This window comes from Janthinobacterium sp. BJB401 (genome assembly GCF_013372745.1).
GTDB lineage: Bacteria > Pseudomonadota > Gammaproteobacteria > Burkholderiales > Burkholderiaceae_D > Janthinobacterium > Janthinobacterium rivuli.
Window position 1 is genome coordinate 1 of the sequence record NZ_JABXFH010000038.1, and the last position, 56644, is coordinate 56644.

General features: G+C 64.1%; 54 protein-coding genes (1 of these 54 cut by a window edge). 35 read left to right on the forward strand and 19 right to left on the reverse strand.

Annotated features, from left to right (window positions below; translation table 11 throughout):
• The first annotated feature begins 71 nt into the window (after positions 1-71).
• Positions 72-671, forward strand: coding sequence for a 2-hydroxychromene-2-carboxylate isomerase (locus tag HWE17_RS20960; protein WP_176390100.1), 600 nt, complete (start codon positions 72-74; stop codon positions 669-671).
• Between the two features lie 2 nt (positions 672-673).
• Here the strand turns inward: HWE17_RS20960 and coaD are convergent, their stop codons facing one another.
• From coaD to HWE17_RS20985, 5 genes are all read right to left on the reverse strand, one after another.
• Positions 674-1822 carry a pantetheine-phosphate adenylyltransferase gene (gene coaD / locus HWE17_RS20965; RefSeq protein WP_176390101.1) on the reverse strand — a complete coding sequence of 383 codons (1149 nt, stop codon included), beginning with the start codon at positions 1820-1822 and terminating at the stop codon, positions 674-676.
• A gap of 94 nt (positions 1823-1916) precedes the next feature.
• Positions 1917-3251 (reverse strand): ATP-binding protein, encoded by a 1335-nt coding sequence (locus HWE17_RS20970; RefSeq protein WP_176390130.1) that lies wholly within the window; start codon positions 3249-3251, stop codon positions 1917-1919.
• A gap of 2 nt (positions 3252-3253) precedes the next feature.
• On the reverse strand, positions 3254-3913 hold the full coding sequence (locus tag HWE17_RS20975; RefSeq protein WP_010400558.1) for a response regulator transcription factor: 660 nt from the start codon (positions 3911-3913) through the stop codon (positions 3254-3256).
• 97 nt (positions 3914-4010) lie between these two features.
• Positions 4011-5525 carry a Do family serine endopeptidase gene (locus HWE17_RS20980; protein ID WP_176390102.1) on the reverse strand — a complete coding sequence of 505 codons (1515 nt, stop codon included), beginning with the start codon at positions 5523-5525 and terminating at the stop codon, positions 4011-4013.
• A gap of 268 nt (positions 5526-5793) precedes the next feature.
• Positions 5794-6252 carry an Hsp20 family protein gene (locus HWE17_RS20985; RefSeq protein ID WP_035821223.1) on the reverse strand — a complete coding sequence of 153 codons (459 nt, stop codon included), beginning with the start codon at positions 6250-6252 and terminating at the stop codon, positions 5794-5796.
• A gap of 222 nt (positions 6253-6474) precedes the next feature.
• On the opposite strand from HWE17_RS20985, the gene HWE17_RS20990 reads away from it, so the two are divergent.
• The gene (locus HWE17_RS20990) at positions 6475-6825 is read left to right on the forward strand and encodes a hypothetical protein (RefSeq protein ID WP_176390103.1); all 351 of its coding nucleotides are present in this window, start codon (positions 6475-6477) and stop codon (positions 6823-6825) included.
• An 84-nt stretch (positions 6826-6909) separates the two neighbouring features.
• Here HWE17_RS20990 and HWE17_RS20995 read toward each other — a convergent pair whose 3' ends face one another.
• The 4 genes from HWE17_RS20995 to imuA all read right to left on the reverse strand — a co-directional run bounded on the left by HWE17_RS20995 (position 6910) and on the right by imuA (position 10646).
• Positions 6910-7668 (reverse strand): S9 family peptidase, encoded by a 759-nt coding sequence (locus HWE17_RS20995; protein WP_176390104.1) that lies wholly within the window; start codon positions 7666-7668, stop codon positions 6910-6912.
• 69 nt (positions 7669-7737) lie between these two features.
• Positions 7738-8442 (reverse strand): glutathione S-transferase N-terminal domain-containing protein, encoded by a 705-nt coding sequence (locus HWE17_RS21000; RefSeq protein ID WP_176390105.1) that lies wholly within the window; start codon positions 8440-8442, stop codon positions 7738-7740.
• A 76-nt stretch (positions 8443-8518) separates the two neighbouring features.
• Positions 8519-10006, reverse strand: a complete 1488-nt coding sequence (locus HWE17_RS21005; RefSeq protein ID WP_176390106.1) for a DNA polymerase Y family protein — start codon at positions 10004-10006, stop codon at positions 8519-8521.
• Positions 9936-10646 carry a translesion DNA synthesis-associated protein ImuA gene (imuA, locus tag HWE17_RS21010; protein WP_176390131.1) on the reverse strand — a complete coding sequence of 237 codons (711 nt, stop codon included), beginning with the start codon at positions 10644-10646 and terminating at the stop codon, positions 9936-9938. Before imuA ends, HWE17_RS21005 begins: the two co-directional genes overlap by 71 nt.
• A gap of 206 nt (positions 10647-10852) precedes the next feature.
• Here imuA and HWE17_RS21015 point away from each other — a divergent pair, with 206 nt between their 5' ends.
• Positions 10853-12118: a putative Na+/H+ antiporter gene (locus tag HWE17_RS21015; RefSeq protein ID WP_035821230.1), complete on the forward strand. Its 1266-nt coding sequence runs from the start codon at positions 10853-10855 to the stop codon at positions 12116-12118.
• Between the two features lie 52 nt (positions 12119-12170).
• On the opposite strand, the gene HWE17_RS21020 is transcribed toward HWE17_RS21015, so the two are convergent.
• The 3 genes from HWE17_RS21020 to HWE17_RS21030 all read right to left on the reverse strand — a co-directional run bounded on the left by HWE17_RS21020 (position 12171) and on the right by HWE17_RS21030 (position 17008).
• Positions 12171-14204, reverse strand: coding sequence for a GNAT family N-acetyltransferase (locus HWE17_RS21020; protein WP_176390107.1), 2034 nt, complete (start codon positions 14202-14204; stop codon positions 12171-12173).
• 83 nt (positions 14205-14287) lie between these two features.
• Positions 14288-15502, reverse strand: a complete 1215-nt coding sequence (locus tag HWE17_RS21025; protein WP_176390108.1) for an MFS transporter — start codon at positions 15500-15502, stop codon at positions 14288-14290.
• A gap of 306 nt (positions 15503-15808) precedes the next feature.
• Positions 15809-17008 carry a PHB depolymerase family esterase gene (locus tag HWE17_RS21030; protein WP_176390109.1) on the reverse strand — a complete coding sequence of 400 codons (1200 nt, stop codon included), beginning with the start codon at positions 17006-17008 and terminating at the stop codon, positions 15809-15811.
• A 238-nt stretch (positions 17009-17246) separates the two neighbouring features.
• Here HWE17_RS21030 and HWE17_RS21035 point away from each other — a divergent pair, with 238 nt between their 5' ends.
• Complete coding sequence (locus HWE17_RS21035) at positions 17247-17840, forward strand: PRC-barrel domain-containing protein (RefSeq protein ID WP_176390110.1); 594 nt, start codon at positions 17247-17249, stop codon at positions 17838-17840.
• A 199-nt stretch (positions 17841-18039) separates the two neighbouring features.
• On the opposite strand, the gene hrpA is transcribed toward HWE17_RS21035, so the two are convergent.
• Entirely contained in the window at positions 18040-22254 is a 4215-nt protein-coding gene (gene hrpA / locus HWE17_RS21040) for an ATP-dependent RNA helicase HrpA (protein WP_217916839.1), read from the reverse strand.
• 56 nt (positions 22255-22310) lie between these two features.
• Between hrpA and argA the strand changes: the two genes are divergently transcribed.
• The gene (gene argA, locus HWE17_RS21045) at positions 22311-23621 is read left to right on the forward strand and encodes an amino-acid N-acetyltransferase (protein ID WP_046685875.1); all 1311 of its coding nucleotides are present in this window, start codon (positions 22311-22313) and stop codon (positions 23619-23621) included.
• Between the two features lie 47 nt (positions 23622-23668).
• Here the strand turns inward: argA and kdsA are convergent, their stop codons facing one another.
• On the reverse strand, positions 23669-24514 hold the full coding sequence (gene kdsA, locus HWE17_RS21050; protein WP_034750794.1) for a 3-deoxy-8-phosphooctulonate synthase: 846 nt from the start codon (positions 24512-24514) through the stop codon (positions 23669-23671).
• A gap of 219 nt (positions 24515-24733) precedes the next feature.
• On the opposite strand from kdsA, the gene HWE17_RS21055 reads away from it, so the two are divergent.
• Both HWE17_RS21055 and HWE17_RS21060 read left to right on the forward strand, forming a co-directional pair.
• Positions 24734-25006: an oxidative damage protection protein gene (locus tag HWE17_RS21055; RefSeq protein WP_034750797.1), complete on the forward strand. Its 273-nt coding sequence runs from the start codon at positions 24734-24736 to the stop codon at positions 25004-25006.
• A 166-nt stretch (positions 25007-25172) separates the two neighbouring features.
• Positions 25173-25697 carry a DUF6622 family protein gene (locus tag HWE17_RS21060; RefSeq protein WP_176390112.1) on the forward strand — a complete coding sequence of 175 codons (525 nt, stop codon included), beginning with the start codon at positions 25173-25175 and terminating at the stop codon, positions 25695-25697.
• A gap of 32 nt (positions 25698-25729) precedes the next feature.
• Here the strand turns inward: HWE17_RS21060 and rpiA are convergent, their stop codons facing one another.
• Entirely contained in the window at positions 25730-26407 is a 678-nt protein-coding gene (gene rpiA / locus HWE17_RS21065) for a ribose-5-phosphate isomerase RpiA (protein ID WP_176390113.1), read from the reverse strand.
• 206 nt (positions 26408-26613) lie between these two features.
• Here rpiA and HWE17_RS21070 point away from each other — a divergent pair, with 206 nt between their 5' ends.
• From HWE17_RS21070 to HWE17_RS21180, 23 genes are all read left to right on the forward strand, one after another.
• Complete coding sequence (locus HWE17_RS21070; RefSeq protein WP_035821243.1) at positions 26614-26982, forward strand: response regulator; 369 nt, start codon at positions 26614-26616, stop codon at positions 26980-26982.
• Between the two features lie 2 nt (positions 26983-26984).
• Positions 26985-27611, forward strand: coding sequence for a chemotaxis protein CheC (locus HWE17_RS21075; protein ID WP_092711326.1), 627 nt, complete (start codon positions 26985-26987; stop codon positions 27609-27611).
• 5 nt (positions 27612-27616) lie between these two features.
• Positions 27617-28588: a sensor domain-containing diguanylate cyclase gene (locus HWE17_RS21080; RefSeq protein WP_176390132.1), complete on the forward strand. Its 972-nt coding sequence runs from the start codon at positions 27617-27619 to the stop codon at positions 28586-28588.
• A gap of 150 nt (positions 28589-28738) precedes the next feature.
• Positions 28739-30406 (forward strand): sensor histidine kinase, encoded by a 1668-nt coding sequence (locus tag HWE17_RS28980; protein WP_035821245.1) that lies wholly within the window; start codon positions 28739-28741, stop codon positions 30404-30406.
• Entirely contained in the window at positions 30403-31104 is a 702-nt protein-coding gene (locus tag HWE17_RS21090) for a response regulator transcription factor (protein WP_235211723.1), read from the forward strand. Before HWE17_RS28980 ends, HWE17_RS21090 begins: the two co-directional genes overlap by 4 nt.
• A gap of 248 nt (positions 31105-31352) precedes the next feature.
• On the forward strand, positions 31353-31499 hold the full coding sequence (locus tag HWE17_RS21095) for a hypothetical protein (RefSeq protein ID WP_158300249.1): 147 nt from the start codon (positions 31353-31355) through the stop codon (positions 31497-31499).
• A gap of 73 nt (positions 31500-31572) precedes the next feature.
• A complete protein-coding gene (locus tag HWE17_RS21100) occupies positions 31573-31755 on the forward strand; it encodes a Flp family type IVb pilin (protein ID WP_035821247.1) in 183 nt (60 codons plus the stop codon).
• 93 nt (positions 31756-31848) lie between these two features.
• Complete coding sequence (locus HWE17_RS21105) at positions 31849-32022, forward strand: Flp family type IVb pilin (RefSeq protein WP_081922552.1); 174 nt, start codon at positions 31849-31851, stop codon at positions 32020-32022.
• The gene (locus HWE17_RS21110; RefSeq protein ID WP_176390114.1) at positions 32019-33089 is read left to right on the forward strand and encodes a phosphatase PAP2 family protein; all 1071 of its coding nucleotides are present in this window, start codon (positions 32019-32021) and stop codon (positions 33087-33089) included. Before HWE17_RS21105 ends, HWE17_RS21110 begins: the two co-directional genes overlap by 4 nt.
• On the forward strand, positions 33086-33673 hold the full coding sequence (locus HWE17_RS21115) for a prepilin peptidase (RefSeq protein ID WP_217916840.1): 588 nt from the start codon (positions 33086-33088) through the stop codon (positions 33671-33673). The genes HWE17_RS21110 and HWE17_RS21115 overlap by 4 nt, the downstream gene beginning before the upstream one ends.
• Before the next feature lie 40 nt (positions 33674-33713).
• Complete coding sequence (locus HWE17_RS21120; protein ID WP_176390115.1) at positions 33714-34334, forward strand: isoprenylcysteine carboxylmethyltransferase family protein; 621 nt, start codon at positions 33714-33716, stop codon at positions 34332-34334.
• Positions 34335-34365: 31 nt separating this feature from the next.
• Positions 34366-35712 (forward strand): ATP-binding protein, encoded by a 1347-nt coding sequence (locus HWE17_RS21125; protein ID WP_217916841.1) that lies wholly within the window; start codon positions 34366-34368, stop codon positions 35710-35712.
• Complete coding sequence (cpaB, locus tag HWE17_RS21130; RefSeq protein ID WP_176390116.1) at positions 35709-36557, forward strand: Flp pilus assembly protein CpaB; 849 nt, start codon at positions 35709-35711, stop codon at positions 36555-36557. Before HWE17_RS21125 ends, cpaB begins: the two co-directional genes overlap by 4 nt.
• 22 nt (positions 36558-36579) lie before the next feature.
• Positions 36580-38187 carry a type II and III secretion system protein family protein gene (locus HWE17_RS21135; RefSeq protein ID WP_176390117.1) on the forward strand — a complete coding sequence of 536 codons (1608 nt, stop codon included), beginning with the start codon at positions 36580-36582 and terminating at the stop codon, positions 38185-38187.
• 9 nt (positions 38188-38196) lie between these two features.
• A complete protein-coding gene (locus HWE17_RS21140) occupies positions 38197-38484 on the forward strand; it encodes a hypothetical protein (RefSeq protein ID WP_035821256.1) in 288 nt (95 codons plus the stop codon).
• 46 nt (positions 38485-38530) lie between these two features.
• Positions 38531-40081: a Tad domain-containing protein gene (locus HWE17_RS21145; RefSeq protein ID WP_099403581.1), complete on the forward strand. Its 1551-nt coding sequence runs from the start codon at positions 38531-38533 to the stop codon at positions 40079-40081.
• 7 nt (positions 40082-40088) lie between these two features.
• Positions 40089-40556, forward strand: a complete 468-nt coding sequence (locus HWE17_RS21150) for a TadE/TadG family type IV pilus assembly protein (RefSeq protein WP_176390118.1) — start codon at positions 40089-40091, stop codon at positions 40554-40556.
• Between the two features lie 10 nt (positions 40557-40566).
• The gene (locus HWE17_RS21155; RefSeq protein ID WP_176390119.1) at positions 40567-41085 is read left to right on the forward strand and encodes a TadE/TadG family type IV pilus assembly protein; all 519 of its coding nucleotides are present in this window, start codon (positions 40567-40569) and stop codon (positions 41083-41085) included.
• A gap of 36 nt (positions 41086-41121) precedes the next feature.
• Positions 41122-42273: an AAA family ATPase gene (locus HWE17_RS21160; RefSeq protein WP_176390120.1), complete on the forward strand. Its 1152-nt coding sequence runs from the start codon at positions 41122-41124 to the stop codon at positions 42271-42273.
• 45 nt (positions 42274-42318) lie between these two features.
• Positions 42319-43686 (forward strand): CpaF family protein, encoded by a 1368-nt coding sequence (locus HWE17_RS21165; protein WP_035821265.1) that lies wholly within the window; start codon positions 42319-42321, stop codon positions 43684-43686.
• A 10-nt stretch (positions 43687-43696) separates the two neighbouring features.
• On the forward strand, positions 43697-44671 hold the full coding sequence (locus HWE17_RS21170) for a type II secretion system F family protein (protein WP_035821267.1): 975 nt from the start codon (positions 43697-43699) through the stop codon (positions 44669-44671).
• A 19-nt stretch (positions 44672-44690) separates the two neighbouring features.
• Positions 44691-45638 carry a type II secretion system F family protein gene (locus tag HWE17_RS21175; protein WP_176390121.1) on the forward strand — a complete coding sequence of 316 codons (948 nt, stop codon included), beginning with the start codon at positions 44691-44693 and terminating at the stop codon, positions 45636-45638.
• A gap of 13 nt (positions 45639-45651) precedes the next feature.
• Complete coding sequence (locus HWE17_RS21180; protein ID WP_176390122.1) at positions 45652-46662, forward strand: LytR C-terminal domain-containing protein; 1011 nt, start codon at positions 45652-45654, stop codon at positions 46660-46662.
• 8 nt (positions 46663-46670) lie between these two features.
• Here the strand turns inward: HWE17_RS21180 and HWE17_RS21185 are convergent, their stop codons facing one another.
• The 3 genes from HWE17_RS21185 to edd all read right to left on the reverse strand — a co-directional run bounded on the left by HWE17_RS21185 (position 46671) and on the right by edd (position 49792).
• The gene (locus HWE17_RS21185) at positions 46671-47183 is read right to left on the reverse strand and encodes a type IV secretion protein Rhs (RefSeq protein ID WP_176390123.1); all 513 of its coding nucleotides are present in this window, start codon (positions 47181-47183) and stop codon (positions 46671-46673) included.
• A gap of 62 nt (positions 47184-47245) precedes the next feature.
• Positions 47246-47875, reverse strand: a complete 630-nt coding sequence (eda, locus tag HWE17_RS21190; RefSeq protein WP_035821279.1) for a bifunctional 4-hydroxy-2-oxoglutarate aldolase/2-dehydro-3-deoxy-phosphogluconate aldolase — start codon at positions 47873-47875, stop codon at positions 47246-47248.
• A 3-nt stretch (positions 47876-47878) separates the two neighbouring features.
• Complete coding sequence (gene edd / locus HWE17_RS21195) at positions 47879-49792, reverse strand: phosphogluconate dehydratase (protein ID WP_176390124.1); 1914 nt, start codon at positions 49790-49792, stop codon at positions 47879-47881.
• Positions 49793-50128: 336 nt separating this feature from the next.
• Between edd and pgi the strand changes: the two genes are divergently transcribed.
• Positions 50129-51793 carry a glucose-6-phosphate isomerase gene (gene pgi, locus HWE17_RS21200; RefSeq protein WP_176390125.1) on the forward strand — a complete coding sequence of 555 codons (1665 nt, stop codon included), beginning with the start codon at positions 50129-50131 and terminating at the stop codon, positions 51791-51793.
• Between the two features lie 10 nt (positions 51794-51803).
• Positions 51804-52700 (forward strand): SMP-30/gluconolactonase/LRE family protein, encoded by an 897-nt coding sequence (locus tag HWE17_RS21205; RefSeq protein WP_176390126.1) that lies wholly within the window; start codon positions 51804-51806, stop codon positions 52698-52700.
• Positions 52701-52880: 180 nt separating this feature from the next.
• Here HWE17_RS21205 and HWE17_RS21210 read toward each other — a convergent pair whose 3' ends face one another.
• Positions 52881-53834, reverse strand: coding sequence for a chemotaxis protein (locus tag HWE17_RS21210; protein ID WP_035821285.1), 954 nt, complete (start codon positions 53832-53834; stop codon positions 52881-52883).
• A 172-nt stretch (positions 53835-54006) separates the two neighbouring features.
• On the opposite strand from HWE17_RS21210, the gene HWE17_RS21215 reads away from it, so the two are divergent.
• The 3 genes from HWE17_RS21215 to HWE17_RS21225 form a co-directional block, all read left to right on the forward strand.
• The gene (locus tag HWE17_RS21215; RefSeq protein WP_158300248.1) at positions 54007-54204 is read left to right on the forward strand and encodes a hypothetical protein; all 198 of its coding nucleotides are present in this window, start codon (positions 54007-54009) and stop codon (positions 54202-54204) included.
• A gap of 193 nt (positions 54205-54397) precedes the next feature.
• Complete coding sequence (gene zwf / locus HWE17_RS21220; RefSeq protein ID WP_034750861.1) at positions 54398-55870, forward strand: glucose-6-phosphate dehydrogenase; 1473 nt, start codon at positions 54398-54400, stop codon at positions 55868-55870.
• Between the two features lie 111 nt (positions 55871-55981).
• On the forward strand, positions 55982-56644 hold the 5' portion of the coding sequence (locus HWE17_RS21225) for an SIS domain-containing protein (protein ID WP_034750862.1). 192 nt of this gene lie beyond the right edge of the window; the window shows 663 of its 855 coding nt (coding positions 1-663); it begins with the start codon at positions 55982-55984; the stop codon falls past the right edge of the window.

A 56644-nucleotide genomic window follows, 5' to 3' on the forward strand; every position in this document is an offset into this window, starting at 1 on the left:
CCGGTTATGGAAGTCAGAAATGACAATAATTTATTACGCCCTACTTAGCATCACCACCTGGAAGCGATGCCATGGCCACACTGGAATTCTGGTTCGATTTCGGCAGCAACTACAGCTACCTGAGCGCCATGCGCATCGAAGCGCTGGCGCGTGAAAAGAAGGTGCACGTGATCTGGAAACCCTTCCTGCTGGGCGTCGTCTTCAAGGCGCTGGGCTGGCAGACATCGCCCTTCATCTTGCAAAAACTCAAGGGTGATTACACGTGGCGCGACATGGCGCGCCAGTGCGAAAAGTACGCATTGCCATGGCAGCAACCGAGCTCCTTTCCCCGCACGGCCCTGCTGCCCATGCGCGTGGCGCTGATCGGCGCGGACCAGGGCTGGATCGCGCCGTTTGCGCGCGCCATGATGACGATGAATTTTGCCGCGGACCGCGATATCGACAACATCGAGGCCGTCAGCGAGGCCTTGGAGGAGCTGGGCCTCGATGCGCGCGCCGTCCTGGCGCTGGCTTTGACACAGGACAACAAGCTGCGCCTGCGCCGCCAGACTGAGCAGGCACAAGCGCTGAACCTGTTCGGCGCCCCCAGCTTCATCAGCAACGGGGAATTATTCTGGGGCAATGACCGGCTCGAGGATGCACTGCTGAATGCAGCAGCCAGCCGTCGTTAAACTCAGTTCCCCGCCAGCGCCGCGATCTCTTTCTGCATGTTTTCAATGGCCCGCGCGTTGTACTGGTCGGCAAAATACGCATCGCCAAACAGCTGGCCCGCCTGCGCCTTGGCGCTCAGGTGCTGCAGGGCCAGGCCCCGCTGCTCGTTGAAGCGCACGGGGTCAACATGCGCGTATTCGCGGACGATGGCTTGCGTGTAGGCTTGATACACCTCTTCATCCTGCCCCAGGATGGCCAGGTCTGCGCTGAGCATGGCGTCCTTCAGCGCGTGGCTGATGCCGGGCCCCTGGAAGTGGTCGGTGGCGCGTATCAGTTGCGCCACATCCTGGTTGTCTCCGGCATCGAGGCCGCTGGCCAGCCACAGCTGGGCACTCGCCTCTTCGCTCGAATACAGGGCATCGTCGTCGTGGCTGTAGACGGCGTCGTGGAACCAGAACGCCTTTTTCACCAGCGCACTGTCGCGCTTGGGCGCAAAGGTATTGTCGGCCCACACGCGGATCTCGGACAAGCCGTGCACCAGATGGTCGAGGTTGTGATAGTGGCGGTCCGCGCCGCCATACGCCTGCGGCCCCGTCAGGTGGGCGAACCAGTGATCCGCCAGCGCGATGTCCGCTAGCGAGGCGGTGGCGTAGTTCCACAGCGCTTCCCACTCCTTGCGCAGGCAGTCGAGTATCCACGCCTGGTAGGCGGGACCGGGGACGAATTTCTTCATGGTCCAGTTCCAGCCGACGGGGCCTTCCAGCGCCTTGACGAAGCTGGAGCTGACGGAACCGAGGTCGCGCGGCGGCATGACGAAAATCGTCTTGGCGCCCTGCAGCACGTCCACATTGGTTTGCTGGATCAGGTTTTCATAATCAAAATCGGCCGTCGTGCGGATGCCGCGGATCAGGTAGTCGCAGCCATGCTTTTTCGCCGCGCGCGCCGTATAGTCGCCCTTGACGATAACCACCTGCACATTGTCCCAGCCGCACTCGCGCGCGCTCTGTTCGATGATGCGCTTGCGGTCTTCGGCGGGGAATTGCGGCTTCTTGGCGGGGTTTTGCGACAGGAACACGATCACCTCGTCGGCGAGCGAACGCGCTTCGCCGATCACCCACATGTGGCCGTTGGTGATGGGGTCGAGGGTGCCTGAAAAGCCGATCTTCTGCATGCTGCGCTCCGTTTGCTTGATTGCTTATTGCGCAGACAATATATGCCAGCGGCGCGCGCGTCAATGCAACATGCCAAAGATCATGATCAAAACGTTATTTTTTCACGGCTTGCGGGAATTCCACGCGCACGCACAGGCCGCCCAGGCGCTCGGATTTATCCAGCACCAGGCGCGCGCCATGGCGCTCGGCGATGGCCTTGATGATGGCCAGCCCCAGGCCGCTGCCGTTGGCGTCCGTGCCGGGCACGCGGTAGAAGCGGCTGAAGACGCGCTCGCGCTCTTCGGGCGGAATGCCGGGGCCGTTGTCTTCCACCGACAAGGTCACGCCGACGGGGCTGGCGCGCAGGTCGATATCGACCGTGCCGCCCTGCGGCGTGTACTTGATGGCGTTGTCGACCAGGTTGCGCAGCATGATGTTGAGCGCATCGGCCTGCCCCGCCACCTTGGCCGCATCCATGTGGTGCAGGCCCAGGTCGATCTTGCGCGCCTGCGCGATACCGGCCATGTCACCCAGCGCCCGCTTGACGACATCGTTCAAGTCCACCGCCTGCAGCTGGTCGCCGCTGGCGGCGCTCGCTTCCTGGCGCGCCAGCACCAACAGCTGCTCGACCAAGCGCGTGGCCCGCTCGATGCCGGCGCTCACGCGGCTGATCGCCAGGCTGCGCTTTTCTTCCGATTCGGCCCGTTCCAGGCTCAATACCTGCAATTTGAGGGCAGCCAGCGGCGTGCGCAATTCATGCGCGGCGTCGGCGACAAAGTGCTGCTGCGCGTCGAACGCCGTTTTCACGCGCCCGAACAGCAGGTTCAGTTCATGCACCAGCGGGCGCACTTCGTCGGGCAAGCCCGCTTCCGAAACGGGCGACAGATCGTCCGCCTGGCGCGCCGCCACCTGCTTGCGCACGCGCGAGACGGGCGCCAGCGAACCGCTGACGACCCACCAGACGACGAGCATCAATATCGGCGCCATCAGGGCAATCGGCCCCACCGTGCGCAGCGCCAGGCTGCCGGCCATGCGCTTGCGCACGGCCATGTCCTGGGCGATCTGCACGGTCTGGGAACTGGTTTGCACGGAGAAGATGCGGTAAGTCGTGCCGTTGGCCTTTACATTCGAAAAGCCCAGCACGGCGCGCTGCGGCAATTCCGCGCGCGTGATCGAACGGAAGACCTGCACGCCGTCCGGCGTCCATACCTGCACCACCATGTCATTGTTGACGGGGTCGGCCGGCAAGGCTTGCGCATGGTTGGCCAGCGGCGCGCCGGAGCGCAGCGACAGGGCCATCTGCTGCATGTGATAATCAAAAATCTGGTCGGCGTCGTACAGGGCGCTGCGGTAGGCGATCGACGCTTGCGCCAGGGCCGCCATGATGATGGCCGCCAGCAAAAACCACAGCAGACGGCCGCGCAGCGAATGCGTCACCGTGACCTTCATCCTCATGCCTTGGGCACCATGTAGCCGAGGCCGCGCACGTTCTGGATCAAGTCGCTGCCCAGTTTCTTGCGCAAGCCGTGGATATACACTTCCACGGCATTGCTGTTGACTTCATCCTTCCAGCTGTACAGTTTTTCTTCCAGCTGCGCCCGCGACAGCACGATGCCGGGACGCGCGATCAGCGCTTCCAGCACGGCCCATTCGCGCGCCGACAGGTTGACGGGATGGCCCTCGGCGATCACTTCGCGCGTCAGCGGATTGATGGACACGCCCTGGTGTTCAAAGATCGGTTCCGGCCGCCCCGAGGCGCGCCGCAGCAAGGCGCGTATGCGCGCCAGCAATTCGTCGAGGTCATACGGTTTGAGCACGTAATCGTCGGCGCCCGCGTCCAGGCCCGCGATGCGCTGCTCGACGGCGTCGCGCGCCGTGGCCACCAGCACGGGCGTGTCGAGCTTGCGCAAACGCATCGAGCGCAGCACGTCGAGGCCATCCTTGCGCGGCAAGCCCAGGTCCAGCAATACCAGGTCATAGGTCTGCGTCTGCAGGGCCGTATCGGCCATGTCGCCATCCTTGACCCAGTCCACCGCGTAATGCTCGGCGCGCAGCAAATCGAGCACCACTTCGCCGATCATCGTATCGTCTTCTACCAGCAATAAGCGCATGGCTGCTCCTTGTTCAATTTTTCACCCCAAAGGCGAAAAACCGGGGTCGAACCCTGAGGGTTCGACCCCAGTATTTGCCCTTGGGTTTGCTTCTTCATTAACCTAAACGTACGGGAATAAAAATCTTGTCCGGTCCCCGCTGTATCAGCAAGGCGACCGACTTGGCGGATTTTTCCACCACGTCGCGCACCTGCTCGACCGTGTTGACGGGACGGCCATTGACCGACAATAGCACGTCGCCCGGCTGCACTCCGGCATTCGCGGCAGCACCGCCCGCGTCTTCCACCAGCAGGCCGGCGCTGATGCCCGCCTCGCGTTTTTCATCCGATTGTAACGGACGCAGGGCCAGGCCCAGCTTTACCTTGCCGGCGGCGCTGTCGCTCTTCGCCACTTCGGCCACCTTGTCGGCCGCATTGCCCAGGGTTGCCGTCAGGCTCACGATCTTGCCGTCACGCCAGACATCCATGCTGATCTTGTCGCCTGGCAAAGAGGTACCCACCAGCGCCGGCAAGTCGGCCGAGCCGATGATGCGCTGGCCATTCACCTTGCGCACCACGTCGCCCGATTTCAGGCCCGCCTTGTCGGCCGGGCTGCCCCGCTCCACATTGGCGACCAGCGCGCCTTCCGGCGTGGCCAGCTTGAACGAGTCGGCAAAGCCCTGGTTGACTTCCTGCACCGTCACGCCCAGCTTGGCATGGCTGGCCTTGCCTGTGGCGACGATCTGGTCCTTGATACGGCCGGCCAGGTCGATGGGGATGGCGAAGGACAAGCCCTGGAAGCCGCCCGTCTGGCTGTAGATCTGCGAATTGATGCCGACCACTTCGCCGCGCGTGTTGAACAGCGGGCCGCCCGAGTTGCCGGGATTCACCGCCACATCGGTCTGGATGAACGGCACGTTGCTGTCGTCCGGCAGGGAACGGCCCTTGGCGCTGACGACGCCGGCCGTCACCGTGCTGTCGAAGCCATACGGCGAACCGATGGCCAGCACCCACTCGCCCACCTTCAGGTCGCTGGAATGGCCGAGCGGCACGATGGGCAGGTTGTTGGCGTCAATTTTCAATACTGCGATGTCCGTCTTCGGATCCGTACCCAGCACCTTGGCGCGGAATTCGCGGCGGTCGTTCAGCTTGACGGTCACTTCACGCGCATCGCGCACCACGTGGGCGTTCGTCATGATGATGCCGTCGGGGCTGACGATGAAGCCGGAGCCGAGGCCGTGCGTGGGCACGTCGCGGCCGCCGCGCTGCCCGCCTTGCGGACCCTGGAAGCGGCGGAAGAATTCGAAGAACGGATCGTTGCCGAAATCGTCATTGCCAGCCTGGGCCGATGGGTCGTAGGCCACCTTGGTGCTGCCCGTGACGCTGATATTGACGACGGCCGGGCTGTTGCGCGCGGCGATCTGGCTGAAGTCGGGCAAGGCCACCAGTGGCGAGGCAGCGGCAGGCGCGACAGCGGCGGCCACGGGTGCTGCGGCGGCGGCCGCTGCGGCATTCGCGCCGGCATTGTTCTGATGCACCACCATGGCGCCGCCGGCGCCCAGCACACCGATCGCGGCCAGCGCGGCTACGGTGCGTTTGATTTTCAGGGATGCGGTATTCTTTTGCTGTTCCATGAATTGCTCCTCATTCAATGAGATTTTGATGTATGCAATAGTGGGCCACGAGTCTTAGGCGGTGCTTAACATTTTTCCATTTGGAAACAGGCATTTGCGCCTTTAAGCAGGGTTTAATCTTGCCTGCCGCACGCATGTCGCATGGCGATCAAGGAGGACCCGAACGGGCTCCGGACGTGACACTGGCCGGATCAACCGGCCAGTATTTTACTGCATGGAAAGAGCCTACCTGGGCGCCGGAGGGGCGCCGGGGTCAGCTCAGCTCAGATCAGGCTGCCTGGCGCTGTTCCAGCACGCTGACGGTATCGCCGCCGCTGCCGATCTCGATCTTGCGCGGTTTCAGCGCTTCCGGCACTTCACGCACGAGGTCGATGGTCAGCATGCCGTTTTCAAACGTGGCGCCCGTGACTTTCACATGGTTGGCCAGCTGGAAACGCTGTTCGAAATCGCGGGCAGCGATGCCGCGGTGCAAGAACGTGCGCTCGACGCCATCTTTCTGCTTGCGGCCCGTGACGTGCAGGGAATCGCGTTCGGTGATGATGTCGATCTCTTCGCGCGAGAAGCCGGCCAAGGCCATCACGATGCGGTATTTATCTTCCGACACCAGTTCGATGTTGTATGGCGGATAGCTCGGTTGCGCATCGGCGCGCTGTTCGTTGAGCAGCTGTGCCAGGCGGTCAAAGCCAATGGCGGAACGATACAGGGGAGCAAGGTCAAAAGTACGCATGATAAATATCCTTTTCAAATGAAGCGATAAGAGGGGCGGACCTCACCATGAGCATCCGCTTGCTACCAATCTAAGGACGATCAAGCGGCCTTCAAGGCCTTGAAATTGGCGAAAAGCGCCCCAGACCTCGCGAAATTTGTAAGAAATTTTTACAAGCTCCCTCCAAGGGGATTTTGCATGGCGCCCCCCATGCGGGGCCGGCTTTTGGTGTATGCTGGCGGCATGAACAATGACACCGACATCCAGCTCAGCGGCCCCTTCAAGGCCACCGACGGCTCCGGCCGTGCCCTCGACATCAAGGCCATCCGCATCTTCGACGAAGGCTACGGCATCATCGACGTCTACGTCGATTTCGCCGCCCCGCTCGAAGCGGGCGCCTACAAGGACAAGACCCTGGTCGGCCACATCCTGGCCCGCCTGCGCAGCCTCGGCTACGTTGGCCCCGACTTCGGCCATGGCGACCTTGGCCTGCAAGACAAGAAACTGATCGTTCTGGAAGCTCCTGAGGAATTTTCCGCCTTTGCAATCAGCAAAGGCTGGAAGGATCTTTCGGCAGAATTCGACGAGGACTGAGCCGTTTTCTCCCCATCTGCGCCGTACCCGCATCTTGCCGGTACGGCGTTTTTCATGGGTGAAGACTTAATTCAGCTTAGTTGCTTAGTTGATATAGCGCGCGCTCCACGCGGCAATGACGTTGGCGACATACGCCGCGTCATCGCGCCCCGTCAATAAATGGTCGGCATCGTCGAGTGAAACGAAGCTTTTCGGGTGCTTGGCTGCCGTAAAGATATCCATCGCATTCGACAGGCTCACCGTCGTGTCGTTCGGCGCGTGCATCACCAGCAGGGCGCGGCGCAGGCCGGCGATGTGTTCCTTTAAACTGTGGCTGCCCGCGTCGTCGACGAATTGCTGGCGAATGCGGAAAGGCCGCCCTTCCAGCTGCACCAGCGCTTCGCCTTCGGCGGCGATTTTTTCCAGGTGGTCGCTGAACATGCGCGTCACGTAGGCGGGCGTGCTCGGCGCGGCCAGGGTGGCGATGGCGGTGGCTTCCGGCACTTGCGACGCGGCGGCCAGCACGGCCGCGCCGCCCAGGCTGTGGCCGATCAGCAATTGCGGCGCGGCGTGTTTTGTCCGTAGGAAATCGGCAGCGGCGACCAGGTCGTCCACGTTCGACGAGAAATTCGTGGCGGCGAACTCGCCCTCGCTGGCGCCCAGTCCCGTGAAGTCGAAGCGCAGCACGGCGATGCCGTGTTCCGTCAAGCCTTGCGCGATGCGCCGCGCGGCCAGCACGTCCTTGCCGCAGGTAAAACAGTGGGCGAACAGCGCGTAGGCGCGGATGGCGCCGTCGGGCGCATCGAGGCGCGCCGCCAGCACATGGCCATGCGCGCCGGGAAAATCTTGCCGGGTGGATTTCATTGTCTCAGATCAAAGCTGCCGCGCAGGGCGGCCGATGGCGCATTGTAGCGCCGTCCGGCCACGGCTGTTTTAGCCACGCGATGGGATGTCGACACCCTTGATGACAGCAGGCCGGGCCAGGAAAACATCCAGCACGCGCTGCACATTCGGGAAATTGCCAAAACCGACGAGATCGCCCGCACCATAGAAGCCCACCAGACAGCGCACCCACGGGAAGATGGCGATGTCGGCAATCGTGTACTGCTCGCCCATGATCCAGTCGCGGCCCTGCAGGCGCTGTTCAAGCACGCCCAGCAGGCGCTTGGCTTCGCCAAGATAGCGCTCGAGCGGACGCTTGTCTTCGTAGTCCTTGCCGGCGAATTTGTGGAAGAAGCCCACCTGGCCAAACATGGGGCCGATACCGCCCATCTGGAACATCAGCCATTGGATCGTTTCATAGCGCAGGCCCGCGTCCTGCGGGATGAACTTGCCCGTCTTTTCTGCCAGGTACAGCAGGATGGCGCCCGACTCGAACAGGGCCAGCGGTTTGCCATCGGGACCGTTCGGGTCGAGGATGGCGGGAATCTTGTTGTTCGGATTGAGGGACAGGAAGGCGGGCGACAGCTGGTCGTTCTGCTCGAAGCTGACCAGGTGCGGCTCGTACGCCAGGCCCAGCTCTTCCAGCAGGATGGAAACCTTGATGCCGTTCGGCGTGGGCAGCGAATACAGCTGCAGGCGCTCGGGATGCAGTGCAGGCCATTTTTGGGTAATGGGGAAGTCGGAAAGTTGGGACATAGAAATCCTTATTGAAGTGGTTGACGCGGCGCAAGCAAGTATAGCCAAGCATGGCAATTTCAGCAGGACAGCGCATTTAGCCAAACAAGCCATGCAAAAACCAGCGCGGCGCGGCGTCTTCCGCGCTGCCGGCGATGCGTTCGCGGTAGACCCAGTAATGGGCGTGGTCGAGGCCTTCGGCAATAAAATAATCGCGCGCCTGCGACTGGCCCCACCAGCCTGCCTCGATGCGTTCGGCAACGGACACCATTTTCAAAGGCGAGCCATAAAACGGCCGGTGCTCGCGCATCAAGAGGGCGATGGGCTGGGCCAGCAGCCAGCCTGGACGGGGCATGCCGGGCAAGCCGGGCGGCAAGTCCGGCTGCGCGATTTTTGCACCTGGCCTGGCCGGCAGCGGCAGCCACTGGTTGGCCGCTTCGGGGCGGTAATCGGCGCGCGGTGATGCCTGCAAGACATTCTCGCTCCCCAGGCGCGCCACCAGCAATTCCAGCAAGCGCTGGCGCTCCTGCGGCGTGCCGCCCGGCTCGGGGAACAGGCTGTCGCTGGGCGGCGCCATCGGCTGCACCTGCAGCGCTTCCAAGGTCAAGCCGATCACGGGCGCGTCCAGCACCAGCTGCGCCAGGCGTTCCTTGAGCAGGCGCACCAGGTGCTCGTCGCGCCAGACGGCCTCGCCCAGCGCCAGGTCGATGACGGTGGGCGGGCGCGCCACCCTGCCCCGCTCGTGCGCCAGCAGCAACTGTATGCGCTCGACGGCAAATTGCCGCGCGCACAACCAGCCCGTCATTTGCTGCAGCAGGCGGCGCGCGCCGAACAGCAGCGCGTCGGCGTGCTCCACGCGGTCGAACAATTCCAGGCTGGCGCGGAACGTGGGCGGCGCTTCGAGCCACACGAACAGTTCCGTGCTGTGGCCATGCGCGTCGTCGAGCATGTCCAGCAAAGCCCCGCCGCAGCGGCGCTGCAAGCCGGGCCGCGGCAAGTGGCGCAACTGCCCCAGGGTGCGGCAGCCGATGCCCTCGAACCAGTCCAGATAGGCGCGCGCGGGCGGCAGCAGAGCGCACGGCAGGCCGTCGAGGCGGCGGGTGAGGCTCTCCATGCCCAGCACGCGGCTCCGGCGCGTGCCGGCGCGCGCCAGCAGCCAGGCGCCGCGCGCCGTGGGAGCGCACGACAGCTGGGCCGTGTAACCGAGCGCGCGCAAGCTGGCCGCGATGTGCCGGCACAGGGCGCGCACGCCGCCAAACAGGCGCAGGCTGGCGCCCGCGTCGACCAGCAGGGTCGCTTCCTCGCCCTGCGCCACCAGCGGCGAATATTGCAGCAGCGCCAGCGCCACCGCTTGCAAGGCTTGCGCTTCCAGTTCAAGCGAGCGCTCGTGCAGGCGCGCCTGCGGCGCCAGCATCAGCGCGCCGGCGCGGCGCATGCCCGGCTTGATGCCGGCGGCCAGCGCCAGCGGCGACAGGGCCATCACTTGCTCCTGCTCCAGCACCACGCCCAGCTGGTCAGCCGACCAGCGCGGGCAAAACACTTCGAGCGGGAGCCGGGGCAGGCACAGGCCGATCCAGAGTCGCATGGCGTGGCAATAATGAAGGAGGTTGCAGGGGCAGGAACAGGGGCGCGTCGCGCTGCGGTCCCCGGCGCTTGATGAAGCCGATCTCGATGCCGCCGGCGGCCGGGCGCACGGACAGGCGCAGCGGCGCCGGCGACGCATCCTGCGCGCCGTGCAGCGGGCGCAGCATGCAAAACAGGGTGTTGCCGCCTTGCGCGGCCAGGTGCAGGCGGCGCAGGCTGTCGGCGCGCACGTGCTGCTGCCAGAACAGCAAGGCGCCGCAACTGCCACTGCGCAAGATGTTTTCCGCCGCCCACAGGGCATCCTTGCTGCTGGCGCTTTTGAGCCACAGCAGCTGCGACGGCGCCAGTCCCTGCGCGGCCAGGGCCAGCGCCTGCGGCGGATGGGGCGGCTGCAGCAGCACGATGGGCAAGCCCTGCAGTTGCGCCAGCGCGGGCGCCAGCAGGCGCAATTCGCCGCTGCCCGCCTGCTGCACCAGCAGATCGATGAGACTGCCGCTGGGCCAGCCACCGCCGGGCAGCTGCGCGGACAGGGCGGCAAAGCCCGTGTCCAGGCAGCGCGTGGCGCCCTGCCCCAGCTGCGATGCGCGCCATAAAGACGGGTGCAAGGCTTCCGGCGAGGCCATCAATTGAGAATGTTGCATCATTGAATAGATAGATGAATACTGTATGCATATACAGTACTATCCAGCCCCGCTTTTGGCAAGGTTTATCTGACTGCCGCTATCGCAGGGGCCGCTCCGCCATGTCCGAAAAACCCCGTTTTTGGCATCGATTGCTGTACCATAAGCACTCTCCTTACCGCTCGGCAATGCACCGGGCGGCTTCCTCCGTCCATAAGGAAACGCATTTGACCACCATCCAAATCATCAGCGCCATCGTCTTCGGCCTTGCGCTCATCCACACTTTTGCCGCCAAGTCGTTTGAAACCTTGTCGCGTCGCCATCCCCGCCATGCGGGCCTGCTGCACTTGCTGGGCGAAGTGGAAGTCGTGTTCGGCTTCTGGGCCTTCATCCTGATCATCATCATGGCCTTTGTCTCGGGCAGCGATGCGGCCATCGAGTATGCCGAGTCGCGCCATTACACGGAGCCGCTGTTCGTCTTTGTCGTCATGGTCGTGGCCGCCTCACGCCCCGTGCTCGACGCCGTGCAGCGCCTGTTGAAAAGCGTGGCGCGCGTGATGCCGCTGCGCACGGAACTGGCCCTCGTCTGGCTGGGACTGGCGCTCGTTCCCCTGACGGGCTCATTGATCACGGAACCGGCCGCCATGACCCTGGCCGCGCTGATGCTGGCGCCGCAAATCTTCCGCCCGGGCATCCCTGAATGGCTGAAATACGGCGCGCTGGGCGTGCTGTTCGTCAACGTTTCCATCGGCGGCACACTGACTTCGTACGCGGCGCCGCCCGTGCTGATGGTGGCCACCACGTGGAACTGGGACAGCGCCTACATGGCCAGCCATTTCGGCTGGAAGGCCGCCATCGCCGTGCTCGTCAACGCCACGGGCGTGAGCATCCTGCTGCGCAAATACCTGCACAGCAACACTTCCGACATCAAGCCGAAAGCGGGCGAAGTGGAAGCGCCGAAAGTACCGCTGGCCGTCAGCCTGGTGCACATGATCGTGCTGGCCGGCGTGGTGACACTGGCGCACCATCCCGTGCTGTTCATCGGCCTGTTCCTGTTCTTCCTCGGCTTCGTGCAGGCGTACGAGCGCTATCAAAGCCCGCTGATCCTCAAGGAAGGCTTGCTGGTCGGCTTCTTCCTGGGCGGCCTGGTGGTACTGGGCGGCATGCAGCAATGGTGGTTGCAGCCCATCGTTTCCAGCCTGAAACCGCTGGCCCTGTTCTTCGGCGCCCTGGGCTTGACGGCGATTACCGACAATGCGGCCCTCACTTACCTCGGTTCGCTGATCGTCGGCATGACGGACGAAGCGAAATACATGCTGATGGCCGGCGCCGTGGCCGGTGGCGGCCTGACCGTCATCGCCAACGCGCCGAACCCGGCCGGCGTGGCCCTGCTGCGCCGCGGTTTCAAGGATGAATCGATCGGCGCCGTCGGCCTGCTGGCCGGTGCCCTGCTGCCAACGGCCGTGTCTGCCGTGGCCTTCCTGGCCCTGTAAGCCTCATCACGGGGCGGCTGCCGGCCGCCCCGTTACCCTTCAGCATCCTTCCTCAGTTACCCTCATACACGAGAAAATGCAGCCGGTCATAGAACAGGCTGTAGGCGTAGTCGAACGTGCCCACGCTGCGAAAACCCTTGTGCAGATACACTTGCAGCGCTTCGCTCTTTTCCCACACCGTCAGGGTGATGCGCGCACAGCCCTTGCGGCTGGCCAGGTCGCGGATTTCAAGGAACATTTGCCGGAACAAACCCTGGCCCCGGTATTTCTCGTCGATGGCCAGGCTGCTGACGAAACAGTCGTCGGCGCGCGCATGCGCGAGCACGAAGGCGTCATACGCATCGTCAAGCGCCTTCATGTCGTCGCGATAATATGACACGGCGCCGCAGGCCTGGAACTCGTCCATCGTCGCGGCCGTGAAGAAGCCAATGAAACGCCCGTCCTCGTCATGCAGGCCGTGGATGTGTTCCAGATACGGGTCGATATTTTGCCGCCGCTGCAATTCGACGAACTGCAGATTGAGTTTGTTGCCGAACGAGCAGTATTCAAGGTAGCTGGTGGCAAACAGCAGTTTCGCCATGCGGTTCTTCGTCTCGTCGTCCAGCAGTTCGCCCGCCACCAGCGTGAGCGGCGCATGCGACAGCAAGTCCGCCTGCGCCTCGTCACTTGGCGGAGGCGCATCGCCGGCGGCCGGCATGCGGCTGCCGTGGCGGCCCACCGTCGGGCGCCAGAAATTGCCGGCGGTAATCTGCTGCGAACGGTGGGCCAGCAGGTAGCGGCAAAAGACGGCATTCACGCGGTCCAGCTGCGGGTCGTCCGACAGCACCGAGTAATAGTGAAAATGATCGATGTCGGCCCGCAGCTGGGCCGCATACGCCATGCGCGGCACTTCCTCGATGTCGAACACGTCGACGATGTCGGGCAGGCGCAAAGGGTCATCGAGCCGCCAGTCGATGTCGTCGAGCCGCGCCACGCAGCGCGCATATGCGCGCCGTTCCTCGTCGCTCAAGGGGATGTGCATGTCGGTAATGATATCGTCCAGCAGGCGCATGCCGCGGATGCCGCCCGCCACCGCTTCGCGCGCGCCGTCATATAACACGCAATAGCGCTGGTAGAACTCGGCATGGCTGAGCAGGGTCACGCCCAGGTTCTTCTTCCATTCGGCATAGAACTGGCCAAACAGCTGCGCCTCGAATTGCGGGCAGGAACGGGGAACCTGCGCATCGATACCCGCATAGGCGAGGTTCACATTGCGCTGGATCACGCGCAGCGCCGCATCGTTCTTCTTGGCGATCAGCATGCCCGTTTCATCAAGAAACAGATTCATCCAGCTGACATGCCGGCGCTCTTCTCCCTCGCCTTCCCTGCGCTGGAAATAATCGGGCACTTCCGGCTTCATCAGGAAAATCGTCGCCGGATTGTGCGGCACCGTATCGACATCCATATACATGCCGCCGTATTCACACATGATGAGGATGCGGAAATAATCGGACAAGGTGGCGAAGTAGCGCTGCGTATGCAGGGTATCGAGGATGCCGAAGCGGGCCGGCACGAAGTCCAACGCCAGCGCGCGCAGCGAGTTGATATGCAGGGTCGTGCCGCCGATGGCGTAGCGGCCTATGGTGTAGCGCCCGGCGCCGCCCGTGGGGCTGAAGCGCTCGTCATGGCGCAGCTGCTGCGCATCCCACACCCACAGGATGGAGACGTACGGCGCGCCGCCGTTGTAGCGGACTTCCTCCAGCGCCGCGCCCCACTGCCAGATCGCTTCGGAAGCGATGGCCGGCAAGGGGCCGCCCATCCAGATGCGGTGCAGGTAGCGCTCGTCGTCGCCCAGCGCGCGCGTGGGGATGCAGCTGAGCGAGGAGCAGCTTGCCGCGTTGAAATGGTTGAAGTTCAGGGCGACGAAGCTGCGCAGGGCCGCGATACCCGCCTGGTGCTCCACGGCCAGTTGCTCCAGATCGCTGCCAGCGGGCCGGACATCGGCCAGGGTGATGTAATCGAGTTTCAGCCGGTTGATGCGGAACTCGTATTCGAGGTTGAAAATCTTTGCTTGATCGTGTTTCGAGGCCAGGTCATCTATTTTCATGGGCGCACCATTTTCCGCAGGAGAGTGTCAATGAACTTCGCAGGAGGTAAAACAAGGTCGAGAACAGGCGCATCGTTGCGCCATCAGTGCCGGGCCAGCCGCACCCCGCTTTCCCGGCGCCCCGCCATGCCCCGCGTAAACAGCAGCAGGCAGGCCGTGATGGCCACGATGACGGGAATATTGAGCAGCGCATACGTTTCCAGCGCATAGCCGAAGCGCTGGCACAGCACGTTGTACAGCTGCAGCCAGGCGGACAGATAAATGCAGTACAGCAAGCTCATGGCGGCCGTCGTCAAGGTCATCGACTCCTTGCTGGCCGTGATCGCGCTGCGTATCAGGGCGCCATTGAACAGGCCAAAGCCGATGGAATAGACAAACATGCAGGCGGCAAACACGTCGACGTGGTGGCGGCCCGCGCCGGCACCCAGCATGCCGGCGGCCGCGATCAGCCCGCCCAGGCGCAGCAGGGACACGAGCGGAAAATCCTGGCGCAAACGCTGGATGGCGATGCTGCTGAGGACAAAACCCGACAAGATCACGCATTGCAGGGCGATATACGTGGCGTACGAGGCGCCCATTTCCTGCAGCACGAATATGGGCGAAAAACCGATCCAGGCCGTCAGGGGCACGGTGGCCAGCCCGGCCGTGAACATGCCGAACATGAAGCGCCCATTGCTGAAAATGGCGACATAGCTGCGCACGATGGCGGCCAGGTCCGGGCGCGTGACGGCCGGCGCCGCGCGCGGCATGGTCTTGAACAGGCCCAGCAAGGACAGCAGCGCCAGCAAGCCGGAGAGGAAAAAGACGTAGCGCCAGTCCAGCCGGCTGATGATGGCGCTGCCGAGGATGGGGCCGGCCAGGGGCGCGAGGATGGTGGTGCTCGACAGGATGCTGCTGAGCTTGACGGCGGCCATGTCGTCGAACAGTTCATGGATCATGGCATAGCCGACGAAGATGAAGCAGCAGCCCATGCCCTGGATGAAACGGGCGGCGAGAAATTGCTCGATCGACGTGGAAAATGGCACGGCCAAGGTGGCCAGCAGGAACAAGGTATTGCCGGTCAACACGAGCTTGCGCTTGCCGATGGTGTCGGCCAGCGGCCCCAGGAAAATCTGCAGCGAACTGCCGCCCAGCAGATACAGGCTCAGGGACAGGGGAACGAATTTTTCCTTTGCCTGGAACTCGCCGACGATGCCCAGCATGGCCGGCATGATCATGTCGTTCGACAAATAAATATTCAGTTCAAAGACGAGGAAAAACGCAAAAAACCACAGCAACTGCTTGGACTTGATGGACATGGCGCGTTCCGTAACGTGGGTGGCTGCCGTCAGTGCGTATCTGCCGTCGGGGCATGGGGCGGCAGACACGCTCACACTGAAAAAGTGTACCAATTGTATACCAGTTCGTATTTTTAGCGCCTGTTTTTGTGATTTTTAAATACCGCAGCAATACCACCTTGCAAAATTCATGCTGCTGCGATATTGGGAAATCTGCGCTGGAAAGGGCGCGGCCAGCGTACCGGCGCGCGGCAGCAGCCCTGTGGGGGAAAGGAAGAACGATGCGTACCAGTGCCCGCGCACCGTTGCGGCGCGCGGCACACTGGCTTACCGGCGGCGGTGGCTGGCGAAGAAATCGAGCAGCATCTTGCTGGCGTCGGGCCTGGCCTTGTCGTTGAACGGCAGGCTGGCGTCGCCGCCGCTCCACGCGTGCTCGAGGTGCTCGACCTGCGCCACGCGCAGCAGCACATCCTTGCCCACCTGATAATCGTGCAGCGCATACGCATGCGCCGGATTGCGCCCGCCCGCCGCGCCGCCAGGCAGGCGCTGCGCCGTCACCACGGTATCGAATGGCAGGCGGTTGACGCGCACGCTCTGGCGCACCAGTTGAGTCTGGTTAATGGGCCGCACCACCTTGTCGGCCAGCCCTTGCAGCAGGATGGTGGGCAGGCGGGGAAACGCCGGCTGGCGCGCCAGCACTTCATCGATGGCCGCGTCGGCGCGGGCGGCAGCGCCATGCTGCATCACGCCCAGCGCGCCGATCAGGTTATGCCCGGCGCCAAAAACGGGCCCGGAATGCAGGCCCAGCGCCGCGAACAGATGAGGATGGTTCAGGGCCACGATATGCGCCATGCCGGCGCCGGCGGAAATGCCGCAGATATAGATGCGCGCGCGGTCGATCGCATAGCGGGCCGCCACCTGCTCGATGGCGCCGACGATCAGGCGCACGTCGCCGCCGCCCTCCTGCGTCAGCTTGTCGTACCACTTCCAGCAGCGGCGCGCATGCGAACGCAGCGATTGCTGCGGATACAGCACGGCATAGCCTTTGCGCTCGGCCAGGCGGTTCATGCGCGTGCCTTCGGCAAACTGCGTGGCGCTCTGTTCGCAGCCGTGCAGCATCACCAGCAGCGGCCGGCCCCGGCTGCGCATGGCGGCGCTCGGCGCCTTCTCGGGCAGGTACAGGAAATATGGCAGGCGCCGGCCCGGCAACTGCCCCAGTTCCGGCAGCGGCGCATAGTGGGCGGCCAGCCACTTGCCCGGCGGAGGCGCCGTTCGCTTGCGCACGCGCGGTGGCGACAGGGGCGTGGCAAAGGGCGCCAGGGCGGGCACGGCGTCGCTGGCGGGCCTGGCGCGCGGCTTGGCGATTGTTTTGGCCTTGGTCTTGGCCACGGCCTTGCCCCGAGGTTTGGCCTTGGGCTTGGCCGGCACGGGGCCGAACAGCACCTTGGCCAGCTTGGTCGCCGTGCGCTGCTGCGCCTTACCGGCGCGCAATAGCCCGCGCAGCCATTTGGTGGCGGGCTTTACCATGGCGCGCGGCGCGCGTGTCGTTGTGGAGCGTACCGCAAGTTCATCCCTCTGCAGCGTTGCATCGTCAGCATGTGCGGCCTCCTCCTTGGAACGCATAGAGTACCGCAATTGGCTGACAGCACCGTACGGTTGCACACCGATAAAGTGCCGCTGGCACCATTGAGGCAGATCAAGCGCGACCTGGGGCGTATGCTTACTCTGGATGTTCGATCAGCACTTCACACGAGGAGAGAACACCATGAGCTATCTGGACCGCGACATCCTGGGCATGTACCGCAACCACGACGGCCCGGGGCCGGCCCTGATGGGGGCCGATACCCTGATCGGGGACGATGTCTACAATCACGACGACGAGGAACTGGGCGACATCAAGGAAATCATGCTCGACATGCGCACCGGCCAGATCGCCTATGCCGTGCTGTCCTTCGGCGGCATCATGGGCATGGGCGACAAGCTGTTTGCCGTGCCCTGGGAACGCCTGACCCTGGACACCGTCAACAAGCGCTTCCTGCTCAACGTCGACAAAGACCTGCTGAAAGACGCTCCCGGCTTCGACAAGAACAACTGGCCCGACATGGGCAGCGAAGCGTGGAACCAGCAGATGGAAGCGTTCTATGGCAGCGGCACGCGCTACGGCAGCGGCGCCATGGCAGGGGGCCACATGCCCTCCGGCAGCGACCTGCGCAGCGGCGCCAGCCTGCAATCGGGCAGCGAAGGCAGCATGTCCGGCAGTTCCATGAGCGGCAGCCGCGCCGGCACGGGCGGCAGCCAGGGCGACCTGGGTTCGCGCTCATCGCTCAGCGATGATGATGATCTCAACAAGCGCACTTGAGCCGGGTAGGTCGGTAGGTCAGGTAGGTCGGGTAGGTCGGGTAGGTCGGATTAGCGGCGCAGCCGCGTAATCCGACACCACCAGCGGCACGGTTAACACCGCCAAACCGTTAACTCCGGCTAACACCGCTACCCCCACACCACCATCGCGCCAACGATATTGTCGGATTACGCGCGCCCTTCGGACGCGCTCATCCGACCTACCGCTGCATCGACTCCCAAACCTTCTGCAGCCGTTTCGCCGACACCGGCATCGGCGTCCGCAACTCCTGCGCAAACAGCGACACGCGCAGCTCTTCGAGCATCCAGCGGAAGTCGACGAGTTTCGGATCCGTGTTCTTGCCGGCCTGGCGGTCCTTGGCCTGGCGCAGATACGGCGCGGCGGCCGATTGCCACTCGGCCATCAACTTGGTGTCGCGCGTGGGGTCGGCGCGCAGCTTTTCCAGGCGCACATTGATCGCCTTCAGATAGCGGGGGAAATGCGCCAGCTGCGTGTACTCGTTTTCCGTCAGGAAGCGTTTATGCACGAGGCCCTGCAGCTGCGACTGGATATCGGTGGCGGCCGCTGCGGGAATATTTTGTAGCCGCTTCGGCAAGCCGTGGAATTCCGTCAGCACTTGCGACAGCAAACGGGCGATTTCATTCACCAACAGAACCAACCGCGACTTGCCCTCCGCCTGGCGCTTGGCGAATGAAGCGGCGTCCAGCGGCAGCGGATCTTGCAGGCAGGCGATGTCGAGCGCCTTGTTGATGATTTGCTCGCGCAACTCTTCCTGCGAACCGAGGGCCATGAATTGCATGCCCATCTGCTGCAAACCCGGAATGCTTTTCTCGACGTATTTGATCTGCTCCTTCATTTGCAGCGCGAACAGGCGGCGCAAACCGATCTTGTGCGTGCGGGCGGCCACGGTCGGGTCGTCAAACACTTCCAGGTCGCAATGCGTGCCCTTGTCGACCAGCGCGGGGAAGCCGATCAGGGTCAGCTTGCCCTGCACGATTTCCAGCAATTCCGGCAATTCGCCGAAGGTCCAGGCCGTCAAACCCATGTGCTGCGAGACGGTGGCGTTGCCTGACGCCGGTGCGGCCGCAACGGCAGCACCCTTGGCCAGCGCGCCACCCTTGCCTGCTGCCGCGCTGGCGCCCTGCGCTTGCGCTTGCAGCCTCGACGCCACTTGCGCGCCCGCCACTTTGGCGCCGGGTGTGCCCGTGCCCGACACGCCTGACACTTCGGCCAGTTTCTGGAAACTCTGGCGCGCCTGGCCGCCGAATTCCGCTTGCAGGGTGGCCAGGTTGCGGCCCATGTCGAGCTGGCGGCCATGCTCGTCGATCACCTTGAAATTCATGAAGTGATGGGCAGGCAGGGTTTCCGGCTTGAAGTCCGTCGTCAGCACATTGATCGTGATCTGCGTGCGGATGTCGAGGATGATGGCGTCGATCAGGTCACCGCGGCCAAACACGCCCGCTGCATGCACGCGCTCGCAAAATTTCGCTGCGTAATCGGGCAGCGGCACGCAGTGGCGGCGCAGCTTTTGCGGCAACGATTTTAATAGCAGATGCACTTTTTCCTTCAGCATGCCCGGCACCAGCCATTCGCAGCGCTCGCGCGGCAACTGGTTCAGCGCATACAGCGGCACGGCCAAGGTCACGCCATCGCGCACGCTGCCCGGCTCGAAGTGATAGGTCAGGCCCATTTCCAGGCCCGTCACGGACATGGTTTTCGGGAACAGGTCCGTCGTCACGCCAGCCGCCTCGTGGCGCATCAGCTCTTCGCGATTCAGATACAGCAGCTTCGGATTGTCGCGCGTTGCCTCTTTATGCCATTTCTCGAAACCAGCGCCATTGCACACGTCCGCCGGCAGCAGCTTGTCGTAGAAGGCGGCGATCAGTTCATCGTCAACCAGCACGTCCAGGCGGCGCGATTTGTGTTCAAGGTTTTCAATATCCTTGATCAGTTTATGGTTGTGCGCAAAGAACGGCGCGCGCGTGTCGAAGTCGCCGCCAACGAGCGCGTCGCGGATGAAGATTTCGCGCGCTTCCGGCAAGTTGAAATTGCCATAGTTGATGCGGCGCTGGCTGTACACCACCAGGCCGTACAGCGTGGCGCGTTCGGACGCCGTCACTTGCGCCGAGCGTTTTTCCCAGCGCGGCTCGCCCCACGATTTCTTCAGCAAATGCTCGCCGACTTTTTCCAGCCATTCGGGCTGGATTTGCGCCACGCAGCGCGCGTACAGCCGCGTCGTGTCGACCAGTTCGGCCGCCATGATCCACTTGCCCGGCTTTTTCAGCAGCGAGGAACCGGGCCAGATATGGAACTTGATGCCGCGCGCGCCCAGATACCCGGCACCCGGCTCGTCCTCGCCCTTGAAGCCGATATTGCCCAGCAAACCGGTCAGCAAAGCCATGTGCAGGTTATCGTAGGTGGCCGGTGCTTCGTTCAGGCGCCAGCCCTGTTCCTTGACGATGGTCAGCAACTGCGAATGCACGTCGCGCCATTCGCGCAAGCGCATTTGCGACAGGAAATTCGTGCGGCAATTATCCTGTAGCTGGCGGTTGGTTTTCTTGTGCTCGATGGCCGATTCGAACCAGCGCCAGATTTTCAGGTAGCTGAGAAATTCCGATTTTTCATCGGCGAATTTCTTGTGCGCCTCGTCGGCCGCCTGCTGGTGTTCCATCGGGCGGTCGCGCGGATCTTGCACGGACAGGGCCGAAGCGACGATCAGCACTTCCGTCAGACACGCGTTATCGAGCGCGGCCAGGATCATGCGGCCCACGCGCGGGTCCAGCGGCAGCTTGGCCAGCTTGTTTCCCAGCGGCGTGAGTTTGTTGACCTCGTCGACGGCACCGAGTTCCTGCAGCAATTGGTAACCGTCGGCGATCGCGCGCGCCAGCGGCGGCTCGATGAAGGGGAAGGTTTCCACGTCCGTCAGGTGCAATGATTTCATGCGCAGGATAACGGCCGCCAGCGAGGAGCGCAGGATTTCCGGTTCCGTGAATTTCGGGCGCAGCAGATAATCCTGCTCTTCATATAAACGGATGCAGACGCCATCGGCCACGCGGCCGCAACGCCCGGCGCGCTGGTTGGCGGCGGACTGGGCGATCGGCTCGACCTGCAGTTGCTCCACTTTATTGCGGTAGCTATAGCGTTTCACGCGCGCCAGACCCGCATCGACCACGTAGCGGATGCCCGGCACGGTCAGCGAGGTTTCCGCCACGTTGGTGGCCAGCACGATGCGGCGCGCATTGCTGGTCTTGAAGACCCTCTCCTGCTCTTCAGCCGACAAACGGGCGAACAGGGGCAAAATCTCCACGTGCGGCGGATGGTGCTTGCGCAGCGCTTCGGCGCAGTCGCGGATTTCGCGCTCGCCCGGCAAGAACACCAGCACGTCGCCCGAGCCGATGCGGCACAGTTCTTCCACGCCATCGACGACGGCATCCATCAGGTCGCGCTTTTCGCGCGCGGCAGCCGTCCTCTGGCCAGGTTTGTCAGGGTTGGCGGCACCGGGCATGGCCACCTGTTCGCGTTCCACGGGACGGTAGCGCACTTCCACCTGGTACAAACGGCCCGACACTTCGATCACGGGCGCCGGTTTTTCCGGCGTGCCGAAATGGCGCGAGAAGCGTTCCGCATCGATGGTGGCCGACGTGATGATGATTTTCAGATCGGGCCGGCGCGGCAGCAATTGCTTCAGATAGCCGAGCAGGAAATCGATGTTCAGGCTGCGTTCGTGCGCTTCATCGATGATGATGGTGTCGTAGTTTTTCAACAACGGATCGGTCTGCGTCTCGGCCAGCAAGATACCGTCCGTCATCAGCTTGACGGACGCGCCACGGCTCAGGGTGTCGGTAAAGCGCACCTTGAAACCCACCGTTTCGCCCAGCGGCGTACCGAGTTCCTGCGCGATGCGCTTGGCCGTCGACGAGGCGGCGATACGCCGCGGCTGCGTGTGGCCGATCATGCCCTTCTGTCCCCGTCCCAGCTCCAGACAAATCTTCGGCAACTGGGTCGTCTTGCCGGAACCCGTCTCGCCCGAAACGATGATGACCTGGTTTTCCAGCAAGGCCTTGGCGATTTCGGCGCGCCGGCCCGAGACGGGCAAGTCTTCCGGATACGTAATCGGTGGCAGCGGATTGCGGAAAGCCTTTTCCGCTTCGCGCGCGGCGCGGGCTGCGTCGCGGCTTTCACGGCTTTCCTGCCCCTCGCGCGGCGGGCGCGCGGCCTGGGGCTTGCCCTCTGCCGATCGCTGCTGCTGTTGCTGTTTCTGTTGTTCCGCGCGCGGCGGCTGCTGCCTTTGCTGGCTCACGGGCGGGCGCTGGCGGCCCTGCGCAGGCGTGGCGGCAGGCGCGGCAACATCCCCGCTGGCGGGCACATTTGCAACGTTGGAAGGAGGGGAAGACTTATTGCTGGCTGAAGACATTGTTTTTTACAGGTATTTTAAGCGCGCACATCGCGCAGCGAATTATAATGCGCTTAATGGAAAACCCTACCCAATTCGTCCAATGGCTGCGCTCCGTCGCGCCCTACATCCACGCCTTTCGCGGCAAGACCTTCGTGGTCGCCTTCCCCGGTGAACTCGTCAGCGCCGGGGCGCTGCAGGTGCTGGCCCATGATTTGTCCCTGCTGCATGCGCTGGACATCAATGTCACCGTCGTCTACGGCTCGCGGCCGCAGGTGGCGGAACAACTGGCCTTGCGTAACGTCGAAGGCCGCTTCCACAATGGCGTGCGCATCACCGACATCGCCGCGCTGGAATGCGCGAAGGAAGCCGCCGGCGAGCTGCGCCTCGATATCGAGGCCGCGTTCAGCCAGGGCTTGCCGAACACGCCCATGTCGCATGCAGCCATCCGTATCATTTCCGGCAACTTCATCACTGCGCGCCCGCTGGGCGTGATCGATGGCGTGGACCTGGAACTGACGGGCATCACGCGCAAGGTCGATGCCGAAACCATCCATTCCATCCTCGGTTCGGACGGCCTGGTGCTGCTCTCGCCGCTGGGCTTTTCGCCGACCGGCGAAGCATTCAACCTGACCATGGAAGACGTGGCCTGCAGCGCTGCCATCGCCCTGCATGCGGACAAGCTGATTTTCATTACCGAAACACCGATGATGGAAGACGCCACGGGCGTGGAAATCCGCGAACTGTCGTCGCACCAGGCCGAAGCCGTGCTGATGGCGGGCTTCTTGCCGGACGCCACGGCGTTTTACCTGAAACATTGCGTCAAGGCATGCCACAACGGCGTCGAGCGCTCGCACATCGTGCCCTTCTCGATGGATGGTTCGGCCCTGCTGGAATTGTTTACCCATGATGGCGTGGGTACCATGATCAGCCATGAAAATCTGGAAAGCTTGCGTCAGGCCACCATCGAAGACGTGGGCGGCATCATCAAGCTGATCGAACCGCTGGAAGCGGACGGCACTTTAGTCAAGCGGGGCCGCGAGCTGATCGAGCGCGAAATCGATTATTTCTCCGTCATCGAGCACGATGGCGTGATCTTCGGCTGCGCCGCCCTGTACCCTTTCCCTGCGCAAAAGATGGCGGAAATGGCATGCCTGACGGTCAACCCGGAAGTGCAAGCCCAGGGCGACGGCGAACGCATCCTGAAACACATGGAAAACCGCGCGCGCGCCGCCGGCCTGAACAAGCTGTTCGTGCTGACCACGCGTACCTCGCACTGGTTCAAGAAACGCGGCTTCGTGCCGGCCACCGTCGACGATTTGCCGAAGGACCGCCAGCATATGTATAACTGGCAGCGCAAATCCCAAGTGTTGATCAAGACACTCTAAAACTGAAAAAGCCCGGCATGCCGGGCTTTTTCTTTACTAAAATATCATTACTTGATATTCAGCGGCGCAAACGATTTGACCAGGTCATCGAGCGCCTTCAATTGCGCCAGGAATGGCTCCAGCTGGTCCAGCGGCAAGGCGCTGGGGCCGTCGCAGCGGGCGTTGTCGGGATCAGGATGGGCTTCCAGGAACAGGCCGGCAATGCCGACGGCCAGGCCGGCGCGGGCCAGATCCGCCACCTGCTGGCGGCGGCCGCCCGACGCGGCGCCGCCGGGGTCGCGCTGCTGCAGCGCATGCGTGACGTCGAAGATGATGGGCAGGTCGTCGCAGGTTTTCTTCATGACGCCAAAGCCCAGCATGTCGACCACCAGGTTGTCATAGCCGAGGCAGGTGCCGCGGTCGCACAGGATCAGTTGATCGTTGCCCGCTTCCTTGAATTTTTCGACGATATTGGCCATCTGGCCTGGGCTGAGGAATTGCGGCTTCTTGATGTTGATGACTTTACCGGTTTTCGCCAGGGCCACGACGAGGTCCGTCTGGCGTGCCAGGAAGGCGGGCAATTGCAGCACGTCGACCACTTCGGCCACTTGCTGCGCCTGCCACGGTTCATGCACGTCGGTAATCACGGGTACGCCGAACGCCGCCTTGACGTCCTGGAAGATGCGCATGCCTTCTTCCAGGCCCGGGCCGCGGTAGGAATGGATCGACGAGCGGTTGGCCTTGTCGAAACTGGCCTTGAACACATAGGGAATGCCCAGTTTTTGCGTCACGCGCACATATTCTTCGCAGGCGCGCATGGCGAGATCGCGCGATTCGAGCACATTGATGCCGCCAAACAGCGCGAAGCTGCCTGTATTGCTGACGTCGATGCCATGGACTTTCACTGAGGTCATAGGGATTCCATATTGGTTAATTGTTACTACTTGCTTGGAAGAGGCGCAGCCAGCGGCTGGCGCGATAAGGCATCTTACTAGCTGGGGCGGCGCAGATCAAATTTGATCCAGCGCAAGGGCGCGGCAAACGGCGTGTCGCCAGGCCGCGACGGCCCCGCGAGGGCAGGCGCAAAGTGCCTTATAATCACGCTTTATCTCTACACTGATTCAGGAGCACAGATGGCCCGCACGATCCACTGCATCAAACTCAACAAGGAAGCCGAAGGACTGGATTTCCCGCCGTACCCGGGCGAACTGGGCAAGAAGATTTACGAATCGGTGTCGAAGGAAGCCTGGGCTGCCTGGCTCAAGCACCAGACCATGCTGGTCAATGAGAACCGTTTGAACCTGGCCGACGCGCGCGCCCGCAAATACCTGGCCACGCAGATGGAAAAACATTTCTTCGGCGATGGCGCCGATGCGGCCATGGGTTACGTTCCCCCTACCGAGTAAGTTTCAAGCATGCCCGTGACCACGTCACGGGCAGTTTCACCTGCGTTTCACGCCCGCCCCCGCCGTTTCACGGCACTGCCTCCCCGTTTCGTCGCACACCGCTCGCCGCTCGCGCCGCCCGCTGGCACAGTACGTCCATCGACAACCTCATTCCAAGGCGGACACCATGTTGCAGCAAATCTTCAGCCACACTCCCCTCTACGTCTGGGCCATCCTGGGCTTTCTCGTCTATCGGGGCGTGCTGGCCAGCCGGGCGCGCGAAGTGACCTTGCGCAAGCTGTGCATCATTCCCCTCGTCATGCTGGCCCTGTCGCTGAGCGGCGTGCATGGCAGTTTCGGCTTCGATGGCGTGGCGCCGTTCGCCTGGACCGCCGGCGCCCTGGCCGGCGCGGCGCTGGCGTGGACGCTGACCAGGACAGACGCCATTGTGGCCATTCCCGCACGGGCCAGCGTGCAGCGTCCCGGCAGCTGGGTACCGTTGATCCTGATGATGAGCATCTTCTGCATGAAATATGCGGTCGCCGTGACCCTGGCCATCGCCCCGGCCTATGCCCATGCGCCCGGCTTCAGCGTACCCGTCTGCCTCGCCTATGGCTGCTTCAGCGGCATCTTCCTCGGTGGCTTGCTGCGCACCGTGGCCGTGTACCGCCAGGCGCAAATGACAAGCGGCCCGCAAGGGGCCGCCGTTTAAAACATCTATGCCGGCGAACGCCGGCTATCATCTTAGTACGCCAGGGTACGCACGCCTTCCGGCATGCCCAGCAGGCAGATATTGGCGCCGCGCACGGCGAACAGGCCGACGGCGATGACGCCGACGATCTGGTTGATCTGCTGTTCCAGCGCCACCGGGTCGGCAATTTTCAAGCCCAGCACGTCGATGATTTCGCCGCCGTTGTCGGTAATGAACGCTTCCGTGCTGCCGGCCTTCAGGCGCAAACGGGGCGTGCCGCCCAGCGCGGCCAGCTGGCGCGAGACGGCGGCGCGGGCCATCGGCACCACTTCCACCGGCAGCGGGAAAGCACCCAGGGTCTCGACGAGCTTGGAGCCGTCGGCGATGCAGACGAACTGTTTCGAGACCGAGGCAACGATCTTTTCACGCGTCAATGCCGCGCCGCCGCCCTTGATCATGGCGCCGCTGGCCGTGATTTCATCGGCGCCATCGATGTAGACGGCGATCGATTCAACATCGTTCAGGTCGAAGACGGGAATGCCATGGCCGGCCAGGCGCGCGGCCGTCGCTTCGGACGACGCGACCGTGCCCTTGATGGTGTCCTTGATCTTGGCCAGTTCATCGATGAAAAAGTTGGCGGTGGAACCGGTGCCGACACCGATGATTTCACCTTCAACTACATAGGCGATGGCGGCGCGGGCTACGGCTTGCTTCAATTCGTCTTGGGTCATGGCATTCAGGCTAAAGTGAGGAATGGCGCTATTTTAACGGATTGCCGGCCCGGCCAGCCGGCCATCATGACCGACGCTGCGACGCGATACAACAGCTAAATGGGAAAACCTTGCCCTAGGGCAATTGCGCACCCAATTTCACTCTATGCCCTCTAAAATATGCGAAAATGAAACGATACACCGATATGACGTTTCAGGAATAGCACATGACTCACAGTAAACAGGTACTTGTTGTCGATGACAGCCGGGTTTCACGTTTGATGTCGCATCAGTTCATCCTCAGCAAACATGCCGACTGGCAAGTGCTTGAGGCGGCGACGGGTGAGGAAGCCCTGGAAAAGGTCAAGACCGTCACTCCTGTGCTGATACTACTGGATGTCAACATGCCCGGCATGGGCGGCATCGCGGCCGCGGAACAATTGCGCGCGCTGTGCCCGCAGACGCACATCATTCTCGTCACGGCCAATGTGCAGAACGCCACGCGCAACCGCGCCAGCGAACTGGGTGTGGGCTTCATGGAAAAACCGATCACGGAAACACGCATCCACCAGCTGATCGAATCACTGGGACTGTGAGCATGGTCAATCTTTCCGAACTCGAGAACGACGCCCTGGTAGAGATATTCAACATCGGGGTGGGCCATGCGGCGGCGGCCATGAGCGAGATCGTGAATGAAGAAGTCACCATGTCGGTGCCGTCGATCACCTTCCTGAACCGTGCCGACGCGGCCGCCCTGCTGGGCAGCAAAAAGGATGGCGAACGCATCTGCGGCGTCAGCCAGCATTACGATGGCGCTTTCGCCACCGAAGCCATCCTGATGTTTCCCGAAGATAAAAGCCTGGAAATCGTGCGCCTGATGGTGGGCGACGCCATGCCGCTGCAGGAACTGACGGAGATGGAACAGGAAGCGATGAGCGAGATCGGCAACATCATCCTCAATTCCTGCGTCGGGACCCTGGCCAACCTGTTCGACAGCGAACTGCATGGCTCGTTGCCCCTGTACCACGTGGGCACCAGTGCGGAAATCCTGTCCTCGTTCGGCGGCCACGATGACGACGCCGTCGTGCTGATGCTGCATATCGACTTCGTGCTGTCCAAGCACCAGATCCACGGGTATGTGGCCTTTGTGCTCGACCTGTCCGCCCTGCACGACCTGAAGCAGCAAGTGAGCCGCTACCTGGCCAAGGTGCTGGGACAGGCGTGACGATCATGCCGGATGCCTTGCACCGACTCGCCCTGCTCGAGAGCATACTCGGCGCCGTGAACCTGGGCGCCATCGTGCTCGACGAGCAGCACCGCATCGTGCTGTGGAACCGCTGGATGGCGCGCCACTCGGCCCGCCCGGCCGACGCCGTGCTGGGCCAGGATTTCTTCACCGTCTTCCCGGAAATGCGGCACAAGCGCATCGATTCGGCCATCACTCAGGCACTGCGCGACAATTTCCAGTCGCTGCTGTCGCAAACCCTGCACAAGGCGCCGTTTGCGCTGTACACGCATGGCGCGGCCACGGGCGGCAGCGACGGCGAGGAACGCATGCAGCAAGCCATCGCCGTCACGCCGATCAACCTGCCCGGTTCGCCGCGCCACTGCCTGATCCAGATCAATGACGTCACCATCGCCGTGGGGCGCGAAAAGCTGCTGCGCGAACAAACGATGGTCTTGCGCTCGCAAACCTTTTCCGACGGCTTGACGGGCATCGCCAACCGCCGCCACTTCGACGTGGCGATCGAGAAGGAAATGCGGCGCGCCATGCGCACCAGCAGCCCGCTGTCGCTGCTGATGATCGACATCGACCATTTCAAGGACTACAACGACCATTACGGCCACCAGCAAGGCGATGATTGCCTGATCCGCGTGGCGGCCGAACTGGCCGCCATGCTGCAGCGCCCGACCGACTTGCTGGCCCGCTATGGCGGCGAAGAGTTTGCCGCCATCCTGCCCGACACGGACGCGGCGCAGGCGCTGCGCATGGCCGAGGCGATCCGCCAGCATGCGGCCGACCTGCGCATTGCGCATGCCAAGACGGGCAATGAGGTCAAGTACATCACGGTCAGCATCGGCATCGCCACGCAACAGCCGCAGCAGCCGCTGGCCATCTCCGCCCTGATCGGCGCCGCCGACCGCGCCTTGTATCTAGCCAAGGGCGCCGGGCGCAACCGTGTGATGGTACAGCCATTGTAGGAAATACAACGCCAGGCAAAGGATTCCTGTAGACATCTTTACGGCGTGTGCGTAGACTCGTTACTGATTGTAGCAACAACAACAAGAATTTATCTGTGGTATCTATCCCTGCGCATGGCCCACCCATGCGGGACATGGCCAGGAGCGCTTGTGAATCTCGATCCTCCCCTCAGATCCGGCTTGCCGGGCGCCGGCATGGATACGACCATGGTGAACGGCATGCGCCTGCTGCTGTCGAGCGCCACCTTGCTGACCCTGTTCATCGACCCCGAAAGCGCCGGCAAGCTGAGCAAGATCACCTGGCTGATCTTTTCCGCCTATACCATGCACAGCCTGCTGCTCTACGTGCTGGCCCTGCTGGGCCTCAGCTTGCCGCAGGACATCCTGCTGTACTGGCTGGATGTGGCCTGGTATGCGCTGATCGTGTTTTCCACCAGCAGCCACAACAATTTATTCTTCCTGTTCTTTTTCTTTGCCATCCTGACCTCCTCGTTCCAGCGGGGCTTCGAGGAAGGCGCGCGCGTCACCCTGGCCTCGGCCGGCCTGTTCGCCGCCACCGCCCTGTTCGGCGAAACGGATGCCGAACTGTCGCGCCTGCTGCTGCGCACCACCTTCCTGCTGGCGCTCGGCTACATGATCGCCTACTGGGGTGGCTCGGCCATCACCCAGCGCAGCCACCTGGCGCTGCTGCGCGATGTCAGCCAGCTATCCAATCCCCGCTTCGGCGTCGACCAGACCATCACCTCGGTGCTGGAAAAAACCCGCAGTTACTTCAACGGCCGCAGTTGCCTGCTGATCATGCAGGACAAGGGCACGCGGGTGTGGTCGCTGCGCAGCGTGATCCATACGGGCACGGGCGTCGTGCATACGAGTTCGCTCCTCAGCGACGACGCGGCCAGCCCCCTGCTCGCCTTTCCGTACGACAAGATCGCCCTGTACAACCAACCCGCAGGGCGCTGGCTGCCGTGGACCGGCGGCGCGCGCATGCTCGAACCCGACAGCGGGCGCTGGCTGCGGCATGACGACGCGGCAGGCGCCCGCCTGGCCGAACTGCTCGAAGCGCACGCCTTCATCAGCGCGCCGCTGCCCTTGCGCAATGGCAAAGGCCGCATCTTTGTCGTGTCCGCCACCAGCATGAGCAAGACGGACGCCCTGTTTCTCAGCCATATAGGCGCGCAGGCGTTTCCCGTCATTGAAAACATCGACCTGCTTGACCGCCTGGCGTCACAGGCGGCCTCGCGCGAGCGCGAAAAGATCGCGCGCGACCTGCATGACACGGCCGTGCAGCCGTATATCGGCCTGCGCCACGGCCTGGCCGCCTTGCGCAACGAAGCCACGCCGGGCAACCCGCTGCTGCCCGAACTGGAAAAGCTGATCATCATGTCGGGCCAGGTGATCACCGACCTGCGCAGCTATGCGCGCACGTTCAAGAACGGCCAGGTACAAAGCGAGCCGGAACTGCTGGTCGCGCTGCGCCGCCAGGCCACGCAGATCCGCGAATTCTATGGCATCGACATCGCCCTGCACATCGAAGGCGACCTGCACATCAACGACCGCCTGGCGGCCGAGGTGTTCCAGATCGTCAACGAAGGCATGAGCAATATCCGCAAGCATACGTCGGCGCGCCATGGCGCCGTCAAGCTGACCTGCGTGCAGGGTGCGCTGCACATCAGCATCGACAACGAATGCGCCGCCGCGCACGTCCCCGATTTCCTGCCCGACTCGCTGGCCGAGCGCGCCGCCGCCCTCGGCGGCACGGCACGCGTCACGCATGGCATGCTGGGCAACACTTCCGTACAGATCGAGATCCCCATATGAACGACATACGCCACATGCCACCGGCCAGCCATGTCATCAGCGTCATGCTGGTGGACGACCACAAGACCATGCTGTGGGGCCTGGAGCGGCTGATCGGCGGCGAGCACTCGGGCATGCGCGTGGTCGCCACGGCGTCCGACAGCACCGAGGCGCTGGAGCAGGCGAAGGCGCTGCAACCGGATGTGATCGTGCTGGACCTGGACCTGGGCGGCATCAGCTCGCTGGCCATCCTGCCCGCGCTGGCGCAGTGCGGCGGCACGCGCGTGCTGGTGCTGACGGCCAGCCACGACCAAGCCGTCCTCGACCAGACGGTACTGAAAGGCGCGCGCGGCATCGTCAGCAAGGACGCCCCGGCGGAGATGGTCCTGAAGGCCATCGAAAAGGTGTACCAGGGCGAACTGTGGCTGGAACACGCGATGCTGGGACGCATGCTGACGCAGCTGACCCAGCCCGGCGGCGGCTCGGCGCAAGCCATCGCCGTCGCCAGCCTGACCCTCAAGGAAAGAAAGATCATCGCCGCGCTGGTGCACGGCAGCGGCACGCCGGCCAAGCTGCTGGCCGACCAGCTGTTCATCTCCGAACACACCTTGCGCAACCACCTGACGTCGATCTACCGCAAGCTGGGCGTGTACAACCGCCTGGAACTGTACGCCTACGCCACCAAGCACCAGCTGGGCCAATTGCCGCCCGGCGCCTGACGCCACAGTCCCCCTGCGCGGCCACCGCACGGCCGCGCCCACCCTCCCCGCCTCCCCCTGCGCCCACCACCGGCACGGCCATTGCGTCTGCGCGCCAGACGCAAGCATGACAATTGTCACGAAAAAAACAAGCAGTTCCTCCCCGCAATAAAAGGATGTTCTTCTGATGTAGATCAAGGTGCCGACTTCTATAGTGGATTTACCGGAGTGCAAATCACCGCGCGGCCCACCACGACACGGAGCACAGCATGCGCTTTGACAAGTTTCTTCCGACAGCCCTGATCACCTATTTGCAGGGCAAGGAAAAGGCTGCGTTCTACCGCTATGCCCTGGTGGCGGCCCTCATGGCGGTGGTCTGCATCATCGGACTGCTGGCACTGGGCGAAAGCCCGTGAGAGCACCAGGTCGTAGCAACGCTGCCATGCCGTTTTACCCACCGCTGTACCTTAACCACCACCAGGAGTTGTCATGAACCTCATCAAAAACTTTATCCGCGAAGAAGATGGCGTCACCGCAATCGAATACGGCCTGATCGCTGCCCTGATTGCCGTGGTGATCATCGCCGCCGTCACCATCGTCGGCACGCAGCTGAAAAAGACTTTCAGCACCATCGGTACCAAGCTCACTTCCGCCAATACGGCTGCCGCCTGAACACGGTGCTCCGGGCTGGCACGGCGCCAGCCCGGTTACCGCCAGGTCAACGCCACCGGCCAGTTTCTCGTGCTTACCTATCAGAGGCCCATCGTGAAATCTCTCTTCAGCCGTTTATCCGACGAGTCCGCCGTCACGGCGATCGAGTATGCGCTGCTGGCGAGCCTGATCGCGGCAGTGCTGGTGATCACGATCACCCTGCTCGGTGACCAGGTCCGGCTGCTGTTTGTCTACGTCAAGGACCAGGTGGTCCTGGCCCTGTCATGAATACCCTGCGCGCCTCGCTGCGCACCCACCGCGCCCTGCTGCTGATCGTGCTGCTGTATGCCGCCGCGGCGGCCCTGCTGGCCGGCGGCCTGCCCAGCGCCTCGGACACCCTCAACGTGCTGGCCGGCTTCCTCGTGGCCATCCTCACGGGCCCCGTCTTCATCCTGTGCGGCTACACCATCCACGTCATGGTGGTGAAACGCCCGCACCGCCTGTGCCACTATCTGTACCACGATCTGCGCCACTACCTGAGCAACGAGCGCCTGCTGCACGCGCTGCCGGCCATGCTGCTGATCCCCGTCTTCGCCTCCAGCTTCACCGTATTCAAGGCCGCCATCCCGCGCCTGCATCCGTACACCTGGGATGCCAGCCTGTCGGCCTGGGACATCGCGCTGCATGGCGGCAAGGCCCCATGGGAAAGGCTGCAGCCGCTGCTGGGCCACCCGCTCGTCACGGGCCTGCTCAACTTCAGCTACCACTTCTGGTTCTTCCTGTTCTACGCCATCCTGTACTGGCTCATCCTCGACACGCGCCGCCCGCTGCTGCGCATGCAGTTCCTGCTCAGCTTTGCGCTGACCTGGATCATCCTGGGCAGTGTCATGGCCGTGCTGTTTGCCTCGGTCGGCCCCTGCTACTACGGCCACCTGCACGCCAGCGACCCGTATGCGCCGCTGATGGCCTACCTGCATGACGCCAACCAGCACGTGCCCGTCTGGGCCCTGCAGGTGCAGGAGATGCTGTGGCAAGGCTATCAAAGCAAGGGCGCGAACGGCGAACTGGGCATCTCCGCCATGCCCAGCATGCATGTGGCCACCGCCGTGCTGATGGCGATCATGGGCTGGAAAGTAAGCCGCGCCGCAGGCATCTCGCTGACCGCCTTCGCCGTGCTGATCCTGCTCGGCTCCATTCACCTGGGCTGGCACTATGCGCTCGACGGCTATGTGGGCGCGGCCGGCGCGGCGCTGGTGTGGCAGCTGGTGGGACGGCTGCTGGGCAGCCAGGCCGCAGCCCCCAGCATGCACATGGCCACCGCGCCCTGCATGGGCAAGGAAGGACTGACATCATGAGCGCCCGCCTGCCCATGCTGCTGTGCCTGGCCGTGCTGGCCAGCCTGCTCGCTGCCGCCCTGTGGCACGACCTGCGCACGCGCCGCATCCCGAACCAGCTGGTGCTGTGGGGCACCTTGGCCGGCCTGGCGCTGAACAGCTTCACGCCGTCCGGCGCCGGCCTGTTCGATTCCTCCTTCGGCGGCCTGGGACTGCCGCAGGCGCTGGCCGGCGCCGCTGCCGGACTGGCCCTGCTGCTGCCCATGTACCTGCTGCGCGCCCTGGGCGCCGGCGACGTCAAGCTGATGGCCATGTGCGGCGCCTTCCTCGGCCCCGATGCGGTGCTCGAAGCGGCCCTACTGACCTTCCTGTGCGGCGGCGTGCTGGCCCTGGCCGCCGCGCTGGCAGGCCGCCGCCTGCGCCTGGTGCTGCGCAACACCTACCACATGATGCTGGGCGCGCTGCTGCACAGCCTTGCCGGCGGCGCCGCCACGATCGCCGAACCGCCGCCAGCCACCGGCAAGCTGGCCTACGCCTTCGCCATTGCCAGCGGCACCGCGCTGCAGGTGTTCCTGCAATACCACCATCTGTGGAGCCTGCGCTGAAACGCGCCGCGCCGACCACCAGCCACCACGGGATCCGACCATGCACACCCTTGCCACCCTCTGCCACTCGCGCCACGCCAGCCTGTTCACCAGCATCGCCATGGCTTGCCTGTGGACGTTCTTCGCCAGCGCCCACGTGGTGGGATTCCTGCACAGCGGCGACTGGAGCTATGTGCTGTTCTGCGCCGCCGAAACCCTGGCCGCCCTGTTCTTCATCGTGCGCTCGGCCCCCGTCAGCGTCTCGACCGATGCGGGCGACTGGCTGCTGGCCATCGGCGCCACCTTCGCGCCCTTCCTGCTCTCGCCCGCCGACATGGCCATCTGGCCCGGCGCGCGCTACCTGCTGGCCGTCGGCAGCCTGCTGCAGATCGCCGGCCTGCTGTCGCTGAACCGCAGCTTCGGCCTGGTGGCGGCGCAGCGCGAGATCAAGACGGGCGGCGTCTACCGCGTGGTGCGCCATCCGCTGTACGCCAGCTACCTGATTTCCCTGAGCGCTTACCTGCTGACCAACACCTCGCCCGCCAACAGCATCATCTATGTCGCGACGATGAGCATGATGGTGATGCGCCTGCTGCGCGAAGAGCGTTTCCTGTCCACCGACGTGCGCTACCGCGTCTACATGCGCCAGGTGAAGTACCGCCTGCTGCCCTTCATTTTCTGATCACCGGCCACCCGAACGAGGAGTATCCATCATGCCTGACACCTATCCAGAACGCAGCGACGGCGGCGGCATCGAGCCGGCGGCCAGGCGCGCGCCACGCACGGTCGAGGAAACGGGATTGCCCTTCCTGTTCCTGGTCGAACTGCTGGTCAAGATACTCTTCCTGCGCGGCCAGATCGGCCTGCCCGCCCTGTCGACGCACGTGAAACTGGGCGCCGGCGTGCTCGAACCGCTGCTCACCTTCATGCGCGCCGAAAAGCTGTGCGAAGCGCGCCGCAACGGCGGCAGCGGCACCGACGCCGACCTGTATTACCTGCTGGGCGACCAGGGCCGCCTGCGCGCCGCCGAGTACATGCGCCGCAATGCCTACAGCGGCCCCGCCCCCGTCACCCTGGCCGACTACAGCAACCAGGTGCTGGCGCAAAGCGTGGCGGACATGCAGGTCACGCGCGACGACGTGCAGCGCGAATTTCGCGACGTGGTGGCCAGTTCGGCCGTGCTCGACCAGCTGGGCGCGGCCATGAACTCGGGGCGCGCCCTGTTCTTCCACGGTCCCGCCGGCAGCGGCAAGAGCTACCTGGCCGAGCGCCTGAACGGCCTGCTCAGCGGCGCCATCGCCCTGCCCCATGCCGTGATGGTCGACGGCGAAGTGCTGCCCTTCCTCGACCCCATGCTGCACACCCTGTCGCGCGGCGGCGCCGTGCCGTCCGACCCGCGCTGGGTGCGCGCCGAGCGCCCAGCCGTGCTGACGGGCGGCGAGCTGACGCTCGACATGCTGGACCTGCAATTCGACCAGGGCACCCGCTTGTACCAGGCGCCGCCGCACCTGAAGGCCAACAACGGCATCTTCATCATCGACGACCTGGGGCGCCAGCGCTGCTCGCCCGTGGAGCTGATGAACCGCTGGATCGTGCCGATGGCGCGCCACATCGATTACCTGTCGCTGCACACGGGCTACAAATTCCCCGTGCCCTTCGACGTCATCGTCGTGTTCTCGTCGAACCTGGCGCCGCAGCACCTGGCCGACGACTCCTTCCTGCGCCGCATCGGCTACAAGATCCACGTGGGCCCCCTGAGCGCCTACCACTACCTGGCCGTGTTCCGCAGCACCTGCGCCCAGTTGGGCATCAACTTCGACGAAGCCGCCTACGCCTACCTGCTGCATCTGCACAGCCAGTACCAGCGGCCCTTGCTGGCCTGCCATCCGCGCGACATCCTGGCGCAGGTGTGCGACCAGGCGCGCTATGAAGACCACGCGGCGCAACTGAATCCGGAAGTGCTGCTGTGGGCATGGAAAAACTATTTCGGCAGCGATGACGACCTTGCAAGCACACATAACGGACCGGCAGCGGTCCAGCACAAAGGGGAAGCAAAATGAGAAACGCACGCGCACTGACGATGATGGCCATTGCGGTCATCCTGGCGTTCGCCGCGGTCATCGTGGCCGCGCGCTGGATCAATGCCCAAGCCTCGGGCAACATCAATAAGGTGGCCGTGGCCCAGGTCGACATCAGCCTGGGCGCGCGCCTCACGCCCGACATGGTGCGCATGGTGGACTGGCCATCGAACGCGCTGCCGCCGGGCGCCATCAACGATCCGAAACTGCTGGAAACGCGCGTCACGCGCACCAGCATCCAGCACGGCGAACCTATCATGGAAGGCAAGCTGGCGCCTCCCGGCACGCAAGGCGGCCTGTCGGCCGTCGTCGCCGAGGGCAAGCGCGCCATGACCGTGCGCGTCAACGATGTGGTGGGCGTGGCCGGCTTCGCCCTGCCCGGCAACTTCGTCGACATCCTCGTCAACACCCAGGGCGAAGGGGCGCGCAAGACGCCGGACCGCGATCCGAACATTTCCAAGATCGTGCTCGAACGCATACTCGTGCTGGCCATCGCCCAGGAATCGAGCCGCGACGACACCAAGCCGAAAGTCGTCAACGCCGTGACCCTGGAGCTGACGCCGGAGCAGGCGGAAAAACTCGACCTGGCACGCAGCGTGGGCACCCTGTCGCTGGTGCTGCGCAACCAGGTCGAGGACAAGCCCGTCAACACGGAAGGCGCCACCAAGAGCACCCTGCTCGATGAAAAAGTCGCCATGGCGGCCCCCGCCGCCATGGTGCAAGCCAAGCCGCTGCCCCGCCGCCGTCCTGCCGCCGCAGCAGCGCCACAGGCCGGTCCCCGCGTCGATGTCATCAAGGGGCTGGAACGCAGCTCCCAACAATTCTAACCTGCACCAGAGGAGCCACGCCATGAGTACATATCGCACAGCAAGCGGCATCCGGGGCCTGCACCTGGCGCTTGCCATCGCCGCCATCGGCGCCCTGGCGCCCCGGGCGCATGCCGAGCCAGTCGCCGCCACGGCCGCCACCGCCGTTGCCGCCGAAACGGGCGCGGCCCGGAGCAGCCGCACCGCCGTCCGTCCCAAGTCCACGCCGCCGCAAAGCGAATCGCGCGCCGGCCGCACCGAGATGGCGCCGCAAATGAGCCTGGCCGAAGGCAAGTCGACCCTGATGCGCCTGCCGTTCGCCGCCAGCCGCATGTCCGTCGGCGACCCGCGCATCGCCGACGTCATCCTGCTCAATCCCAACGAGGTGTACCTGCTGGGGCGCTCCGTCGGCACCACCAACCTGATCTTGTGGAACAAGAGCAATGACGCCACCATCATCGACCTGGCCGTCGGCATCGACAGCAGCAGCCTGCAGGCACGCATGGCGGAGCTGCTGCCGAACGAAAAGATCCACGTCACGGTGGCGGGCGACACCTTGATCCTGTCGGGCATGGTCAGCGACGTCGTCAAGGCCGACCAGGCCCTGTCGCTGGCCAACGCCTATGTGCAGCGCAGCAGCCGCAGCGGTGGTGCCTCCTCCGGCGCCGCGCCAGCCGCAGGCGCCGCCGCTGCCGCTCCCGCCGCCGCGCCCGATGCGAACATGCCGCGCGTGATCAACCTGCTGTCGATCGCCGCGCCGCAGCAGGTGATGCTGGAAGTGAAGGTGGCCGAAGTGTCGAAGGTGCTGGTCGACCAGCTGGGCGCCAGCCTGGGCATCAACAAGACCATCGGCAGCTGGTCGTATTCGCTGCTGTCCAGCCTGCTCAGCAACAATCCCAGCGGCTTGAGCGGCGCCAGCAAGAACAACTTCTTCAACCTCGACGCGCAAAAACGCGATGGTCTGATCAAGGTGCTGGCCGAACCGAACATCATGGCCATCAGCGGCCAGGAGGCCAGCTTCCTGGCCGGCGGCAAGATCTTCATCCCCGTCAGCCAGACCAACAATAACGGCGTGCCCACCATCACGCTGGAAGAGAAGGAGTTCGGCGTGGCCGTGAAATTCACGCCCACCGTGCTCGAAGGGGGACGCATCAACCTGAAAGTGGCGCCGGAAGTGTCGGACCTGAACAAGGACGGCATCGGCATCACCGCCACCGGCATCTCGGCCACGGCCATCCTGCCTTCGTTTACGACACGGCGCGCCACCACCACGGTGCAGCTGTTCGACGGCCAGAGCTTCGCCATCGGCGGCTTGATCAAGAACAACGTGACCAGCAATATCAAGGCCTTGCCAGGCTTGGGCGAAGTGCCCGTGCTGGGCGCCCTGTTCCGCAGCACGGACTTCCAGACGGACCGTTCGGAACTGGTCTTCATCATCACGCCGCACCTGGTCAAGCCGCTGCCGCCCGACTACAAGCTGCCCACCGACGGCTACATCCAGCCGACGCGCGGCGACATGTTCATGCAGGGAAAAATGGAAGGCAGCGCACCGGCGCCGGCAGCGGCACAGGAACCACCACCAGCGCCAGCAGCGCCCATGCCGCCGCAAGCGGCCGCGCCCCAGCCTGCCGCCGGCTTCGACCTCAAATAGGAGAACACCATGAAAACCGCACATCGCCTGCCTTGCGCCGCCCTGCTGTCTTTGCTGTCGCTGCTGGCCGGCTGCACCGCCACCACCACGCCCGTGCTCGATTCGCACTTCGGCGAATCGGTGGCCCTGCTCAAGGCCCAGCAGATCATGTATCCGGACGCCTACCGCAATGCCAACCCCGTCAGCGGCATCGACGGCAAGGCCGGCGCCAGCGCCTACCAGCGCTACCAGAAATCGTTCGCGGCGCCGGAACCGCAACCGAATGTCTTCACCATCGGCGTGGGCGGACGCCAGTAGGCGCCAGTCCCGCGATGCATTCCCCCCAGGCCACCAGGAGACAGCCATGAACACCGCATTTCGCAGGCACGACAAGCAGCAAGGCGCGATCGCCATCGTGCTGGGGCTGACCCTGGTGGTGCTGTTTGCCATGGGCGGCCTGGTGCTGGACCTGGGCCACCTGTACATCGCCAAGACGGAGCTGCAGAACGGCGCCGACAGCTCGGCGCTGGCAGGCGCCGTGGAACTCAATCAAAGCGCCGCCGGCATCGACAATGCGCAGGCCAAGGCCATCGCCATCGCGCAAAAGAACCGCTACGATTTTTCCACCACGCTGACCCTGACGGCCGCCAACATCAGCTTCGGTCCCGGCCCCGACGGTCCTTGGTCGTCCGGCGCCAGCGCCCGCACCAGCCCCGCAGGCCAGACCTTCATTCGCGTCGACACGGGCAGCAAGACCTTTGCCACCTACCTGATGGGCATCGCCGGCATCGCCAGCACCAGCACCTCGGGCGTGGCCGTGGCGGGCCGCTTCGTCAACGACGTCACGCCGATCGGCGTGTGCGCCGTCGATCCGGCCAACAAGACGGCGCAATACACCTATCCGGCCGCGCCAGCCGGCACGGGCCTGACGGAGCTGCTGGAATTCGGTTTTCGCCGCGGCGTCACCTACAACCTGTTCGGCCTCAATCCGCTGGGCGGCCCGTCCGATCCCTACCTGATCAACCCCGTCGACGCCCCGCCCGGCAGTTGCAGCGCCTCGCATTCGAGCGCCGCCTCCACCGCGCCGTTCATGTGCACGGGCAGCAGCGCCGTCATCACCAGCGGCACGGGCCAGGTCTACACGAACACGGGCCTGTCCGCATCGCTGGCCGCCTCGCTCAATTCGCGCTTCGACGATTACGGCGGCCCCTCCGTGTGCGACCCCGCCACGGCGCCGCCCGACACCAACATCAAGGAATATCCTTGCGTGGGCGCCGCGTCGCCCTGCGCCGCCGCTGCCGCCAGCTCGCCGCCCGCCAGCTGGATGCAACCGGGCGCCAGCACCCTGCCCAGCCAGCAGCCCGTCAGCCTGGCCGGCAACAAGCCGAATTACCAGCTGCCGTCGGCCGGCGCCGTCCCCGCCCCCTCGGCCACGTTCGCCCAGTTCGCCGGCTACGGCGTGCTGTGGTCCTATGGTCCCGCCTACCAAAGCAATGGCGCCACCCCGGCCAAGGCCGGCACGGCGTATAGCGTCGCGGACGGCAACGCCAACCCCATGTACAGCACGGCCAAGGCGAATTACTTCGACACGGCCAGCTACCCCGTCAGCCCCGGCGCGGGTTTTCCCGCCAGTACGCCGCCTTCGCCCTACAACCAGACCAGCGGCCCCACGTTCCAGGCGCCGTCGGCGGCCCATCCGGGCCAGCGCAACCGGCGCATCCTCAACGTGGTGCTGGTCGACTGCCGCACGGCGCCCGTGGGGCCGGCCTCGTGCGGCACCATGACCGCGGTGGGCATCGGCAAATTCTTCATGACGATGAAAGCCGATTTCAGCGGCGGCACCAAGCGCCTCGACGTCGAGTTCGCGGGCCTGATCGAGCCCGTGCCGAATTCCGAAATCAAACTCTACAAGTGAGGCGGCCATGCGCACCCACCATTCCCACGTCAGCCAGCGCGGCGGCGGCGCCGTCGAATTCGGCATCGTGCTGGCCCTGCTGGTCACCCTGCTGGCCGGCATCTTCGGTTTCGGCCGCGCCTTCTGGTACTACGACGCGCTGACCAAGGCCACGCGCGACGCGGCGCGCAATATGTCCGTCAAGGCCAAGGCCGGCATCGCCTCGCAGGGCGTGCCGGCCGCCAGGCAGACGGTGGTCGATGCGGCACTCAGCGCCGGCATCAGCGACTTCACCACGGCCAACGTGACGGTCACCTGCCTGGACGCGGCGTTCAACGACAGCAGCTGCACCGATGGCACGGCGCCGGGCGGCATCCGCGTCGAAGTCGTCAACTACACGCTGTCGGTGGGCCAGTACCTGCCCTTCGTGATCGGCGCGGCCAGCAGCTATGCCACGCCGCTGTCGCCGCGCACCACCATGCGCTACATGCTGTAAGGAGAACGCCATGCGCCACCGCCTTCCACTTGCCCTCCGAACCGGCCGCCAGCGCGGCGCCGCCGCCGTCGAATTCGCCCTGGTGGCGCTGCTGTTTTTCACCCTGCTGTTCGGCATCCTCGAATTTGGCCGCATGCTGTTCCTGTACAACACGGTGCAGGAAGTGAGCCGCCGCGCCGCGCGCGAAGCGGTGGTGCGCTGGATCGACCAGACCGACGCCATCAAGACCCTGGCCCTGTTCGGCGGCACGGCCCTGCCGGCCGCGCCGGAACTGACGGCCGCCAACATCACCATCCGCTACCTGAACAAGAGCGGCGCCGAAGTGACCTTGCCGCCGCTCGATCCGGGCGACAACCTGTCGGCCTGCGGCGACATCACGCGCACGGCCAGCTGCATCGACAGCGTGCGCGTATCGATCGACAACGTCAGCTATACGCCGATGGTCAGCCTGTTCGGTTTTCTCAATATCGCCGTGCCCGCCTCGGTCGTCGTCATGCACGCCGAGAGCCTGGGCTTCCAGATCAACTGAACGCCTTTACCGAACGCCTTTACCAGGGAGTGCCACGTGAATATCGTCATCGTCTCGAAAAATGAAGCCCAGCTCAAGCGGCTCACGCGCCTGCTGCGCGAACGCAGCGCGGCCGACCGCGTCGCGCTGCTGGCGAGCATACCCGATGTCTTCGACAACGGCGTCACGCCGGACTTGCTGCTGCTGGAGCAGGAGCAGACGGGCGAGGCGGAGCTGGAACGGCTCGAACTGCTGGGCGGACGCCATCCGAACCTGGCCATCATCGTGCAATGTCCGCAGCAAAGTCCGCAATTCCTGCTGCGCTCGATGCGCGCCGGCGTGCGCGAAGTGCTGCTGCCGGACGACGATGCCGGCCTGTGCGCCGCGCTGCGCCGCATCGAGGAAAAACTGCAGAAGCAGGTCACGCGCAAGGGTCAGGTGCTGGCCTTCGTCTCGTGCAAGGGCGGCAGCGGCGCCACCTTCATCGCCGCCAACCTCGGCTACGCGCTGGCCGCCGGCGAACAGCGCAAGGTGGCGCTGTTCGACCTGAACCTGCAGTTCGGCGACGCCGCCCTGTTCGTCTCGGACCACAAGCCGGCCACCACCCTGTCGCAGCTGTCGCAGCAGATCGTGCGCCTGGACGCCTCGCTGCTGGCCGCCAGCATGATCCAGATCACGCCCGCCTACAGCGTGCTGGCCGCCGCCGACGATCCGGCCCATGCGGCCGACGTCGAGGCCGACCATATCGACCGGCTGCTGACCCTGGCGCGCAGCCAGTACGACTACATCCTGCTCGACGTGGGACGCGGCCTCGACCCCGTCAGCGTGCGCGCGCTGGACCGGGCCGACCTGATCTTCCCCGTACTGCAGGCAACCTTGCCGTATGTGCGCGACGGCAAGCGCCTGCTCGACGTGTTCCGCGGCCTCGGCTACCGCGAAGACAAGATCCGCCTGATCCTGAACCGCTATGCCAGCAGCGACAGCATCCGCGTGGCCGACCTGGAAGCGGCGTACGGCAAACACGTCTACAAATCCATCCCCAACCACTACGAGGCGGTGGCGGCTTCCGTCAGCCAGGGCGTGCCCATCCTCAAGCTGACGCCGCACAACGCCGTTTCGCGCGCCCTGCAGGAACTGGCCGCCAGCCTGGCCGGCGAAACCCCGCCCGCCGCGCAAGGCTGGGTTTCGCGGCTGCTGGCGCGCGCTTGATTCCCTACAGCGCGCCTGATCCCCTACATTCACCGGAGACCGACCATGACTGCCGAAAAACTCACCCTGCGGGACCGCCTGGGCTATGCCCAGGATGACGCCAGCCTGAATGACGATGCCGCGCACCAGGGCGCAGCCAGCCACAGCTACCAGCAACTCAAGCACCGCACCCACCAGGCGCTGCTCGACCGCGTTGACCTGGAGGGCATGCAGCGCCTATCGCGCGAGCAGATCCGCGAAGAGCTGAAAATCCTCGTCAGCGACGTGCTCACGGAAGACAATGTGGTGATCAACGAGCTGGAACGGCGCTCGCTGATCCGCGACATCCAGGACGAGGTACTGGGCTTCGGCCCGCTCGAACCGCTGCTGGCCGATCCCGGCGTGTCCGATATCCTCGTCAACACCTACCGCCAGGTGTATGTCGAGCGCCATGGGCGCCTGGAGCTGAGCGACGTCTGCTTCACGGACGACGCCCACCTGATGAAAATCATCGACAAGATCGTCTCGCGCGTGGGCCGGCGCATCGACGAATCGAGCCCCATGGTCGATGCGCGCCTGCCCGACGGTTCGCGCGTCAACGCCATCATCCCGCCGCTGGCCATCGACGGCCCCGTGATGTCGATCCGCCGCTTCTCGGCCCAGCCCCTGCGCCTGGCCGACCTGATGCTCAAGCACAGCCTGACGGAGGAAATGAGCACCACCCTGCAGGCGCTGGGCAAGGCCAAGGTCAACATCCTGATCTCGGGCGGCACGGGCAGCGGCAAGACCACCATGCTCAATGCGATTTCCGGCTTCATCAGCACGGCCGAACGCATCGTCACCATCGAGGACGCGGCCGAACTGCAGATGCAGCAGCCGCACGTGGTGCGCCTGGAAACCCGGCCCGCGAACATCGAGGGCAAGGGCGAAGTGACGCAGCGGGCGCTGGTGCGCAACGCGCTGCGCATGCGCCCCGACCGCATCATCCTGGGCGAGGTGCGCGGCGCCGAAGCGCTCGACATGCTGGGCGCCATGAACACGGGCCACGAAGGCTCGATGGCCACCATCCATGCAAACACCCCGCGCGACGCGCTGACGCGGCTGGAAAACATGATCAGCATGGCCTCGGCGGGCCTGCCCATGAAAGCCATGCGCCAGCAGATCAGTTCCGCCATCAGCGTGGTGGTGCAGGTGGCGCGCCTGACGGACGGCAAGCGCAAGATCATCTCGATCCAGGAAATCACGGGCATGGAAGGCGAGATGATCACCATGCAGGAAATCTTCACCTTCCGCCAGACGGGCATCGGCGAGGATGGCACGGTGCAGGGGCATTTCCATGCCAGCGGCGTGCGGCCGCATTTCCTGGAACGCCTGCGCGCCTTCGGCATCAGCCTGCCGGAAACCCTGTTCGATCCCGCCCGCCAGTACCATTAAGGGGAGCATCATGGACTATCTCTATTACGTATTCGCCATCCTCACCTTCATCGCCGTGGTGCTGCTGATCGAGGGACTGTACCTGGCCTGGAACACCTCGCGCGGGCCGGAAGCGGAACGGGTGGCGCGCCGCCTGCGCATCATGTCGGCCGGCGCGCATGGCGACGCGGGCAGCTCGATGATCAAGAAGCGCCTGCTGAGCGACACCCCGGCCCTGCAGCGCGTGCTGCTCAGCGTGCCCCGCGTGCATGCGCTCGACCGCCTGCTGGAACAGTCGGGCCTGAGCTGGAGCGTGGCCAGCTTCGCCGGCGTGATGCTGGCCTCGGCCGGCGCCGCGTTTTTGCTGCTGAGCTACTTCAGCGTGCCGTGGCTGCTGCGCCTGCCGCTGGTGGCCGGCGCAGCCCTGCTGCCGCTGCTGGTGGTCTTGCGCGCCAAGGCCAAGCGCCTGCAGCGCATCGAGCAGCAATTGCCCGATGCGCTCGACCTGATGGCGCGCGCCCTGCGCGCCGGCCACGCCTTCCCGACGGCCCTGAAAATGGTCGGTGATGAAATGAATGCGCCGCTGGCCGTGGAATTTCGCGCCACTTTCGACGAAGTCAATTTCGGCATCGCCATGCAGGATGCGCTGATGAACCTGGCCACGCGCGTGCCCAGCACGGACTTGCGCTACTTCGTCATCGCCGTGCTGATCCAGCGCGAAACGGGCGGCAACCTGGCCGAGCTGCTCGACAGCATCAGCCGCATCATCCGCGAACGCATCAAGCTGCTGGGACAGGTGCGCGTGCTGTCGGCCGAAGGCCGGCTGTCGGCCTGGATCCTGTCGCTGCTGCCCTTCGGCGCGGCGGCCATGATCCACCTGACCAATCCGCAGTTCCTGGAAATGCTGTTCGTCGACCCGGGCGGACGCAAGATGCTGGTCGGCGCCCTGGTGATGATGGTGTGCGGCGTCCTGGTCATGCGCAGCATCATCCGCATCCGTGTCTGAGCCCGCAAGGAGAACTCTCATGAATCCCGTCCATTTCGCCTTTCTCGCCCTGCTCTTCATCGCCGTCTTCGGCACCGTGCTGGTGGCCATGCGCAGCTTCGCCCCCGATCCACTGCGCCAGCGCATGGACAACGCCACCGGCAAGAACGCGGCAGCGCCTGGCGCCTCCGCGCCCAGCCCCTGGCTGGCGCGCATGGTGCGCCTGAGCGGCCCGCTGGCCAAACTGTCGATTCCCGACCAGGGCTGGGAAGGCTCCGTGATGCGCCGGCGCTTCATGAATGCCGGCCTGCGCCACGCGTCGGCGCCCGTGCTGTTCTTTTCCGCCAAGACCATGCTGGCCATCGGCTTGCCCCTGCTGCTGTTCCTGGGACTGAGCGCCTCGGGCAGCCAGATGGCGGGCAAGGCTCTCCTGTTCTGGCTGCTGATCGTGGCCGCCATCGGCTACTACCTGCCCAATATCGTCCTGGCACAAATGATCAAGCGGCGCCAGCGCGATATCTTTGAAAGCTTTCCCGATGCGCTGGACTTGATGACGGTGTGCGTGGAAGCGGGCCTGGCCATGGATGCGGCGCTGGCCAGGGTGGCGGCCGAAATCGCCCTGAAAAGCGCCGTGCTGGCCGAGGAATTGCATCTGGTGATGCTGGAACTGCGCGCCGGCAACACCAAGGAGCGTGCCCTGCGCAACCTGGCCCTGCGCACGGGCGTCGAGGATGTCGACGCGCTGGTGGCCATGCTGATCCAGGCCGAGCGCTTCGGCACCAGCATCGCCGCCTCGCTGCGCGTGCAGTCGGACCAGCTGCGCACCAAGCGCCGCCAGCTGGCCGAGGAAGAAGCGGCGAAGATCGCCCTCAAGCTGCTATTTCCGCTGATTTTTTTCATCTTCCCTTCGCTGCTGGTCGTCCTGATGGGACCAGCCTTCCTGCAAATCTACCGCGTGCTCCTGCCCAGCATGGGCAGCGGCAACTGACCGGAGAACCGCCATGTCACAGCACACCACCCTGATGCTCATGCTGGCCTGCGCCGGCCTGCTGCCCGCCTGCGGCCACCTGCCCGGCCCGGCCAGCCAAGGTCACCGGGAGCCTCCACAGCAGGCGCGCATCGAGGACAGCGCCGCCACCCGCAGCGCCGCGTTCTGCAAGCTGGGCAAGCGCCTGCAGGAAGTGGGCGACCCGCGCGCGGCGCTGGCGGCCTACCGCGAAGCCCTGCTATTGACGCCCGACTCGGCCGATGCGCGCAATGGCGCCGCCGTGCTGCACGCGCAGCTGGGCCAGCTGGAAACGGCGCGCGCCATGCTGCAGGCACTGGCGCAAGAAACGCCGACGGCCAGGACCTACAACAATCTCGGCTACGTGCTGTACCTGCAGGGAGACTATGCCCAGGCGGCGGCCATGCTGCGCCAGTCGCTGCAGCTCGACAACGGCCAGCAGCCGGCGCGCGCCAACCTGGATCTCACCATCGCGGCGCTGGCGCGCAGCATCGTCACAGTCGATGCCACCACGGACGCCATCGCGCCCGATCTGGCCCCCACGCCAGCGGCGCCGGCCAGCCGCCTGCAGCTGACGCAGTCGCAGCCGAATATCTTCACGCTGAGCTGGCGCGACGCTCCCGTGGCGGCACGCGCCGCCTTGCCAGCCCCGGCAAAACCGGCAGCGACGGCGGCAGCCATGCCACGGCTGGAAGTCATCAACGGCAATGGCGAAACGGGGATGGCGGCGCGCATGCGCGGCATGCTGGGCGGCATGGGCATCAGCGTACTGCGGCTGGGCAACCAGCGGCCGTACATGGTGCAGGCCAGCAGCATCGTCTACCGCCCCGGCCACGCCGAGGCGGCCGCCGCACTGGCCCTGGCCTTGGGCGGCATGCCGCAAGTGCAGGCGGCCGGCGACAGCGGCATCGGCGCGGGCGCCGACTTGCGTATCTTGCTGGGCAAGGATGCGCCAGCCAGCCTGCGCGCGCCGGACGTGCGCCTGGCGTCGAACCTGGCGCCGTAATGGTGAAATCAGCGCGGCAGCAGGCGCCGGTCGGATGGGTTGATCAGGAAGCCTTGCAGGATGTCCTGCAGCTGCGGCAGCTTCGCCACGTAGGCGGGAATGCCCAGCTGGCGCGCGCCGAAGTAGTGGGCGATGATGTCGCCCTGTTGTTCCATGTTGAAGTCGGACAGGACGCCGCCGGCCTGCGCATCGTAGCGGTAGGCGCGCTGCCGGATGTAGCCGCCGCACAGCGCCAGCAGCACGCCATGCAGCAGCACGCTGTAGCCAAGCTGGTACTGCCACACATGCACCATCTCGTGGATGAAGAACAGCTTGCCGCTGTTGCCTTCGCGGGAAAAATCGTCACGGTACTGGGCCGGCATGAAATACAGGCTGCCACGCGGCGTCATCGCCGTGTTCTGATTCTGCAAGCCGAACGGTAGAAAGGAGCCGCGCACGACGCGCACGCGCGCGTAGTCGATGGCGCCCTGGAAGACGCTGCGGGCCATGGCGGTTTCGCCGATGGTGAGGGGGCGGCGCAAGACTCGCATAAAGAATAGGGAAGAAAGCGCAGCAAGCGTAGAGCCTGCCGCGCCGGTACCGCTTAAACCGAACGTAAACCGCTGGCAGCCTTGGCGATTTCCGTGATGCGGTCCCAGTTGCCGGCCGCGATCGCGTCTTTCGGCGTCAGCCACGAGCCGCCCACGCAGGCGACGTTCTTGCACGCCAGGAACTGCGAGGCCGTCTCTTGCGAGATGCCGCCCGTCGGGCAGAACGTGATGTCCGGCAGCGGGCCGTAAATCGCGTTGAGCATGCCGATGCCGCCCGCCGGCACGGCCGGGAACAGTTTCAGCTGCTGGAAGCCGTTTTCACGCGCCGCCATCACTTCGCCTGGCGTCATCACGCCTGGCAGCAGGGGCAAGCCACTGCTTTTCGCCGCCGCCACCAGGGCCGACGTCAGGCCTGGCGAGACGCCGAAGACGGCGCCCGCATCGCGTGCCTGCGCGAATTCCTCGGGACGGGTCAGGGTGCCGACGCCGACGATGGCGCCCGGCACTTCCGACATGGCGCGGATCGCTTCCAGGCCGTGCTTGGTGCGCAGGGTTACTTCCAGCACGCGGATGCCGCCCGCCACCAGCGCGCGCGCCAGCGGTACGGCATGTTCAGGATCGTCGATCGCAATCACGGGGATCACGCTCGAGGTGCGCATAATTTCCAGTAGTGTCATGGTCATCTCTTATTTCCTAGCCAAAAAGTCTTCATCGGAACCCGGCACGGTGTCACCGACATTGTCGGCGTCGTGCAAGGCGACGGTGGTGGGAATCGGCGACGGCAGGCCGAAGGTGGTGGCACCCTCTTCCGCCGCGCTGACGGTGGAACGGAACATGGAAAACAGCTCGCGGCCCATGCCGACGTGGTTCGGCGACAGGTCGGCCGTGACCAGCGCACGGGCGTGCCAGACGTCGGCCGGCACCAGCGCCTCGAGCACGCCGGTAAAGGCGTCGAGGCGGATGATGTCGCCGTCGCGCACGAGGCCCAGCGGGCCGCCGGCGAGAATCTCTGGCGAGACGTGGATGGCGGCCGGCACCTTGCCCGACGCGCCCGACATGCGGCCATCGGTGACCAGCGCCACATGGCGGCCCGCATCCTGCAGGTTGGCCAGCGCGGGTGTCAGCGCATGCAGTTCCGGCATGCCGTTGGCGCGCGGGCCCTGGAAGCGCAGCACGGCAACGAAGTCGCGGTCCAGGGACCCCGCCTTGTAGGCGGCCATGAATTCTTCCTGTGAATTGAACACCAGCGCCGGCGCTTCCACCGTGCGGTGCTGCGGCTTGACGGCCGAGACCTTCATCACGGCGCGGCCCAGGTTACCGGCGACCAGCACCATGCCGCCGTCCGGCGCGAACGGATTCGAGGCGGGGCGCAGCACGTTCTCATCGGCGCTGGCGGCCGGTGCATCTTTCCAGAAGACCTTGCCATCTTCACCGAGGAACGGTTCCATGCAATGCGCGCGCAAGCCGTGGCCCAGGATGGTGTTGACATCTTCGTGCAGCAAGCCCGCGTCCAGCAGTTCGCGGATCAGATAACCGGTGCCGCCGGCCGCGTGGAAATGGTTCACGTCGGCGTCGCCGTTCGGGTAGATGCGCGTGAGCATCGGCACGATGGCCGACAGCTCATTGAAATCGTTCCAGTCGATAACGATGCCGGCCGCCTTGGCGATTGCCACGAGGTGCAAGGTGTGGTTGGTCGAGCCGCCCGTGGCCAGCAAGCCCACGATGGCGTTGACGATACATTTCTCGTCGACGATATGGCCGACTGGCAAGTAGCTGCCGCTTTGCGCCGTGATGCCGGCGGCGCGCTGGGCGGCGGCTTTGGTGAGCGCATCGCGCAGCGGGGTATTTGGCGTAATGAAGGCGGCGCCCGGCAAGTGCAGGCCCATCACTTCCATCAGCATCTGGTTGCTGTTCGCCGTGCCATAGAAGGTACAGGTGCCGGCGCCATGGTAGGCTTTCGATTCGCCTTCGAGCAAGTCTTCGCGCGTGGCCTTGCCTTGCGCATACAGCTGGCGCACCTTGGCTTTTTCCTGGTTCGACAGGCCCGACGTCATCGGACCGGCCGGCACGAAAACGGCTGGCAAGTGGCCGAAGTGCAGCGCGCCGATCAACAGGCCCGGCACGATCTTGTCGCACACGCCCAGGTACAGGGCCGAGTCGAACATATTGTGCGACAGCGCCACGGCCGTCGACATGGCGATGGTGTCGCGTGAAAACAGCGACAGTTCCATGCCCGGCTGACCTTGCGTCACGCCATCGCACATGGCAGGCACGCCGCCGGCGAACTGGGCGACAGCGCCCACTTCGCGCACGGCTTGCTTGATGATCTGCGGAAAGCCTTCAAAAGGCTGGTGCGCCGACAGCATGTCGTTGTACGAGGACACGATGGCCACGGACGGCTTCTTGTATTCCTTCAGCGACAGCTTGTCGTTGGCGGGAAAAGCGGCAAAGCCGTGCGCCAGGTTGGTGCACGACAGGGCGCCGCGCTGCACGCCCTGGATGCGGGCCGCATCCAGGTGCGCCAGATAGGCGCCGCGCGATGGCCGGCTGCGCGCGATGATGCGCGCTGTTACGGATTCGACTACTGGATGCAGCGCCATATGGATTTCCTTAAAAATGAGTATTTCGTGAAATTTTACTACAAAATGGTGAAGAAGAAGCACTCTTGCATGGGCCAACAACACAAATAAGCGACGGATTGCGGCGTATCAAGGCAAACCTGGGCTATATCGCGTAGCCGCACCTGCCAAGACGGCTCTTATATGTCACGGGGGCAATCGCTAAAAAAAGCACAACAAAATCGGCTTCACGTCACAAACTGTAGTGAAATTACGTTTTTCTGATGTATTATTCTCATACCAATGCCGGATCCGCTGTTCGCCACCACGAACGCGCCGCGCTCCTTTCAACCGAGACAAGCACCCAAGCCGACCGCCATGCGCCAGCCAGCACCTACTCCTGCCATCACCGCCACCGCCAGTTTCCAGTCCCTGCAAGCGCACAGCGCCAGCCTGCGCGACGTGCATCTGCGCCAGCTGTTCGCGGCCGACCCCGCCCGTTTCTCGACGATGACGGTCGATGCGGCCGGCCTGCTGCTCGATTACTCGAAGAACCGTGTCGACGCCACCGCCATGGCGCTGCTGATGGACCTGGCACGCGAGCGCGGCGTGGAAGCGCAGCGCGAAGCCATGTTCACTGGCGAGAAAATCAATCTTACCGAACATCGGGCCGTTCTGCATACGGCCTTGCGCGCGCCACGCGGCACCAGGCTGGTCGTCGATGGCCAGGATATCGATGCCGACGTGCAAGATGTGCTGCAACGCGTGAAGGCGTTTACGGACAAGGTGCGCAATGGCAGCTGGCTCGGCTACACGGGCAAGCCGATTTGCGACATCGTCAACATCGGCATCGGCGGCTCGGATCTGGGCCCGAAAATGGCGTGCCTGGCGCTGCGCTCCTACGCCAACCCGGGCCTGGAAATGCACTTTGTTTCCAACGTCGACGGCCACGACATGGAAGCGACCCTGTCGAAAGTCGATCCGGAAACAACGCTCTTCATCGTGGCGTCGAAAACTTTTGTGACGGCTGAAACCATGCTCAACGCCAACACGGCGCGCGCCTGGTTCCTGCTCGAAGGCGAAGAAAAGGATCTGGCGCAACATTTTGTGGCCGTCTCGACCAACACGCAAGCCATCGTCGACTTCGGCATTTCGCCGGACAATATGTTCCCGTTCTGGGACTGGGTCGGTGGCCGCTACTCCGTCTGGTCGTCGATCGGCCTGGCCGTGGCCCTGTCCGTCGGTTTTGAATACTTCAGCGATTTCCTCGCCGGCGCGCATGCGATGGACCAGCACTTCCGCCAGGCGCCGCTGGAACAGAACATGCCCGTCGTGCTGGCCATGGTGGGCTTCTGGAACCGCCAGTTCCTCGATTGCGGCTCCGTTTCCATTGCGCCTTATCACCAGGATTTGAGCCGCTTTGCCGCCTACTTGCAACAGCTGGACATGGAAAGCAACGGCAAGCGCGTCACCAAGGATGGCGTGCCCGTCGACGTGCCGACCGGCCCCGTCATCTGGGGCGATTGCGGCACGAATGCACAGCACGCGTATTTCCAGCTGCTGCACCAGGGCACGGACATCACGCCCATCGACTTCATCGCCGCCCTGCGCGCCACGCACGACTTGCCGGGCCACCATGACGCCCTGCTGGCGAACTGCTTCGCCCAGTCGGAAGCCTTCATGACGGGCAAGACGGGTGATGAAGTGCGCCTTGATTTGCAGGCGCAAGGCTTGCCGGAAAGCGAGATCGAAGCGCTGGTGCCGCACAAGACTTTCCCCGGCAACCGCCCCAGCAACACCATCCTGATGGACCAGCTGACCCCGACCACCCTGGGCGCCCTGATCGCGCTGTACGAACACAAGACCTTCGTGCAGGGCGTCTTGTGGAACGTCAACAGTTTTGATCAGTGGGGCGTGGAACTGGGCAAGGTGCTGGCCAAGAAAATCCAGGCTGAACTGACGGGCGAAGCCCGTCCCGACCACCACGACAGCTCGACCAATGGCTTGATTGCCTTGGCTAAAGCAGCAAAAGCCGCATATTAAAAAGAGATAGATGAATATTTACGAAATCAAAGTAGTCAGCGACAAGCCCATGCAAGTGGGCGAATGCCCGCTATGGCATGGCAAGGAAGCGGCCCTGTACTGGGTCGACATCGATGGCCGCGCCGTGCACCGCTTGCACCCGGCCAGCGGCAAGCATGAGCAATGGAACATGCCGACGGAACCGTCGGCGCTGGCGATCAACGCCGGCGGCGGCCTGATCGTGGCCTTGCGCAGCGGTTTTGCCCACCTCGACACGAAGACGGGCAGCCTGGCGGAAATCGCCCCGGCGCCGTTCGACATGGCCACCACGCGCTTCAACGATGGCAAGGTCGACCCGGCCGGCCGCTTCTGGGTCGGCACGATTTTCGAGCCGCGCAACGCCGATGCTGCAGAAATGTTCGTGCTGGAAAAGGGACAAGTACGCAAGGTCTGGTCGGGCGGCATGACCGTATCGAACGGCCTGGGCTTCAGCCCGGACAAGCGCACCATGTATCACTCGGACACCACCACGCATCGCATCGACCGCTTCGATTTCGACGCGGCCACGGGCGCCATTTCCGCGCCGCAACCGTTCCAGCGTTTTTCCACGGACAAGAAAGCGTTTGATTACGGCGGGCGCCCCGATGGCGCGGCCGTCGACAGCGAAGGCAATTACTGGTCAGCCATGTTTGAAGGCGGCAAGATCTTGCGCTTCGCCCCCGATGGCCATTTGCTGGGTGAAATTACCGTTCCCGTGCGCTGCCCCACCATGGTGACGTTCGGCGGCCCCGACCTGCGCACCCTGTACATCACCAGCGCCAGCCACAACCGCTCCGCCGCCGAGATCGCCGATTATCCATTGACGGGCCACGTGCTGTCCGTGCGCGTGGACGTGGCGGGCCAGCCGGAAACAGCTTACCAGGCGTAATCGTTTGCCAGCATAGAAAAAGCGCCGGACCCTCGCGGGTAGCGGCGCTTTTTTATGTCTATGGCGTAGGTCGGATTAGCGGGACGAAGGCCCGCGTAATCCGACAATGTGTTGGCCATGGTGGCGTCGGATTACGCGCAGCTTCGCTGCGCTAATCCGACCTACGGATGCTCCATGTAATTACCGCGACAATACCTTGCGTATCGTCTCGGCCAATTCAGCCGCCACAAACTTCGCCACATAACCATCGGCGCCCACGCCCTTGACGTGGTCTTCGTTGGTCGAGCCCGTCAGCGACGAGTGGATCACCACGGGGATGTTGGAGAAACGGCCATCGTTCTTGATGTTGCGCGTCAAGGTAAAGCCATCCATTTCCGGCATTTCCAGGTCGGTCAGCACCAGCGCGACCTTGTCTTTCGCCGTCTTGCCTTCCGTCGCCGCCTGAGCCGAGATCGCCTGCAGGCGTTCCCACGCTTCCTTGCCCGTCTTGGTCATGATGAAAGGCACGCCCATCGCTTCGAGGCCCTTTTCGATCAGCGAGCGGGCCAGCGAGGAATCGTCGGCCGCGAGGATCACGGCGCCGGCCGGCAAGCGCACTTGCGGGCCGATGCTGTTCTCGTCCACGTCCGGGTCGCCCGACGGCAGCACGTTGCGCAGGATTTGTTCCACGTCCAGCACTTGCGCCAGGCGTGTCTTGTCCGTGTCGCCATCGAGCCGCGCGATACTGGTGACGAGGCCGCCGCCAACGCTCGACTCGGCCGACAGCACCTGGTTCCATTCCAGGCGCACGATTTCATCGACCTCTTCCACGGCAAACGCCTGTGTCGAGCGGGCAAATTCGGTCACCATCAGGATCTTCAAACCATTGCTCTTGCAGCCGACCGCCATCGGCAAGTCGATCACGGGCACGATCTGGCCACGGATGTTGACCACGCCCAGCATGTGCGGGTGCGAACCGGCCACGGCCGTGATGGCCGGCATTTCCATGATTTCACGGACTTTGAACACATTGATGCCGAACAGTTCGCGGCTGGTCGAGTGATCACTGGTGCCCAGCTTGAACAGGAACAGTTCGAATTTGTTATTGCCTGTCAGGCTGGTGCGTTCATCGACATCTTGCTGCATTGAATTCATTGTGTCCCCTTGAGCCGTCTTGTAAAGTTAAGTCGCCTGCCCCTGATGCTGCGGACAGTGCGGACTGCACGTCGCATGGACGTCGGATGGCGGGTTCGGGGCATGGCCGGCGCTAGCGGTGCAGTGTGTATCGTACAATTTCTTACAACCAATAGTTGCTATCGATTCCAGCTTGAATTATACGGTTTTTTACTTTCTTCAAAGCTACTTTACGCTGCCAACGGCGATCCTGACAGCATTTCTTGATTTGCTTGTTGCTACAGCGCAAATGATGACGGAGAGAATCGAAAATTTCCCTGGCAACCATGGTTGCTTTGAAAAGCCAGGTGAAAAGCATGGCGCAGCGCCAGCAGCGGCGAACGGCATATAATGGCCATGCTGGCAGCACTGGCAGGCATACCGGGCAAAATGGCGACGGCAGCGGATGGAATGTAGTAAAATTTCTTGCAATTGCCCGTTCTACGTAGTAAATTTACACCATCGATTATAGTAGCGACAGACTGGCACTTCCGGTCGGCTTTCTCCCCGCTCCGGCCCTTTTACTTTTGCGACGACACTCACTTATGGCACTTACCGATTTTGACCTGGTCCTGTTTGGCGGCAGCGGCGATTTAGCAATGCGCAAGTTGTTGCCTGCAATGTATGCGCGCGACGTCGCGAACGATTTGCCGCCGACGGCGCGCATCATCTGTGTGGGCCGCCAGGACAGCGGCCAGGATGCCTTCCTGAAAATGGTAGAGACCAACTCGCGTCCCCATATCAAGGCCAGCACCCTGAATGCCGCCACCTGGAGCAAATTCTGCGCGCGCATCGTGTACGTGTCGCTCAACGCCAGCGATGCGGCCACGTACGCGCCGCTGGTCGAAGCGCTGCGCGGCGATGCCGACCTGACGCGCGTGTACTACCTGGCGACGCCGCCGCATCTGTTCGCCCTCATCTGCGACAACCTGGAAGACAACGGCCTGGTGACGCCGAATTCGCGCGTGGTCCTGGAAAAGCCGCTGGGCCGCGATCTGGCCAGCGCCAAGCAGATCAACGCCGAAGTGGGCAAGGTATTCCAGGAATCGCAGATCTACCGTATCGACCATTACCTGGGCAAGGAAACCGTGCAGAACTTGCTGGCCCTGCGCTTCGGCAATATCCTGTTCGAACCGCTGTGGCGCCGCGAATGGATTTCCGACGTGCAGATCACCATCGCCGAAAAGCTGGGCGTGGGCAACCGCATGGGTTACTACGACACCTCGGGCGCGCTGCGCGACATGCTGCAAAACCACTTGCTGCAACTGCTGTGCATCGTCGCCATGGAACCGCCGACCTCGATCGCGCCGGACGCCGTGCGCGATGAAAAGCTGCAAGTGCTGCGCTCGCTGAAAAAATTCACGCCCACCACCCTGGCGCAAAACATCGTGCGCGGCCAGTACCGCGCCGGCCACGTCGACGGCGCCACCGTGCCGAGCTACCGCGACGAACCGGATGCGCCGGAACATTCGCGCACCGAAACCTTCGTTGCCCTGAAGGCGGAAATCGACACCTGGCGCTGGGCCGGTGTGCCGTTCTACCTGCGCACGGGCAAGCGCATGGCCGACAGCCTGGCCGAGATCGTCGTGCGCTTCAAGCAGATCCCGCACTCGATCTTCAACCAGCCCACGTCGAGCTTCCAGCCGAACTGCCTGGTGATCCGTCTGCAGCCGGACGAAGGCTTGCGCATGAATTTGATGGCGAAAACCCCGGGCGACGGCATGCGCCTGAAACCGGCGGAACTGGAACTCGATTTCCGCGAGTCGTTCAAGACCCCGCGCATGGACGCCTACGAGCGTTTGCTGCTCGACGTCCTGCGCGGCCAGCTGACCCTGTTCATGCGCGGCGACGAACTGGAAGCGGCCTGGGAATGGGTCGAGCCGATTCTCGACAACTGGGAACAGAACGACAGCGCGCCGATTCCGTACACGGCCGGCACCTGGGGCCCTGCCGCCGCCAGCGCCCTGATCGGCCGCGATGGCTTGCAGTGGCGTGAAGAAGCCCTGCCGGAAGACTAATCTAGCAGGGCAAGGAGCCGTGCCTTGCAAGGCACGGCCGTTACGCAGGCGCGGAGCTGTGCTCCGCGAATTCCCTGCTTCACCGCTTCCCGAAATCAGAAGACTAATTTAATGCTGCTTGACTCCATCCGCACCCAACTCGATTCGCTCTCCAAGTCGGAGAAGAAGGTCGCGCTGGCCGTGCTTGACCAGCCTAACCAGACGGTCAGCCAGAACATCACGGCGCTGGCGAAAAGCGCGCAGGTGTCGGAACCGACCGTGGTGCGTTTTTGCCGCACCCTGGGCTATGACGGCTGGCATGAATTCAAGCTGAAGCTGGCGCAGGGGCTGGCCCTGGCCATGCCGGGCGCGAACGAGCAGCCGGCGCAGGACGACCTGGCGGCCGACCTGGTGAATAAAATCTGCAGCCGCTCGATCAACACCCTGCTCGACCTGCGCAACAACCTGAACCCGGAAGCGATCCAGCGCGCGCTCGACATCCTGTCACGCGCCAGCAAGATCGAATTCTATGGCCAGGGCACATCGGGCATCGTGGCGGCCGACGCGCAGCACAAGTTCTTCCGCTCGGGCGTGCCGACGGTGGCCTACAGCGATCCGAACATCCACAGCATCGCCGCGGCCCTGCTGCGCGGCGGCGACTGCCTGGTGGCCATCTCGCAGCGCGGCAACAGCCCCGCCCTGGTCCGCTCCGTGAAACTGGCGCGCCGCGGCGGCGCCGACGTCGTCGTGCTGGCCCCATCGGGCACGCCGCTGGCCGACCTGGCAACCGTGCTG

Coding starts and splice junctions, on each gene's coding strand:
- HWE17_RS20960 (WP_176390100.1), top strand. CDS start 72: ATGGCCACACTGGAATTCTGGTTCGATTTCGGCAGCAACTACAGCTAC.
- coaD (WP_176390101.1), bottom strand. CDS start 1,822: ATGCAGAAGATCGGCTTTTCAGGCACCCTCGACCCCATCACCAACGGC.
- HWE17_RS20970 (WP_176390130.1), bottom strand. CDS start 3,251: ATGAAGGTCACGGTGACGCATTCGCTGCGCGGCCGTCTGCTGTGGTTT.
- HWE17_RS20975 (WP_010400558.1), bottom strand. CDS start 3,913: ATGCGCTTATTGCTGGTAGAAGACGATACGATGATCGGCGAAGTGGTG.
- HWE17_RS20980 (WP_176390102.1), bottom strand. CDS start 5,525: ATGGAACAGCAAAAGAATACCGCATCCCTGAAAATCAAACGCACCGTA.
- HWE17_RS20985 (WP_035821223.1), bottom strand. CDS start 6,252: ATGCGTACTTTTGACCTTGCTCCCCTGTATCGTTCCGCCATTGGCTTT.
- HWE17_RS20990 (WP_176390103.1), top strand. CDS start 6,475: ATGAACAATGACACCGACATCCAGCTCAGCGGCCCCTTCAAGGCCACC.
- HWE17_RS20995 (WP_176390104.1), bottom strand. CDS start 7,668: ATGAAATCCACCCGGCAAGATTTTCCCGGCGCGCATGGCCATGTGCTG.
- HWE17_RS21000 (WP_176390105.1), bottom strand. CDS start 8,442: ATGTCCCAACTTTCCGACTTCCCCATTACCCAAAAATGGCCTGCACTG.
- HWE17_RS21005 (WP_176390106.1), bottom strand. CDS start 10,006: ATGCGACTCTGGATCGGCCTGTGCCTGCCCCGGCTCCCGCTCGAAGTG.
- imuA (WP_176390131.1), bottom strand. CDS start 10,646: ATGCAACATTCTCAATTGATGGCCTCGCCGGAAGCCTTGCACCCGTCT.
- HWE17_RS21020 (WP_176390107.1), bottom strand. CDS start 14,204: ATGAAAATAGATGACCTGGCCTCGAAACACGATCAAGCAAAGATTTTC.
- HWE17_RS21025 (WP_176390108.1), bottom strand. CDS start 15,502: ATGTCCATCAAGTCCAAGCAGTTGCTGTGGTTTTTTGCGTTTTTCCTC.
- HWE17_RS21030 (WP_176390109.1), bottom strand. CDS start 17,008: ATGGTAAAGCCCGCCACCAAATGGCTGCGCGGGCTATTGCGCGCCGGT.
- HWE17_RS21035 (WP_176390110.1), top strand. CDS start 17,247: ATGAGCTATCTGGACCGCGACATCCTGGGCATGTACCGCAACCACGAC.
- hrpA (WP_217916839.1), bottom strand. CDS start 22,254: ATGTCTTCAGCCAGCAATAAGTCTTCCCCTCCTTCCAACGTTGCAAAT.
- argA (WP_046685875.1), top strand. CDS start 22,311: ATGGAAAACCCTACCCAATTCGTCCAATGGCTGCGCTCCGTCGCGCCC.
- kdsA (WP_034750794.1), bottom strand. CDS start 24,514: ATGACCTCAGTGAAAGTCCATGGCATCGACGTCAGCAATACAGGCAGC.
- HWE17_RS21055 (WP_034750797.1), top strand. CDS start 24,734: ATGGCCCGCACGATCCACTGCATCAAACTCAACAAGGAAGCCGAAGGA.
- HWE17_RS21060 (WP_176390112.1), top strand. CDS start 25,173: ATGTTGCAGCAAATCTTCAGCCACACTCCCCTCTACGTCTGGGCCATC.
- rpiA (WP_176390113.1), bottom strand. CDS start 26,407: ATGACCCAAGACGAATTGAAGCAAGCCGTAGCCCGCGCCGCCATCGCC.
- HWE17_RS21070 (WP_035821243.1), top strand. CDS start 26,614: ATGACTCACAGTAAACAGGTACTTGTTGTCGATGACAGCCGGGTTTCA.
- HWE17_RS21075 (WP_092711326.1), top strand. CDS start 26,985: ATGGTCAATCTTTCCGAACTCGAGAACGACGCCCTGGTAGAGATATTC.
- HWE17_RS21080 (WP_176390132.1), top strand. CDS start 27,617: ATGCCGGATGCCTTGCACCGACTCGCCCTGCTCGAGAGCATACTCGGC.
- HWE17_RS21090 (WP_235211723.1), top strand. CDS start 30,403: ATGAACGACATACGCCACATGCCACCGGCCAGCCATGTCATCAGCGTC.
- HWE17_RS21095 (WP_158300249.1), top strand. CDS start 31,353: ATGCGCTTTGACAAGTTTCTTCCGACAGCCCTGATCACCTATTTGCAG.
- HWE17_RS21100 (WP_035821247.1), top strand. CDS start 31,573: ATGAACCTCATCAAAAACTTTATCCGCGAAGAAGATGGCGTCACCGCA.
- HWE17_RS21110 (WP_176390114.1), top strand. CDS start 32,019: ATGAATACCCTGCGCGCCTCGCTGCGCACCCACCGCGCCCTGCTGCTG.
- HWE17_RS21115 (WP_217916840.1), top strand. CDS start 33,086: ATGAGCGCCCGCCTGCCCATGCTGCTGTGCCTGGCCGTGCTGGCCAGC.
- HWE17_RS21120 (WP_176390115.1), top strand. CDS start 33,714: ATGCACACCCTTGCCACCCTCTGCCACTCGCGCCACGCCAGCCTGTTC.
- HWE17_RS21125 (WP_217916841.1), top strand. CDS start 34,366: ATGCCTGACACCTATCCAGAACGCAGCGACGGCGGCGGCATCGAGCCG.
- cpaB (WP_176390116.1), top strand. CDS start 35,709: ATGAGAAACGCACGCGCACTGACGATGATGGCCATTGCGGTCATCCTG.
- HWE17_RS21135 (WP_176390117.1), top strand. CDS start 36,580: ATGAGTACATATCGCACAGCAAGCGGCATCCGGGGCCTGCACCTGGCG.
- HWE17_RS21140 (WP_035821256.1), top strand. CDS start 38,197: ATGAAAACCGCACATCGCCTGCCTTGCGCCGCCCTGCTGTCTTTGCTG.
- HWE17_RS21145 (WP_099403581.1), top strand. CDS start 38,531: ATGAACACCGCATTTCGCAGGCACGACAAGCAGCAAGGCGCGATCGCC.
- HWE17_RS21150 (WP_176390118.1), top strand. CDS start 40,089: ATGCGCACCCACCATTCCCACGTCAGCCAGCGCGGCGGCGGCGCCGTC.
- HWE17_RS21155 (WP_176390119.1), top strand. CDS start 40,567: ATGCGCCACCGCCTTCCACTTGCCCTCCGAACCGGCCGCCAGCGCGGC.
- HWE17_RS21165 (WP_035821265.1), top strand. CDS start 42,319: ATGACTGCCGAAAAACTCACCCTGCGGGACCGCCTGGGCTATGCCCAG.
- HWE17_RS21170 (WP_035821267.1), top strand. CDS start 43,697: ATGGACTATCTCTATTACGTATTCGCCATCCTCACCTTCATCGCCGTG.
- HWE17_RS21175 (WP_176390121.1), top strand. CDS start 44,691: ATGAATCCCGTCCATTTCGCCTTTCTCGCCCTGCTCTTCATCGCCGTC.
- HWE17_RS21180 (WP_176390122.1), top strand. CDS start 45,652: ATGTCACAGCACACCACCCTGATGCTCATGCTGGCCTGCGCCGGCCTG.
- eda (WP_035821279.1), bottom strand. CDS start 47,875: ATGACCATGACACTACTGGAAATTATGCGCACCTCGAGCGTGATCCCC.
- edd (WP_176390124.1), bottom strand. CDS start 49,792: ATGGCGCTGCATCCAGTAGTCGAATCCGTAACAGCGCGCATCATCGCG.
- pgi (WP_176390125.1), top strand. CDS start 50,129: ATGCGCCAGCCAGCACCTACTCCTGCCATCACCGCCACCGCCAGTTTC.
- HWE17_RS21205 (WP_176390126.1), top strand. CDS start 51,804: ATGAATATTTACGAAATCAAAGTAGTCAGCGACAAGCCCATGCAAGTG.
- HWE17_RS21210 (WP_035821285.1), bottom strand. CDS start 53,834: ATGAATTCAATGCAGCAAGATGTCGATGAACGCACCAGCCTGACAGGC.
- zwf (WP_034750861.1), top strand. CDS start 54,398: ATGGCACTTACCGATTTTGACCTGGTCCTGTTTGGCGGCAGCGGCGAT.